Genomic DNA, 57,671 nt, shown 5'->3' on the forward strand with positions numbered 1-57,671 from the left:
TGCTTTCTCTCCGCTTTGAAATGCAAGCTCTTTATTAGCTATGATCAACTCTGCTGCCCTATCTGCTTTCTCTCCACTTTGAAAGGCAAGCTCTTTATTAGCTATGATTAACTCCGCCGCCCTCTCTGCTTTTTCCCCGCTTTGAAAGGCAAGCTCTTTATTAGCTATGATTAACTCTGCAGCCCGGTCTGCTTTCTCTCCACTTTGGAAAGCAAGCTCCTTGTTAGCTATGATTAACTCTGCTGCCCTATCTGCTTTTTCTCTACTTTGAAAGACAAGTTCTTTATTCGCAATTATCAACTCTGCTGCCCTCTCTGCTTTCTCTCCTCTTTGGAAAGCAAGCTCCTTATTAGCTATTATTAACTCTGCTGCCCTGTCCGCCTTCTCCCTACTTTGAAAGGCAAGTTCTTTATTCGCAATAACTAACTCTGCAGCCCATTTTGCTTTCTCTTCACTTTCTTTAAATCTTATTTCCAGTTGATCTGTTACCGGTCTATAAAAATTATCATTCATATTACATCCCCTTCAGTACACTTTTATCGTTACCAATTCTCCACAACTGAATCTACTTTTCTTTCAATCTTATCACTTTTAAAATCTGTGTGTTCTTCGTACTTCTAATAATTGATTTAATAAAGATATCATTTTTTTATCCATATTATCAACTCCTATCTATATTATATCATTATAAATATTATTTAATTAAATTACCCTAATATCCATCATAAAAAGTGATTATATAAGCTTTCTCTCTAACATCGTGAGTTTTATTGGTACGCTCCAGATTTTTTTAATACCAGCTAATCTACTACATTCAAATTTCATAACTCCTTCTAAGTACATATAATCCTGACTTCCTTATGTACCCGATGTAAATAAAATAACTATTTACATCGGTTTTTCTTATAAAACTACTAATATTATTTAAATAATTTTTATAAATATAATAATACTTTCCTTTATAAAATAATACATATCTAATTTAAGTAAAAACCGCACTTGTAATTGATACAGTTCTCCGTAACTACTCCAAGTGAGGTTTTTCCATTCTATTCTTGTGTATATATTCTTCATAATTATGGCATAATTCTAAAACATAATCTTTTTATACATCATTTAAAAATTAAGATTAAATTCCTTGGTCTTGGTATAGAAGTTAAAAGCAAAGAAAAAAGTGCCCCATCCTGCAAATAGTAGCACTTTTTCTTAATTAATCTTCAATTAATTTCATCTAATAACCCTAAAACAAAATAAATGTTCTAAGGATTGCTATTCATATATTGGCTATAAGAGCACCTTTACTTATTTTCCATTCAAAACGATACATAATAATATATCCCCCTTCAATACCAACTACAACTAATCCAAATAAAATATTTGCTATATTGATGCTTGAAATTTCAATAGTTAAGTTGTCTTTTAACAAACACCTCATTTCTTATTTTTTTGATTCTTCTGGTAAATAATTATACTCTTTAGTTATAATATTGCCCTCCTTAATACAAAAAGATTACTATATTGTGATAAATTGATAGTAGCTATATTTGATTACATCATTTATTTTTTATATATCATATCTATATGTGGAATATTATCCTCTAGATATTCTTCTGAAACTGCTTTAAAGCCAAGACTACTATAAAAATTTAGTAAATATACTTGTGCTTGAATTTTAATAGTTTCTTCTTTTAAATTGTTTTCTATAAACTCAATAGCTTTTAACATCATCTCTCTTGAAATTCCTTTACCACGATAATCTTTTTTTACGGCTACTCTTCCTATTGATATTTCATCGTAAGAAACTCCCTTCTCCAAAATTCTTAGGTATGCAACTACTTCTCCATTTTCTTCAGAAAATAGATGATATGATTTTAAATCTTTATCATCACAGTCAAGGTATGCACACTCCTGTTCTACAATAAATACTTTATTTCTTAATGCTAAAATTTTGTATATTTCTTCAACCTTAAATTGATTAAATTTTTTAATGTTCCAATTCATTAAATTACCTCCATCTACATCAAATATTAGATTTTAATATAATACTTAAATTCCCCTAATAAACACAAAAGCACTGAGTCTTATTCCTCCTTAAAAAGGCCCTAATGGAATAACACTCAGTGCTTTTTAACATTCTTACCCGGGGATAAGAATAAGCATCATATTATTTAATTATTACACATAGTATCATAGAATTAGCTTTTAAGCAATAGTGGATTTAAACTAGTTGATAAATTCCTATTTGTCTTTTACTTAATATTATTACTTATAAAAATACCCCTAGGCAAGTCATATCAATACCTAAGGCTATAAACCTCATTTATTTATGATAAGGTTCTCCGTATCAGTATTAAGTGAGGTTTTTATATTATGTTTATCTATTAGTTACAATGTAATTTATCTTTGTTGCTTATTTTATTAATGTTATCATTTTCTTTTTATTTTCAAGTATTTTAATTTAAAAAACTTGTAAGTTCTAAAATTTTATCTTCTACGCTTTTTTGGTAATCACTAATTCCACTTTGGCTCAATGGTTTTTTGTCTTTGATTAACTCCGTTTCTCGTTTTTTTCGTAAGTCTTTCTTATCCTCTTTTTCAAGTAACCTAAATTTCAATGTTACACTTGAGTCTCCGATTGTTTCTTCTGTAAAGCCAAAATATTCTGGCTTCTTATTTAACTCATATAAATGTGATGCACATCGTACTAAAACAAAAACTGATTCACCTATATAAAGAACCTTAGATTGGTTATTTTTGTATATACTAATCTCATAGATACCAGCACCTATCGCTTGAATTAAATCGCTTTGAAAAAAGTCGATTCTAATATTCATATTTGTTTTTTTCAACTATATAACCTCCTTCTTTAATAAATTCTAATTTATCTCTAGGATAAAATTAATACCTTTATTATAATATTCAATATATAATTTATCTATAATTACCCCTCAACTCATTATAGTAAATTAAACATACCTTATCCAATTTTAGTAACTACTACTTTTTTATCTTAGAATTAATTATGTTTAAATCTTTTTGTATTTTTTTATTTAATTTATTTCTTTTTTGTAGCTGTAATAGCTCATCAAGAATAAAGTATACAGACTTTTCCACAACAGAGAAATATTCTGAGCACTCTTCTTCTGTCAAACTATGCACACCAGCACTTAAAATACTATAAATATATGTATTTTCAGTTAAATGTTCTGGTAATTCAGCTTTTAATATATCTATCTTTTCTATGAATTTAACTTTTTTTTCTTCATACCTAGCTTGGTTATCAACATTTATATTACATTTTACTTCTTCATATTTATAATCAACTATTTTTTCTAAAACCCTTCTTAAATATAAAAATCCTCCAACAGCAAAATTGTTTTCATAAGATATTACTGCTTTATTCAAATCTGATTTAATATTTTTATAATTTTTATATTTGCTGTATTTATCTCTAATATTATGGTTATGAAACTCAATATTAGATGGGTCTTGTCCTATTTTCTGTAATATTAATTTTTTTTCCTCATTTTCCCCATATTGAAGCTCTAACTTATATATAAATATTTGCTTATGATTACCCTTATGTGAGCAATTTACTGATTTAGTAAAATACTCGTGTTTTTTTAGTAAGATATCTATTCTATCATTTAATTTAAACATTGCCCTATAATCATCATAATCATCAAAATCATCGCCATATTGTCCATGTAAAGTTCTTTCTAATAATCTTTCATCTACGTTTATCTTTACTGACTTTAACGAATTTTCCTTTTTACACTTATTACAATACCCATATATATCATCTTCATATAATAAAAAATCTATAATTTCATCAAAATCTTTTGGATATTTTTCTTCATAAATTTCTTCCTCATACTCCATAAAATTTTCAAATCTAGTTTCACTTCTACCAATCTTCTGTATTTTTGTAATACCTATATTTAACTTTTCATATAAGGGCATTTTAAATAATAATCCATTTATATCATATTTAGAAATATTCTCCATAATTCCTCCTTAGGTGTTATTATATATTTTTACTTTTAGTATACATTATTATATCAAATCCAACAATCTTTTGCATTTTTTATATAGCAATATCTAAATTCAATGTATTTATCCCAATATTTCTTAATGCAAAAGAAGAAGGAGTACCCATTAAAGATACTCCTTCTTCCTTGCTTAGATAGTCAACTAAGCTATCATTTATATTAAGTTTTATTGAATCAATTTCCCTTAGTTCATTAATTGTTATTTCTGAAATTATCATATGTAACAATTTCTTCTGTTGTTCCCTTGATACATTTCCTGTTAAGACTTTACTAAAATTCTCTAATATGCTTTTAATAAAGTCATAGGGTATTGCTTCACTGACATCATCTGATAAAGTAACTAATAATGGTGCTTTCTCTTCTTGAAGCTTCTTTGATCTTTCATCTAACTCTTGCTTTCTAGATTGAAACTCTTCCTTAGTTAATATTTCATCTTCGTATGCTTCAAAAATCTTGCTTCTTTTTTTATCTAGCTTTTCTAGCTCCTTGTCAATCTGTTGCAACTCTTTCTTAGATGGATTTACTTTATTAACTCTTTCTTTATTAACATTACTTACTATACTTTTGACCATTTTTTCATTAGATAACAGTTCTGAAAGCTTATTAAACACATATTCATTAGCTTTATCTACTCTTATTGTATTACTGTTACATACTGCTATACCTTTATTTTTCCAATTACCACATGCATAGTAAACTATTCTCTTCTTAGTTCCGTCCACTAATGTATTAGTAGTTCTTGATATTACCATTCCAGCTCCACACTTAGGACATCTTAATATTCCTGTTAGTGGATATTCACCATCATATATTCTTGATGGCTTACCCTTCTTTGATTCAAGTAAATCTTGAACTTTATCCCATATATCAATATCAATTATACCTTTATGTAGTCCATCTACTATTATTGGATTAGGGTTTATGTTTCTTCTTCTTTTCTCAGACCAATTCTGTCTAACATTATATCTAACTTTTCCTATATAAACAGGATTAGTAAGTATATCTCTTATTGAACCCACTGAGAAGTTATTCCCTAGTTTAGTTTTATACTCTAACTTATTTATCTGATTAGTAATAGCCTTATATCCCTTACCTTTATAGTATTCATTAAAGATAAATCTTACTGTTTCTGATTCTTTTTCATTAATAGTCAGTTTAGTTTTTCTTCTTTTAGCTCCTTCTAATCCCTCTACTACCATTAAATCATAGCCTAAAACTCTTCCTCCACACCAATTTCCAGATTTTGCCTTAGCACACATACCCATTTTTATATTCTGCGAAATCGTACTTCTCTCAAATTCTCCTATTAATGCCATCATTTGGAATTGCATTTTTCCTGCTGGTGTATCAGTTTCAAATGGCTCTGAATATGACTTGAAAGTTATATTATTCTGCTCTAATATATCAACTATCTTTAAAACATCTGATAGTTTTCTACTTACACGGTTAATTTTCCATGAAATTACATTTGTAAACTTTTTATCTTCTGCATCCTTTAACAACTCTTTTAATGCAGGTCTACTCTTAATATTTTTACCACTTATACCTCTATCCGAATAACACTTATAAACTTCATATCCCATCTTTTTGCAGTATTCATTTAGTAACCTTTGTTGTTCATCTATACTGTAACCCTCTTCAGCCTGCTCAATTGTAGATACCCTGGTATAAATTGCCATTTTTTTTATTTCATCCATTGTTGTTACCTCCATATGTTAAAATAATATATTCTTTTTTAAGAATTCCAAGAAATTAATCTTAGAATTCTCTTTTATAGCTTCTAAAAAAATCATATTTGCATTATAAATTATCATTAACTTATTAATCCTACTACTCTATTTCAGAATAAAAATCACATATTAACCTATAATCATTTATATTAAATTTATCTAATATAGTACTTATATCCCTCACTGTATTATTTATTTCTTTATACATTTCTTTTATCGTAACTACATGGTTTGAAACCGACTGCGAAAAGAATAGTGAAACTTCGGTTTTTGATATCTTAGTAGTATGAACTCCATCAAAAAACTCTTTATCTATTGCATTTAAATCTATCTCATCTCCTATTGCATCCATTGGTATTATTATTGTATGATACCTATATATAATACCCTCTTCTTCTTTCCACACTTCTAACCTTTTTACATCATAATTCAAGTTTATTAGTACATTTTCCTTAAGTATTCTAGCATTGTTTATCATATTAACAGCTCCCTTTATTCATCTTATTTATAATATATATCTGAACCTATGTTTATTACACTGGTATGGCTATTAGCCATACCAGTTTAAATATTATCTTTAATTACTTTTTATAATTACTATGTACTTTATCTTCTTTAATGTACTCTAATATTACCTTTGACAGTATATTAAGAATTTCATCAACCTTTTTTGACTTGTCCATTTTAAATCACCGCCTTAATTAGCTATTTAATATTTTCCATTAAAAAGCCCTACTATACTTAGCTACTACCTTATTAAGTCCTGTTAATGATTCACAAAAACTTATTATTGAAATCTGCCTCAAATAACAACCTACTGCTATACTTGGAAATATAAATTCTTCAATGTCATTAACCGACCATATCATAAGCACTTCTATCTTTTCACTTCTTATATCATTAATTAATTCTTTAAGCTTACTACTACTATCATATTCATCTATGTATAACTCAATCTCTCCTCTATGTTCCCCAAGTTCACATCTTAACCATTGCAATCTTCCATAACCTGTTGAAAAATTTTCTGATTTTTTTTCCTTCCTCATATATAATCCTATTCTCTTATTACTTAATTTATTTAAATCATTCATCTTAACATTACTCCTTTTTCAGTATGTATTTTAGCTCTAAACCTTTCTGAAATCTCACTCTGCTTACTTATTAAACTCGTTAATTACGCTATTCTATTATTTTAATAGCGTAATTAATATCTTAAACATTTAAAATTTCTTATTCTATTATGTTTACTATCTTATAGGCTATTCAACAAACAAGTTCTCCATATAGCTCTCATTTAAAAAATAATATGAAAAATTATCATCAATATTTTTACTGACTGTTATGTATGTTTTTCCATTCTTATTACTTGTAAAAATCCTGATGCCTCTAATTTCTAAATTCCCTTTAATTTGTTTTAGAGTATTAATAAACATCCTCTCATCATTGTGCCAATCCTTCCATTTTGGAATTAATCCAATTCTTTTTTGACATACAAGTAATTGACTTACCAACTGCTCATAGTCACCTGTCCACCTATGACATGTATCAGTAAACATAATCATATAAATTAACATTATATTACTTTCTTTTCTTTTAATTTTATTTACCTTATCCTTATATAAATAAAACTCCTTATTAATCATTTGAACGCCATCCTTTATAACTTATTTCTTCAATAAAATCTATTACCGTTACCTCTTTAGTTTCATTATTAAAATCATTAATATTAAATTCATATTTCGCATTTACCTCTACATCCTTTTCATTAATATTACCATTATCTAACGTAAATCTTTCATCAAGTTTCATTCCTTCAATCCCAATTTTACATATGTATTTTTTAAACTCCTTAAATATTTTTTTAAGATCTACGGCTGTCCAAATTATTTCTTTTGCATTATTCCTCCAAACTACTCTAAAATAATAAGCCTCTATATAAATCATTTTAGGTTTTACCTTTAAAGTCTCTACATAAGATTTGAGTTCTTCTAAATTTTCATCGATTTTTTCTTTTTTAGGTAAATCATACACCTCTAAATCTATAACGTACCTAAGAGGTAGCAATTCCTCGCTAGTTACCTCTTTAAATGGTACAAGTGCTGTAATATCTCCTATTTTGTAAGTCTTATTATTTTTCTCTAGCTTAATACATTCACCATTTTTAGTTTTTTCAAAATAATTCCTTTTCGTCTCATTTCTCACAAAAATATTCCTCCTTTAATCTAAATATTCTTTTTTTATATGTAACATTCTTGGTCTTGAATTACTTCCATCATCATTTCTTATAGTCTTTTTAGGTAAATTATTTTTATCTTCTACCTTAATTACCCTTCTATCTGCAAGTGCTTTAAGCAATCCTTTTATTGGTAGTTGTAGATATACACCAGCTCTTTGTAACTTACTTCTTACGATCCCATAAATATTATTTGAATTAAAATAGTAGTATTCTGAATCATAAAACCCATCAATAGACTTATATTGATTTCCTACCACTTCACCAGTTTCTAGATTTTTCATTGTTACAGACTTGCTTGTTATTAATTCCTTTATAGTTTCTAGGAATAACTCAACTGGATCATCTGCCTTAGAATTTTCATGTTTGTTTTTTATGTGCTCTAAGAATTCTAACTTTGCATGTTCTATAGATTCATCAGCTTTTTCTGCTGTAATTATTCCAACCTCAACGTAGAATTGGTACATCATATCTAATCCAACTAACAACCATGCAAAAGATTCATAAGTTCTTCCATGTGTCATAATCGCCTTCTCTCTTATTTCATTTAAATAATAGTAATAATTGGCTTTTATTGCTTCTAGGAACTCCTCGTAATTATTATTAACTTCTTTCTTTATCCATAAGATATACGTTCTCATACTAATTGATAACAATTCAGTATTTCGTTGTGCTTCAGTTAATGCTTCTAAATTTACACTATCTTGCTTTAATTCTATTGGTAATAACCTTGCTACTGTTGAATTTCCTGGTACAATTGATTCTCCAGTTATAAGTGTCATCCCCCTAGGTATAAACTGCGTTTGACTTTCCATCGTAACTGTTAACCTACCTCTTGATGTTCTATCTCCATAAGCTCTTACAATTCTTTCAGCAACAGTATTAATATTTTGAGTTTCCTTATGACTTTGTTGAGGACAAAAATCATCAAGTATCATTAATGAATCCTTTAACTTATATGATTTCAATTCTATTGATGAATATGTATCATTAAAACTTGCTGTAACTCTATTTTCAAAACTGCCGAAATGAGATAAAAACAACTTACCTATTGTAGTTTTACGAGTTCCTGTAAACCCGTACAGCCACACAACAAATTCTGGCAACTTCAATATTTTCCCAATAAACTCTAGAAGTGGACATAAATAAACTAATCCTAATAATATGTAAGCTATTCCTTCATCTACTACATTTAATAAATCCAAGCTTTTTTGTGTTGCTAATGAAACATCTGATTCCTTTCTTGATATCTTATAATTTCTAAAATGCTCATCCATCTCAACATCAATAGTTTCTTCTCCGATTGCTCCATCATAATCTAAATATTCATATTCACCATTCCCACTCTTTACCCACCCTGTATTGCTATATTGTTCAATAGTTTCTACATATCTAAATAATTTCTTTATAATTAGTAAAAAATCTTTTTCTTTACCTGGATATATTATTGCATCCATACCGAGGTAGGAAGGTACCCATTTTAAATTAGATACCTCTGAAGCTGATAACTTAATATCATCAACCTCCCTATCACCATCAATAACAACTGATACTACAATATATATTTCATACATCCCATTTCTAATAAATCTAACTTGCCTCTTTGGAATAATTATAATATTCGTAACTGGCGAGTTTTTATTATTTACGATTTGTCCATCTTCAGTACACTTATACCCATCTCTACCCAAAATATTTCTAACATCATTTTTATTCATTTACAGTCACCTCATAAGTTGATGGAGTAGTTATTATTTCTGAATACCCATACTTATAATTAAGCGTTTTATTAGTAAGAAAAGTATTTAACTTCCTTATAACTTTAATAGCTTCTTCATATCCTCCATTTACTATCATATTTACAGCAACTTCTACTACTTGTCCTACTTCTTTACAAGAATTAATATTCACCTTACTCATATTTCTATTATTGAAATTTAGCAAGTTATCTACAATCCCTCTATTCTCAGCTACCACTCTTACCTTTACTAATATTTCTTTTCTTTTGATCATATATATCCTCTCCTTTTTTATCTTGTGCCCCTCAAGCCCGTTAATTATTTCTTATATTTATATTTCTTATATTTCTTATATTTCTTATATTTATTTTTCTTATATTTATTTTGATGGGCTTGACGGGATTATGAATAATTTATTACTATCATGATGCTTATAATAATATTTATTATAGCTTCTATCAAATCATCCAGACCTCGTCTGAACAAATTGACATATATTCCGTCTCAACTTCAACCTTACTTAATTTGTATTTTTAACTATATATATCCTTGCTAGAGTTACTTGCCTAAAAATTTCTTTATCTATTCACTATAGGACTTCCTTGGTTCCATTTATATGTTTTTATGTATTTATATTCAAATTAATTGTATATTTATTTTATTTATTACATTTACTTGTTTATTTGTAATTTTGGTGCAACTTTTATATACTTATGATTTGTACTATTTACTCCCGATTGTATTTTCTTATTTAATTTCAACCTATATTCTTCCCTACATCTATTTATATCAATTAATCTATATCCTACAGTTTATTTTTCCCCTCTACTTTTGAATTGTATTTAGTTCTTATCCTATTGGATTTCAATCGTTTAGCCTGTTTATTGAGCTTTTTTCTTCACTTGTGCATTTTTGTGCCCTTACTTTCTAGCTTTGCTTATTTCTACCCTAGTTATTCTTTTTTTACAATTGTATTTAATTATCTAGTATCTATCTCGTAGAAAAAAAAATAAAGTCTTAATCTATATTTAAATAGATTAAGACTTCGTATTATTTATATATAATTGCTTGTACTATACTAATTCAGTACCATTAGAATTAGGTAACTTACCTGTAAATATTTGTATTGCATCAATTATAGCCCATATCCAGCATCCCAGAAGTACTGGTTCAAAGAATAACATTGCTATTGCAAATAAGCCTAATTGCATAAACCCTATTTCTTTATATCCTAGATAGAATCTATGTATCCCCATTGCCCCTAAGAATATGGATAATAGTCCTGCTACTATTTTATTATTGTTATTAGTAGAACTACTATTATTTGTAGCGTTCTTTATTTGATTTGTGAAGTTGTTCATTGATCCTTTTAATCTTATCCCACAATTTAAGCAGACCTCTGCGCCTTTATTCTTTACCTCTACCCCACAGTCAGGACAGAATTTTTCACCTTGTCCTTTATTTGTCGCACATTTAATGCATATTACTGCCTTTTCATTAGTTATTTGTTCCCCACATTCTCTACAATACATTTTTTTATTCCTCCGTTTTCACATTATTTTTAACTTCAATTTTATTTATTACTTGTTGTAACCAGTTGCAAGTATATCCAAGCTCCCTAGATAGTTGCTTTAGATTATTTCCATTATAGTGTTTTATTAGATATTCTATTATGTAGTTCTTAGAATGTAATCTCATCGGAAACGTTACCTGTTGTCCTCTGTAATTCTCATAGATTTTAAATGTAATATCTTCTCCTAAAACTTCAATCATATCTTTATAAATGCCACTATAATTTTCACTTTTTTTCTTCATACATTCTATTTATATAACCTCCTTTTTCAGCTCTAATTAAATAATAACCTGTCTTAGATTCTTTGTAATGCTGATTATAGTTGTGATTTTATCTTGTAAAATCACATAATAAATTAATATTTATTATTTACTTGTTAGCCTCTATTCCTGTCGCTACAACAGTACATACTGCACCTAAAATCTTTAATATTGTTGAAAACCCCATCTATTTCACCTCCTTTAAATATGTATAAATATATGAATAACAGTCTTTGACTGGTATTAACTTAATTACATACTTAGCAATTTCAAAGTCAATGTATAGAAGTTTTTCATTATCATAGCCTGTACCCTCGCATAGCTCTACAACTTTTTCATAGGTATTTATTAAATCGAATTGTATATGATTTAAATCCTCTTGTAGCTTCTTTAAATCTATTTGCTTCTTATTACTTAATTCAACTACTAATTCTCTTGGATTCCATTGATTAGCTAATCTTCCATCATAGAAATCAAATCTCATTACTCCTAAAAGATCCTTACTGTCATATTCAAAATACTTTTTTTTGCTTAGATTTTTCATCTTATTTACCTCCATTTTAGTATTCTTCTATTAATCCCCACATTATTAGTTGTAAATGTAGTGATATTTGATTATTTATTCCTCTAGTAACATACCTATTATTTTTCTTAAACATTTGCTTTTACCTCCTTATTGTTACAATTCTTTATAGTTAATTTCCCTTTTTTAATTACTCCAACACATATTAAATATTTCATTATCCTTTAATCCTCCTTAAAATAGTAAAAGTCCTAATCACTATTCTTTATAGTAATTAGGACTTTATTTCTTACTTAGTTCTTGTTTTAGCATTGTAATAAATTCATCTGAAAACACCTTTTCTTTTAATGAAGCTTTTATAAGCTCTATTAACTCTAACTCTGTTACATCAAGACTTCTTGGTATATATCTATTCTCTCTTGTTATAGTATCTTTATATAAACAGAATCTAATCTCAAATCTCTTCTTTGCTTTTATATATATTCTTTCAATGCAATATGTGTACTCCGCATCATTTACTTTTCCTTGACCTAATATGTCACAGTATTTGGTTGACTTGATTATCTTCTTAGTCACCTTATTTCCTCCTTCTATTCTAGTAGGAGCTTAGAAAGTTCTTCTGTTGCTATTACTACTATTGAGTAATCACTAGATAGTAAGTATAAACTTGATGTATAGTCTTCTATTATATCTGTGTATTCTGGTTCTAATCCTTTTAGCAACACTTTCTTTATATCATCTACATCTAATTTATCTTCTAGTATTAATACATAACCTCCAAGGTCAAAATCTACATTTCTATAAGGACCATAATTTTTATCTAGTAGTGTTATTATTTCATCTACTTCTTGTATGATTTTCTTTGAATATTTTGGATTTACTGCTTTTAAATGCTCTTTTTTATATATCTTTATCATTACTATTCCACCCTCAATTATATTTAAAAGCCTCTATATATTTTTTTAATTCTTTAGATACATTTTGTTTATCTATATATATATCAACAAAATTCATATATCCAAGTACTATAAAAATATTATAATAAATAACTCCATCAAAGTCCTTTTCTTCTATCCATGATGGACATTCCTTTATACAATTTTTATTATAGTTAATTATCAATTTATCTTTTTCAAATTTAATTTCTTCATATTTTAAAATTATAATTTCTCCTATATAGTTATTTAATTTAAATTTATCCAAGCTTTGTTCTTGGTTACCTAAATTCTTATATAAGTGAATTATTTTATTTTTTATTTCAATTGATAAACTATTACCTCCTTTTAAATTACTTAATTTATTAACTTCATTAACATTGTTAATAATAATCATTATTAAACCTCCTTTATTATCATTATAATAATATATATTTATTTTTTGCACTATATTCATACTTGACTTTTCAATTTAATTGTTGTAGTATTTTGTTATGACTTTAGTGCAAATAAAATTATGAGGTGTTATTAATGAAAAATAAAGATTTAAATGAACGAGTTACGGAAGAACTTTTAGATAATCTTTTCTCAGCCACTGGTTATTCTACTCCAAAAGTTCACATTGAAAAACAGAAAAGCTTAAATCCTGAAATTAAAAAACTTTTGAAAAATGCTAGTAAAAGTGGTCCAGGTAAAGGTGCACCTGAACATATAATTACTATTGACGGATATCCTAATTTTATTATAATAACTGAATGTAAAGCCGATATAAAATATCATGAAAGTAATTCACTTGATATTCCTAAAGACTATGCTGTTGATGGTGTAATACACTATATGAAATACTTATCTAAAGATTTCAATGTCGTTGGAATTGCAGCTAGTGGAATGAATGAATCTGAATTAAAAATTTCTAACTTCTTTCTTGGTAAGGGATTAACTTCAAATACAATTACTCGTTTACCTGATGAAAAAGTATTATCTCTCCAAGACTATATTAAAATTTGGAAATACGATTCGAATATTAAGAAACAAAAAACCTTTGATTTAATGAAATTTTCAAAAACCCTACACAATTATATGAGAGACTATGCAAAACTCTCTGAAAATGAAAAACCTCTACTAGTAAGTGCTATTCTTCTAGCACTTGAAGATGCTACGTTCCAGATTAGCTATGAATCTAATACAAATGATGTTAAATTAGCTAAAAAGATGATTGATGCAGTAAAAGATATTTTAGATGACAATAAAATAATAGGTCTAAAACAAGATAAAATATTAACTTCTTATTCATTTATAAAAACTCACCCTGAATTAACTAAGGATACCAGAGATATAAACAAAAGGGTTTTACTAAGATTAGTAAAACAAATTGATGAACATATAATGCCATTCATTAAAGAATATAATGATTTAGATATAGTTGGTAATTTTTACGGTGAATTTCTTAGATATACAGGTGGTGATAAAAAAGCTTTAGGCATTGTTCTTACACCTAATCATATTACAGAACTATTTGCAGACTTAGCTGATTTAACTACTGATAGCAAGATTTTAGACATTTGTGATGGTACTGCTGGTTTTTTAATTAGTAGTGCTCACAAAATGATTGAACTCGCTGGAAACGATAGTACTAAAATAAAAAAAATAACAGACCAGAATCTAATTGGTGTAGAACAACAACCAAATATGTTCACTTTGAGTGCTGCTAATATGTTGTTAAGAAAGTATTCAATGGAACACTGTTACCAAGATAATTGTTTTGAATTAAAAGGACTTTTAACTAGTCTTAATGCTGATATTGGTATGATAAATCCACCTTATGCTCAAAAGGGAGATGGGTTATCTGAATTAGAATATATTGAATTTCTTTTGGATTGTATAAATAAAGATGGAAAAGTATTTGCTATTGTTCCAATGTCCTGTGCAATTCTTAATAGTCCATCTAAAGGAAGACTATTAAAAAAACATACTTTAGAAGCAGTAATGAGTATGCCTAATGGTTTATTTTATCCAGTAGGTACATATACTTGTATAATGGTATTTACAGCAAAGAAACCACATCCAAATAATAAGGAAACCTGGTTTGCCTACTGGAAAGATGATGGATTTGAAAAGACAAAGATGAATGGTCGAATTGATATCAATGATAAGTGGAATAGCATCAAAAATGAGTGGATTAATATGTATACAAATAAAGATATTCTATTAGGAGTCAGTGTTAAACATAAAATCACAGCTACTGACGAATGGTGTGCTGAAGCTTATTTACAAACAAACTATTCCACTATATCGAAAGAAGATTTCGAATCTGAAATGGAAAAGTACATGAACTTTAAAATGTCTAATAAGGAGAGATTACAATAATGGCTAAATTATCTGATTTATTCGACATTCAATATGGTAACAACTTCATTTTAACTTCATTAACTCAATTGGATAATGGTATATCTTTTGTTTCTAGAACATCAAAGAATAGCGGTGTATCTGCTATTGTCAAACCAGTTCCTAACATTAAACCATTTCCTTCTGGACTTATTACTGTAGCATTAAGTAGTATGAGTGTTTTAGAAACTAATATTCAATCATATGAATTTTATACTGGTTACCATATTGCTGTCCTTACCCCAAAAAAAGAAATGTCTATTAATGAAAAAGTCTACTATTGTTTATGTATTAAATGTAATAAATATAGATATTATTTTGGTAGGCAAGCAAACAGAACACTAGGTGAATTAATTGTACCAAATACTCCACCTAAATGGATTAGTGAATTTAGTACTTCTTCTTACAACGACATTGCATTACCTTATAATGATAATTTATCTGTAATTTTAAATACGGATAAATGGAATAATTTTAAAATTAATGAACTTTTTAAGATAACTACTGGTAAGGGACCTCTAATTCGCAAAGCAAAATCTGATATTGGGACAACACCCCTTGTTTCTTCAACTCAATTTAAAAATGGTATTGTAGCCTATACTAATTGTGATTATACTCATGATGGCAATGTACTTACACTTGCTAAAAATGGTAGTGTCGGTGAAATATTTTATCAACCTATTGATTTTGTAGCTACATCAGATGTATTAGTGTTAGAACCTAAGTTCACTTTAGATATATATATAGCTATGTTTTTAATTCCAATAATTAAACAAGAAAAGCACAGATATAATTATGGAAGAAAATGGAATAAGGAGCCACTTGAACAATCTCTCATAAAATTACCAATTACTATTGACAATAAGCCCGATTGGAACTATATGAGAGATTATATTAAAACCTTAAAATTCTCTAAATATATACAATCAAAGTAATCTATAACTTTAAAGTCCTCTTATTTTTATAATGAGGACTTTATCTTTTATACTATTATAGTAATTTATTAAATATTCTTTTATTCAATATCCAATTTTAGTAAAAACCTCCGTTACTTATGGTACGGTTCATTTTTCATTATTCTAAATGCTCTATATACTTGTTCTAATAACATTACTCTAAATAACTGATGCGGAAATGTCATTTTTGAAAAGCATAGTTTATAGTTTGCTCTTTTTATTACATATTGTGATAGCCCTAGGCTTCCCCCTATTATAAAGGTTATATTCGAGTTACCCATTACTCCGCAATTTTGTATGAACCCCGAAAATTCTTCTGAAGTTATATGTTTCCCGTTTAAATCCATAGCTACCACATAGGCGTTTTCTCTCACTTTTGATAGTATAAGCTGGCCTTCTTTTTCTTTTATCTGAATTTCTTCCTTTTCAGAAGCATTATCTGGTGTTTTTTCATCTGATAATTCTATTATATCTAATTTACAATATCTGCTTAATCTTTTTGAGTATTCATCTATTGCTTCTTTTAAGTACCGCTCCTTAAGCTTTCCAACTGTAATTACCGTTATATTCATATCCTTTTCCTCCGTTGTTGTTACTAATGGACATTCAAAAGAATAACAATCCAAGCTACATGTCTATTGGATTGTTATTTTTTTGAATATCCCTAATATTATATTATCATATTTTCTTCGCCCGATATATAATTATCAACATCTATTACAGGCGTTATATCAACTTCTTTTTTATTCTTAGGTAAATATATACTTAATATATCCGATTTAAATACTGCTGAAATTCTATTTATGTCAACATCATTAATTATAAACTTCTTTTCAATATCGGAATTGGGTTGTATTATTGCTACCATTTTATTTTTCCCATTTGTAAAAAATTGATTATTCTTTACTTTTACAGTTAATGTTTCTTCCTCATAATCCAAATCTATATCCTTTTTATTTACTCCAGGTAGCTTTCCTTCAATTAAATATCTATCCTCATAAGCCTTTAACTCTATATTCATACCATCTATTTTCTCAATTTCTTCAATCATACCACCTACTAAATCACTATTTAAAACAGTATCTACTATATTTTCTATAATATCCTGATTATTAATTACAGCCGAAAATGTTTGATTGAATAATTCATTAAACTCATTAGCAAAGCCATTATTACTATCATTAGATCCATGACTAGTTTTATTATTTTTTTCATGCCTACTCTTCATATTACCTTTACTTACAGCTCTATTTTTTTTATTATTACTACTTATATTATTTTCTTGATTACCCATTATCCCGTTTATCATATTCATTATATTATTATTAGTTCCCTGATTATTAGTCATAGTTCCAATATTATTATTTCTCTGTTTGTTAGCCCCACCACCCATATTATTATTTCCTTGACTGCCCATCATGCCGCTTAACATATTCATCATGTTATTATTATTTCCCTGGTTGTTAGCCATTCCACTCATATTATTATTTCCTTGACTACCCATCATTCCGCTTATCATATTCATTATATTATTATTATTCCCTTGTTTATTAGCCATTCCACCCATATTATTATTTCCTTGACTCCCCATCATTCCGCTTAACATACTCATTATATTATTGTTATTGTTATTGCCCTGGTTGTTAGCCATTCCACTCATATTATTATTTCCTTGACTCCCCATCATTCCACTTATCATATTCATTATATTATTACTACTTCCTTGGCTATTAGCCATTCCACTCATATTATTATTTCCTTGACTCCCCATCATTCCACTTATCATATTCATTATATTATTACTACTTCCTTGGCTATTACCCATTCCACCCATATTATTATTACCTTGATTCCCCATCATTCCACTTATCATATTCATTATATTATTACTACTTCCTTGGCTATTAGCCATTCCACTCATATTATTATTTCCTTGACTCCCCATCATTCCACTTATCATATTCATTATATTATTACTACTTCCTTGGCTATTAGCCATTCCACCCATATTATTATTCCCTTGATTCCCCATCATCCCACTTATCATATTCATTATATTATTACCATTTCCTTGGCTATTTCCACCCATATTATTATTACCCTGATTACCTAACATTCCTCCTAACATACTTACTATATTATTATTTCCTTGACCGTTAAGCATACCGCCTAACATATTATTAATTATAAAGGGAAACATCCCAGCCATATCTTTCTCCTAATTTAAATTTCTATACACTATATACCTATTCTATTAAATGGTTTTTGACACAAAAGGTCTTCTTTACTAAACATAAGTCATTTTCAAAAATAACAAGTCATTGCGCGATGCATATTAGCTTGTTATTTTTTTAAGATTCCTTCTCTTTATTATAATTAATTATATAAAAATAGAGCTCTGCATATGCAGAGCTCTATAAACTATTCGATAGTTTATTATTATTTACCACAACACTTCTTATACTTCTTACCGCTTCCGCAAGTACAAGGGTCATTTCTACCTATTTTATTTTCATTTCTTACAATTACAGATCCATTATATTGTTTTTTAATTTCTTTTCTCTTTTCGTCTGAGAATATAGCTTCCCATTGTGGAAGTGTATATAAATACTCAGCCTTAGCATCTAACATATTATAATATAATTTTTCTAGATTAATGTCTAAAACTAATTCTTCTGTGTTCTTTATAGTTTCTAAATCATATGATTTGTTTAAGCTATCATTGATTCCATCTGTGAATCCCATAACAAACTCTTCAGTTGTATTGTATTTTTTTGCAGCTTCTGAAATTACTAATTTCATTGAACCACTATGATTAGCTAATATATCTTTATATATAGCTGTTTCTACTTGCATGTATTCTTCCCAAAAAGCTTCTTCCCCTTTAACTTTAACATATTCAGTTACCATTTCTGTCCATTGCTTATATAAACTCATACTATTTTCTCCTCTTCTTGCTTTTTTATTTAAATTATTTACTATTTACTTTTAGTTCATAATCCGAAGTGTTATTACAATAGTTACATTTTTCATTAATACACGTTTCCATTATCGGAAATGTCTCTTGCAGATTAACGATATCATCCATAGCCTCTTCTACATGCTCTAAACAAGAATAAATAATTTTATTATTACTCATATAAACCACCTTCATTAACTAAAATTCTATTATGTTACTTGGGTTATGTCTACTTGCCATAGCTAAGTAGATATCTTTATTTTGTTCTATACTATTTTCTTGTAGAACACTTAGTACTGTTTGATATGCTAAATCAGGATTATTATTAGTTCCACTTAAATGGCCTAATAACACTCTTTTTCCAATACCATATTTAAGTATATCAACAATTACTTTTCCACAATCTTCATTAGATAAATGTCCTACTTCGCTTAAAATTCTTCTTTTTAAGTTATAAGGATATGGTCCATACTTTAACATGTTAACATCATGATTGCTCTCAAGTAACAATACTTGTGAGTCTTTTATATTATCTCTTATTTCTTCAGTATATACTCCAAAATCTGTAGTCACGCTAGCTTGTTTACCATTTGAATGAACTGTATATCCAACTGCTGCAACTGCATCATGAGGTATATTAAAAGATTTTATTTCTAAATCTTTTATTTGAAGAGTAGATCTTCTATCCATTATTTTTATGTTATGTTCTTTTATTTTACCTATATTAGATTCCATAGCTGCCCAGGTATTAGCGTTTGCATATATAGGAATATCATACTTCCTTGATAATACGCCTACGCCTTTTATATGATCTGAATGCTCATGAGTTATAAAGATTCCATCTATACTATCTGAATTTTGCTCTATACTTCTTAGCGCTTCATCTATTTTTTTTCCTGGTAACCCTGCATCTATTAATATTTTAGCCTTTTCAGAAGCAATAAAAATACTATTTCCACTACTTCCACTATATAACGAGCAAAATTTCATTTATTTTACCCCCGTATAGGGCTCTTTAAAAAATAACTAGTCAGATTTTGGTCTATCTTGCACTATGCCGCATTACAATAAGAACACATAGACTTACTATCTGTTATTTATTGTTCTTAACCTAGCACAAAATATCCTATAAATCTTTGATTTGTTATTTTCTTCTAGCTCCCTTATCTAACTTCTCTTCTTATATCTGCACCTAATTCTCTAAACTTATCTTCTATATGTGGGTATCCTCTGTCAATATGCTCTATTTCAACTATTTCAGTCTTTCCTTTAGCCATTAACCCAGCTATAACCATAGCTGCTCCAGCTCTTAAATCAGTAGCTGTAACTAAAGCTCCAACTAATGATTCACAGCCTTCTATTATGGCCGTTCTACCTTCAACTTTAATATTTGCACCCATTTTATTAAGTTCATCTGCGTGCTTATGTCTGTTTTCCCATATACTTTCTGAAATTAAGCTCTTTCCTGGGACAATACTTAAAAGTGCTGCCATAGGTTGTTGTACATCTGTTGGAAAACCTGGATATGGTGCTGTTTTAACGTTAACACCCTTAAGTTCCCCTTCAACTGTTACTCTTACACTATCATCGCCTTCTTCTACCGTAGCTCCCATTTCAATAAGTTTCGCACTTATTGATTCTAAATGCTTTGGTATTACATTTGAAATAGTTACATCGCCTCTTGTTGCCACTGCTGCTATCATAAATGTTCCAGCTTCAATTTGATCTGGTATAACACTATAGTTACATCCTGTTAATTTTTCTACGCCTCTAACTCTTATTATATCTGTTCCAGCACCTTTTACATCAGCACCCATAGTATTTAAGAAGTTAGCCACATCTACAACATGAGGTTCTTTCGCTACATTTTCAAGTACAGTAGTTCCTTCTGCTAAAGTAGCTGCTATCATTACGTTTATTGTAGCTCCTACTGAAACAACATCAAAGAATATATTAGCCGCTTTAAGTTCTTTCGCATTAATTATAACTGCTCCATGTTCTATTACAACTTCTGCACCTAATGCTTCAAATCCTTTTATATGTTGATCTATTGGTCTCACTCCTATAGGGCATCCCCCTGGAAGTTCAACTCTTGCTTTTTTAAATCTAGTTAATAATGCTCCAATAAAATAGTAAGACGCTCTCATCCTTCTTACATCTTCGGTACATGCGTCTAAATTATTTACATTTGTAGCATCAATTTCTAGAGTATTATTGTCTATTTTTTTAACAATACACCCTAAACTTAAAAGTATTCTTTCTAAACAATGTACATCTTCTATGTCTGGTATATTGTCTATTATACATTTGCCCTCGCTTGCTATTATAGCCGCTGGTAAAATAGCCACTGCTGCATTTTTAGCACCAGTTATATTTACCGATCCTTTTAGAACTTTTCCTCCATTTATAACTAATCTTTCCATCCGCTTCACCCTTATCATACTTTATATATATTAATCTTTCCTATTCTTCTAACTGTTATCCATTTTTTCTTATAAAAAGTATCTTTATTTTATTAACTTACATAATTAATAAATCTACTTTATCTATTATAACATAAATCAAACTTATTTATATACACTTTTTCTTCCAAAATTCTCATTTAGTTAATAATAAAAGCTATGATGAAAAATCATCATAGCTTTTATTGTTTTTTTTTGTAATTTTTTTGATTATATTAGTCTAACACGAAAGATTTACAATCTGTACATTCTACCACTGTAGGATTTTTTTCATGTGTTCCTACTTGTATTTGTTCTAATGAACAATAGTCTTCAGCTTTATAGTGATATTTGCATTGGTTTATATCACATTTAATACAATTATTTTTTTCCATTTGTAATCACACCTTTCTTTACTAAGATATATTTATTATGTTCTATTTGCTTAAAATTATTCTAACGCTTTTTATATCACTATGTTATAATTTATATATAGTTTATAGATTAAACTATAAACAAATTTAACTTGAGAGGTTAAATCTATGAGATATTACTTAGTGGCATTGTTTGATGATGAATCTTACAAAAATTTAAATCCTATTCAAAGAAATCTTTCTAAAAAATATAGAGCTAATAGAAATTCACCTATACCTTATATACCTATAGAAGCATTAGAAAACCCTAATCTTGATAAATTAGATTTAGTTGTAGAGAAAATTCTTAAACCTTATAAAATCTTTACAGTTGAAGTATCTAATATAGCTTGTATTTCAGAAGTTAATAAAACTCTGAATATAAAAATAGAAGATATAGGATATATAAAAAGACTTAATAGGTTAATGAATGATACTTTAAAGTTACATGGCTTTAATATAAGAAATTATAATAATAACGACTTAAATATGCACATAGCTTTAGCAAACCTTAACTATGTTGCTAAAGATTTTAAAAAGTCAGATGATGATAATTTCTCATCTACATTTAATACTTTATATGTAAATAGAATAGAACTTTGGAAGATTTCTAATAATAAAAAAGAAACTTTAATTAAAAGTTATAAATTAAAAGAAAAGTTTTAATTTATAACTATAAAAAATATGTAATATTTTTTTAAAAAGTGCTAAATACTAATTGTATAGGCACTTTTATTTTCCATTTTTTTTAAATATTAAAAATTTATTTTTTTGTATTCGTTTACTGCTCTTTTCTTTCTTCAAAAATTTTTGTAAACTATAATAGATTAATCCTTAAGAATAGGGGGATACTTATGAATATTATATCTCTTTTTGAAGCACAAAGAGAAAACAACAAAAAAATTACTATTGATAAGAATTTAAACCAATATAAACTTTCAGCTAGAAAGCATCTTGAACTATATATTAAACTTAGTTCTCTTGCAGATCAAACTAAATGTCATACATATTGGTTACACTGCAACTCTGAAATTGACAAAGAGATTATTTTAAACAACTACTTAGACTTTTTAGGTCAAATATTAATATTAGGTTTAGATTGTAATTATACAGATATTACTGAAATTAAAGCTTTACCTAATGATTATTGTTTAAGCGACCAATTTTTAAATCTATATATAGACATAAATGATTTGATAACTTCATCTTCTAAAGATCATTACTTAACAATTTTAGAAGATTTTATCAGTCTTGGAATTACCTTAGGTTATTCTGAAAATAAAATTACAGAATCATTTATCTTAAGATAATTTTAAACCTTCTATTTATTTAGAAGGTTTTTTTTTTAGGAATAGTAAACTGAATGACCAGTCAAAAATTCTTAAGCATATTCAATACTTAAAGTGGAATACTAACTTTGAGGTGAATTAAAATGATGGCAATTATATCTGCAATAATTTCTGGTATTTCTATGAGTTTACAAGGTGTTTTTAATACCCGGCTTGGGGAAAAAATAGGTACTTGGGAGACTAATGTGTTTGTTCAAGCTAGTGGATTAGCACTTACTTTAATTATTTTAATGTTCTTTGGACGGGGTAACTTTAAAAATATTAAAGAAGCTAACAAACTTTATCTTTTAGGCGGTGTACTCGGAGTAATAATTATATTTACTGTAATGAAGAGCATTGGTTCTCTTGGTGCAACTTGTGGTATATCTATTATCTTAGTAGCTCAATTACTTGCCGCTGCTACTATTGATGCGTTGGGTCTTTTTGGAAGCAAAAGAATTCCTTTTAACCCTAAGGAATTTATTGGTGTTGCAATTATGATAATAGGAATTCTCATCTTTAAATGGAAATGTTAATTATCAAAAAATTGTTTTTATTTTATCATTAACAAAATTGAACATTTTAATATACTATATAATGTGACTAATTTTAGGAGTTTTATATGTTCTCATTTAAAAGTAAGCTAGAACTTAATCTTAAAAACTGTATGGCATCTAAATCCACTAAAAACTATCGAGTGATTATTAAGTGTAAAAACTTTCAAGAAAATATAGTTAAAAAGATACCTACTTATAAAGGTGAAGTTTTACATTGTATAAAAGGCTACAATTTAATCTCTGCCCGTTTAAATTCTAAAGGAATAGAACGTCTTTTAGAATACCCAGAAGTAGAATATATTTGTTTTGATGAATATTTCTTCTTGTGTGGAATGAGCATTCCAACTGCAAACAAGGTGAGATTATCTGATAAATCTAACATAACAGGCAAAGGAATTGGTATAGGTGTTATCGATAGTGGAGTTTATCCTCATACTGATCTCTTGACTCCTTATAATAAAATTGGATCCTTTATAGATTTAATAGATGGGCTTAATTATCCTTATGATGACAATGGTCACGGAACTTGTACTTGTGGCATAATAGCCGGTAGCGGTGAACGTTCTAATAAAATGTATTGCGGCGTTGCTCCACAAAGTACACTTCATTGTTACAAAGCCTTTGATAAGCTTGGAAAAGGTTTTGTATCTGATATATTATATGCTTTAGAATTAATTCTATTAGATAGTGAAAAATATAATATAAAAGTTCTTTGTTTGCCATTTGAATTACTTCACTATAATCCTTTTATAATATCTTGTTTTAATAGTATATTGGAACAATTCACCATTAAAGGAATAGTTCCTGTTCTTCCTAGCGGTAGCAATAAAAATGTGGAAGGTTCCCTAACAGGTATTGCATTGTGTACAAACTGCATAACTGTATCTGGTTTAGATACTAGTTCATCACTAAAACCATATGCCTATTCATCTTCTGGACTATCTAAAAAAGGCTCTAAGCCTGATTTATGTGCAGCTTGTGTAGATATCGTTTCTCTTAACAGTAATATAAGTTATATTTCTGAAAAAAATGGAATAAAACTATATCCTCACAAGTTAGAAACATCCTATAAAACTTTTAGTGGGACTTCTATAGCTGCTGCTTATATATCTGGCTTATGCGCTCTATTATTTGAAAATAACCCCACTTTAACTTTTAAAGATATTGTTTCTCTTCTCAAGGTTTCTTGTGAAGAATTAGATATTCCCCGAAGTTTTCAAGGGGATGGAAAGGTAGATATAAATAAGATACTCTCAAAAAAATAAAAAAAAGGTGCATTATTTTATATAATGTCACCTTTTTTTATATAATTTAATTATCTTCTAAAAATTAATAGGTTACTATTATAATTTTTTTCAGCTTCTTTATCCCATTAAATATTCTGATGGGTTAACTGCTTTTCCACCAACTCTAAGTTCAAAATGCAAATGAGGCCCCGTGCTAAATCCAGTATTTCCTACCAGCCCTATTACATTACCTTTTTCTACTTTATCCCCAACCGAAACATGAATATTACTTAAATGAGCATAATATGTAACCATTTCATCAGCGTGTTTTATCATTATTAAATTACCATATCCACCATCGTTATACTGTGCATATGTAACTTCTCCATCAATAGCTGCCATAACATCATCACCTACATTACCTGCTATATCTATTCCCTTATGGAATGACTCCCATCTAGCACCATAATCCGATGTAGTGAATCCCCCCCTTGTTGGTCTACTTAAAAATGCTATACCATCATCATAAGGATTTTTACTTCCTCTATGCACAACTGTATTTTGTGCAGAAGCTAAAACTTCCTCTTTTAACACATTGCTATAACTAACTTCACCATTACTATATACTACTTCTTTAGAAACTATCTTTTTACCACTTTTCCCAGTTTTTTCTTCTATTTGCCCTAAGTACATAGTATCATCATTAACTGTTATAGTATCTGCTAGAATTTCTTCTTCTACAATTTCTTTTACTTTAATATCTATATTTAATAACCCATCTTCATTTATAGAAGTCTTATATATTTCATTTGAAATTTCATCTTGTGTTTTTACATCTGCAATATTTATTGTTGTTTCTTCTACATCTATTTTACATTCAATATCTACTGATATTAAATCCTCTTTTACTATATCTAATGATTCTATATATTTATCCGTTACTAGCTTTAATACGTCATTGACATTTTTATCTGAATTTATATATCCAAAATTCTTTCCTGATATCTTTAATTCAAACGCACGCGCTTTACCGTTAATAGATCCTAATATACCTTTTTCTATTTCTTGCTTATTACTTAGTAATATAGTATCATCCTTTATTTTTTTGAATTCAACCTTATTTTTTTCTATGTCCACATTTTTATATTCTGTGCCTATTGTTGTAATTAATTCATTATAAACCTTCACCGTTTCTCCTCGGCTTTCTACATAGCCTATTATTTTTCCGTCTATATATGCCTCTAAATTATTAAACTTACCATCTACCACTATAATTATTAATAGGGGTAATAATATTGATAATGCCAACTGTATCGAGGCACTAACTATATCCTTTTTAGAAACCATGTTTTCTCCTTTCATTTTTAAACAATTATTTTACAGCACATCTACTACTTTTCCCTATTCTTCCTATAATATTCTTTTTATAATTCAATTGTTATGTTGAGGGTTATACTTTGCTTTGCTATAATTAACTTAACTTAAATAATTGTTAGTAATGTTATAATAAATACATTAGTCCCTATTTTAATATTACTTAAGAAAGGTAGCGAAAAATTATGAGCACATTTATGCTTAAGACAAAGCCTTTAAATTTTACTCCAGTAAGTAATATATTTATTGAGAGATATATGCCAAAGGCTCGTGGTGAATTTATTAAAGTCTATTTATTAATGCTTAAATATAATATCTCTGGAGAAATAGGTGTCAGTGCTTCTATAATGGCATCTTCTTTAAATTTATTAGAATCTGATATTATAAATGCCCTTAATCACTGGAATGATGAAGGAGTTTTAAAACTTGTTCCCATCGATAAAATGGGTAACTTTAATATTGAATTCTGTGATTTAAGTAATGATCCTGTTAACAGCTCTAAAGAGATAAATCTATTAGATGCCTTAAACGAGGATAGTACTAAAGGAATGTTAAGAGATATAGAAGGTATTTTAGCTAAACCTCTATCCCCTAAGGAAATGACAACTTATCTTAGTTGGCAAAAAGATTTCAACTTTTCTTCAGAACTTATACTTATTTTAATAGAGTATTGTGTATCTAAAGGAAAAAGTGATTATAGATATATAGAAAAAGTTGCTATGGCATGGCACACTATGAAAATAACAAATATAGAGCAAGCTCAAAACTATATTAGGCAAACTGAAGATAAATGGGTAAAAATCAAACAAATACTTAATTATTTGGGAATTAAAAATATGGAGCTTATGAAACCTCAAGAGGAAATGTTAGAAAAATGGCTTGTAACTTATAATTTCTCAATAGAAATTATTGAGAAAGCTTGTAATATTTGTTTCCAAAGGTTAAATAGAGCTGATTTTAAATATATTGATGGTATTTTATCAAGTTGGAATAAAGATAAATTAAATACTATTGAATCTATTGAAAATAAAGAGGTTGCCTTTAAAAATGCATCAGCTAAGAAAAACTTTAGTAATTCTAATAACGCTGCAAACACAGGAAATACTAAACCACCTCTAAGATTCAATAACTTTGAGGCAAGAGACTATGATTATGATTCTATTGAGAAAAAACTGTTAGGATGGGATAGCGATGATTAAAGGATACCAGAAAGAATTATCAAATATATATGAAAAGCTTAGAACTACAGAGCAACAAAACTTAAAGAAAAGAAGAGATGAAATCTCAAAGAAACATCCTGAAATAATTGAATTAGATACTAAGATACAAAAATTTTGTTTAAATCTTTCCCTAAGTATTTTAAAAGGCACTTTAACAGAAACTGATCTTAATAACCTTAGAGATACTATCACTAATCTTAGAGCTAGAAAATATGAATTGCTAGTATCTAAGGGCTATTCTCAAGAATATCTGAATCTATATTATCACTGCCATAAATGTAAAGATAATGGCTTTATAGGTACAGGTAATTCTAAGTGTTCTTGTTATAAAAATAAATTAATAAAACTATATTACAAAGATTCTGATTTAGAAGACGCTGTTAAGGATAATAATTTTAATAACTTTGATATAAATCTTTATTCAAGTCATAAAATAGCAGATGATAAATATTCACCTAGAAGAAATATGGAAAATATTTTAGAAACAGTAAAGGGTAATTATATTCCAAATTTTAATAATCACGATAATAATTTATTATTCTATGGAAACTCTGGTACTGGAAAAACATTTTTATCTTGGTGTATTTCTAAAGATTTACTAGATGCAGGTTTTTTAGTTGTTTATAAAACTTCTGATGAGCTTATAAAAGGATTAAGAGACATACGTTTTAATAATAATTCTGCCCTTGAGGAATTAATTATTAACTGTGATTTACTAATTATTGATGATTTAGGTGCAGAACAAATAACTGAATTCTCTGCAACAGAACTATTTACACTAATAAATAAGAAGATTCTTAAAAAGAAAAAAATGCTTATATCAACCAATTTAAGTCTTCCTATGATAAGTAAACTTTATAGTGAAAGAATCTATTCTAGGTTAGTTGGAAACTTTAAGTTATGTAAATTTTATGCTGATGATATAAGAATACAAATTAATCTTAAAAGAAAATAATATATTATCTTCTAAAGGACATTCAAATAAATAAAGAATTGATTTGAATTAAGGCATTTTTCAAAAACAACAAGCCACTATGCTAGCCTGTTTTTGGAAGATGCCTTAATCAATTCCTTATTTTCTTATAACTATATAACGAAAAACACCTTAGATAAATCTAAGGTGTTTTATATATATGGATCTAGTAATAAGACTTAAATCTACAATTTACTAATTATAAATTAGCTACTATATCATTAATCTATCCTATGTACCATATATGAAATTGGCGACTCAGAAGGGACTCGAACCCTCGACCCCCGGCGTGACAGGCCGGTACTCTAACCAACTGAGCTACTAAGCCACATTATGGTGGGAACAACAGGGCTCGAACCTGTGACCCTCTGCTTGTAAGGCAGATGCTCTCCCAGCTGAGCTATGCTCCCGCAATATTGAAAAATGGTGACTCCTAGGGGAATCGAACCCCTGATACCACCGTGAAAGGGTGGTGTCTTAACCGCTTGACCAAGGAGCCATATGGAGCTTTGAACAGGAATCGAACCTGCCACCTGCTGATTACAAGTCAGCTGCTCTCCCAGCTGAGCTATGCTCCCGCAATATTTAAAATGGTGACTCCTAGGGGAATCGAACCCCTGATACCACCGTGAAAGGGTGGTGTCTTAACCGCTTGACCAAGGAGCCATATGGAGCTTTGAACAGGAATCGAACCTGCCACCTGCTGATTACAAGTCAGCTGCTCTACCAGATGAGCTATCAAAGCATAATGGTAATTATTGTTTAAAATTTAAATTGGCGACTCAGAAGGGACTCGAACCCTCGACCCCCGGCGTGACAGGCCGGTACTCTAACCAACTGAGCTACTAAGCCGCATTGTGGTGGGAACAACAGGGCTCGAACCTGTGACCCTCTGCTTGTAAGGCAGATGCTCTCCCAGCTGAGCTATGCTCCCGCAATATTTAAAATGGTGACTCCTAGGGGAATCGAACCCCTGATACCACCGTGAAAGGGTGGTGTCTTAACCGCTTGACCAAGGAGCCATATTAGGTTTATTAAACGACATTAAAATTTAAAATGGTGACTCCTAGGGGAATCGAACCCCTGATACCACCGTGAAAGGGTGGTGTCTTAACCGCTTGACCAAGGAGCCATGTTTTGTTTTTTTCTCTTTGCTTGTTAGCACTGAGCACATAAACTATAATACCTAAAATAATAAATAGTGTCAACACTTTTTTAATTATTTATTATTTATTCGTGTATTTTTTCTCTTTTTTTTATATTTCAGCTTAATAACTTATCACCCCTAACCCCTGGCTTTATGCACTCTAACGCCTCCCCATACCTAGATAATGCACCCTCTTTATCTTTTATATTTTTTTGTATTTTTTTTATTTCAAATCTACATAAATCCGAAAATTCTTCTATTTTTATTTCTTCTAAATTTATATTATATCCAATTTTTTTAAAATTTTGCCCATTTGCAGTAATCTTAATTGGGATATTATTATTTATCACACATATAATTTCTTTATCCCAAATGCCTCTTTTATTTACGGAATATTTATCTCTTAATAAATTTAATGATTTAAACTCACCTTTTAATTGTCCTTCTATAGTCTCTAATAACATTTTATAAAGCGATATTGATATGCCCCTATTTAATCTTATTTTTAAAAAGTCTCTATTTTTAACTAGAAATTCATCTAATTCAGATTCTGTAATAAATTCAACATCTTCATTTAAAAATAGCTCCATACCTTCTCTATTAGGATAAATTACTACAGTTTGATCATAATTCATCCTTTTAACTTTAAATTCTTTATTATAATCACTATTATTTTCATTAATTACTTTAACTTTCAAAATTATCACCTCAAAAATAGTATTCCTTAGTTTTATAACTTATATTACTATGTTAGAATTTATTTAGGGTATCTAAAAAAATATCAATCCGGGATAAATCCTATATTTTTTTAATATACTAAATACAAATCTTATATAATTTAAGGAGAAAATTAATTATGATACATCATGATTTAATAATAGTTGGCGGCGGAGCCTCAGGTTTAATTGCTGCAATAGCCGCTAAAGACTTTGGTTTAGATGTAGCTATTTTAGAAGCTACTGATAGAATAGGGAAAAAAATACTAGCTACAGGTAATGGTAGATGTAATATTTCAAACAAAACAATATCTTTTCCTTTCCTTTCTTACCATAGTGAAAATACAGGTTTCTATGCAAAAACCTTATCATCATTTGGTGTTAAAAATACAGAGGAATTCTTTTTATCTTTAGGATTACCTTTAGTAGAATTACAGAATGGAAAAATGTATCCAAAATCATTGCAAGCTTCTTCGGTTGTTGATATTTTAAAATTATCTTTAGATGATAGAAATATTCCGTTATACACAAGTTGTAAATTGAAATCTATCCACAGAAATGAAAACTTTAATTTATCCACAGATAATCAAGAGTATAAGTTATTCACATGTAATAAATTATTATTAGCTTGTGGCGGAAATTCTGCAGTAAAAACAGGTTCTGATGGTTCAGGTTATTATTTATCAAAAACACTAGGACATAAAATGGTTGAACCTTTGCCAAGTATTGTTCAATTAAAATTAGAAAGCCCTTACTTAAAATCATTAACAGGAATAAAGTTTGATGGGTTTGCAAGACTTTTAGTTAATGGTATTGAATCTAGAAAAGAATTTGGAGAAATTCTTTTTACTGACTATGGTATATCAGGCCCACCAATACTTCAAATTTCAGGTTATGCCTCTAAAGCATTATCAAATAAAAAGAAGGTTGAAATTATAGTTGATATGATGCCGACGCTTTCTTCTGACGAAGTTGCTAATTTTATAGAAGGGCATTTAGCTATTTTCTGTCACAGATCTATTTCTGATGCATTAATTGGTATTATTAATAAAAAATTAATTCCTACCCTTCTTAAAGAGTCAGGTATTTCAAATATACATACACCTTGCTATGATTTAGACTGGGAAGAAAAACGTAAACTAATTAAACTTTTAAAACATTGGAAGTTTACTTGCACAGGTACTAATGGATTTGCTCAAGCTCAAGTTACTATCGGAGGAATTGATACTAATGATATTAACCCTGAAACTCTTGAGTCCAAATTAATCCCTAATCTATATTTTGCTGGAGAAATTATTGATGTAGATGGTGACTGTGGTGGTTTTAACTTACAATGGGCTTGGAGTTCTGGCTACTGCGCGGCTAAAGCTATCTCAAATAATAATAAATAGAAAATTATACAAAAAAAATACAGAGTATGATTGGTTAATTAAAACCTAAATACTCTGTATTTTAATTTCATTAAATATTTATATACATGAATAAATTCTTCTAATCTTCTGATGGTTCAAGGTATTACTTTTATACAAACCCTAATTTAGTCATGTTCAAAAAAAATACCTTAAGCTAAGGATTACTTGATTTTTCTCCATTCTCCTACTAACGATGTAATTTTCTTACCTGAAGAGTTCTCTATTTTATGGATGCTAGTTATAGTGCCATCAACTTCTTCTCTTGTTGATGTTGACACACATACTTCTTCTCCATATAAACACTCTTTTTCAAATGTTACCTTAATCCTCTTTAACTCATAATCTTTAACTAATTCTAATGGTAACGTCTCAATAGCCCATTCTATATATTTAGTATTATTTACATGTCTATTTGAATCTATATCACTGTATCTTATTTTAAATTCTTTTGAATACATAGCCTCTTCTAATTTTTCTAACTTATCAATTTTAAAATCTTTTCCAAGGTCCCCTTCTATTCCATAAACAACATATTGGTCTTCTGGAACTCTCATAGCTTTTCTCTTATCCGTATTTATTAAGAAAAATATAGCTTGTGCTTCAACTATTTTGTTCTCATCCTCATCATAAATAGTATACTCTCTAGTTGCATAGAATTTTTTAAAACCGCTAGGTTCGGTTACCATTTTTAATTTTTCACCATATTTAGGATATCTATGAACCTTTATATCGTATTTATAAAATACCCATGTCATATTTTTTGAAATTAAATATTCCATTCCTACACCTAACTTTTCCGATTGTTCTGTTCCTATGTCCCCCATAAAGTTAACTATGGTTGTAATAGTTGATTGTAATCTATAATCAACCTCATAATAATGTATCTCATAATCTTTTGAAAACTTCTTCCCCATTTTTTCCCCCTATTTTTTTCTTTTATATAATAATACCATACTCTTTTATATTTTATATATTAGAAATTTGCTTTTCAAACCTAAAAAACACTCTATAGTCTTTTATAAACTATAGAGTGTTTTGGTTTACCTATTTATTTAATGCTTCTAATAAAGCTTCTAAGCTTAACCCATGTACTTGTGCTGCATCCTCTACGCTTTCTGATTGTGCTGATGGACACCCTATGCATCCCATACCAAAGCTCATTAGTATCTCAGTTGCATTTGGATTTTTACTTATTATTTCACCTATAGTCATTTCTTTAGTAATCATATTTTTCACCCTACCTTTAATTATTTTTTAATGTACTTATTATATGCACATAATTATATTCCTATAAATTTGAAAAGTCAACTTACTTTATACTAATACTATTCACCACTTTCATATCTTAATATATGCCTTATAATATACTGTTTTTTCTATCCTTATTAGTATTATTCCTTTTCAAATAAAAAATAACCCCTTTAATACAAAATATTAAAAGGGTTATTTAAAAATTCTCGTTTATTCTATAAAATTCACTTCACTAAAACCATCTTGTGGCTCCATATCTTCCATTACTATTATATTGCAAGCTGCCATTAGGAAGCTTTGAACATATACTTGACCTACAATTGCTAGTATAGCTACTATAACTCCTAAAAGAGGAATCATTGCTAATAACACTATTACTAAGATTGCTAAATTAGTAATACCACTTAATGCAGCACACTTTCCTATCATTCTCCAGAATCTTCCTTTTTTAAATAATCTAAAAGTTTGTTTAATGGCATCCATAGCTCTTAAATCTTTAGTTATTAACATAGAATTAAATAACATAAACACTGCAGTTACTATTACGGATAACGCAATTAATATAGGAACTATAATTATCAACCCAATTCCAAATGTTACAGCTGTTAATATCCCGCTTAATATCATTATCACTATATATGCTACAAAATATATTAATAAAATAAGTAGGTTCATTCCTATTAGGCTCCATTTTTTCGCCCAAACATACTTCATTGAGTCTTTCCAACCAGTATCTTCACCCTTGTATCTATCACCTAATACTTTAATTATGATACCATATCCAAAATATGATACAAGCGATACTAACATTATTAATATTGTAAATATTAATAATGGTATAATCATTTTGAAAAATACTAATATTAACTCATCTGGGCTTGACCTATATATTCCCGTTCCAATTATTCCAATTAATGCAAATATTAATGCAACTAATAATCCAATTATCACTAAAAATACAGGTACTAAAAAAATACCAGTTATTTTTAAAATTTCTAAAGCATTGTCCACTACTAATTTAAAAGATTTTGATATTATTTCTCCTAATTTCAATTTTGATTGCGATTTGTTAAATTCCATTTATTAATCCTCCTCTATTTTTATCAATATATTTAAATATATTACATTTTTTATATTTTTATAACAATAAAATACCCAAGACTAAAAAATCTTGGGCTTTTATTAGGCATTTTGAAAAAATAGCAAATCATCTTCTAGTCTATTTTCTTTCAGTGCCCTTATTAAAGTTCTTTTCTTACTCTAATTGTTTGATCTCTTTTTGGACCTACTGAAACTATTGAAATCTTTGTTTCTGTAAGTTCTTCTATTCTCTTTAAATACTTCTTAGCATTTTCAGGTATTTCATCATAGCTTCTTGCATCTGCAATACTATCATCCCAACCATCAAACTCTTCATAAATTGGTTCACATTTAGCTAAATCTTCTAAACTTGCTGGGAAGTAATCTATAACTCTACCTTCAAAGTTATATCCTACACAAACCTTAATCTTTTCTAAGTTTGCTAATGTATCTATTTTAGTTACAACTAATGAAGTTAATCCACATACTCTAATAGTAGTCTTTAATATAACTACATCTAACCAACCACATCTTCTTGATCTACCTGTAGTAGTTCCATATTCATGTCCTTTTTCTCTTATCCACTCACCAGTTGCATCTTCTAATTCAGTTGGGAATGGTCCCTTACCAACTCTTGTAGTATAAGCTTTCGCAATACCTACAACGTTTGTTATCATAGTTGGTCCAACACCTATACCAGTTGAGACTCCACCTGCTGTAGTGTTTGATGATGTTACATATGGATATGTTCCATGATCTATATCAAGAAGCATTCCTTGAGCACCTTCAAATAGTACTGTTTGATTTTTCTTTATTTCATCATATACTCTAACTGAAGTATCTTGAACGAAAGGTCTTAATCTTTCCCCAAGCTTAACATAAGCATTAAATATTTCATCAAAATTTAATTCTTCTCCACCTAATACGTTAGTTATATAAGCATTTTTTGATTCTATGTTGAATCTTAGTTTTTCTTCAAAAACTTCAGTATGCAATAAATCACAAACTCTAATTCCACATCTTTCATATTTATCTGTGTAGCAAGGACCTATTCCCTTACCAGTTGTTCCTATATCATTTTTCCCTCTAGCTTTTTCTTTTAGTATATCTAATGTCTTATGATAAGGCATTATAAGCTGAGCTCTATCACTTACAATAAGTTTTTCTGGTGTAACATTAACACCCTCTCTTTGCAGATAATCTATTTCGCTAAATAAAGCATTTGGATCTACTGCAACTCCATTACCTATAACATTTAATTTATCATCGTGTAATATACCTGAAGGAATTAGATGAAGTTTATATTGTTTTTCTCCAACTTCAACAGTATGACCTGCATTGTTTCCCCCTTGAAATCTAACTACTACGTTAGCTTCTTCTGCTAAATAATCTGTTAACTTTCCTTTACCTTCGTCTCCCCACTGTGCTCCTAGAACAATAAATGCTGACATTTATGTTTCCTCCTTATTAAAAGACTATTTTAGTCTTAAACTAATAAATTTGAGATATAAAATAATTTAAATCCCACATACTATAGTATCAAAGTAAGGTAAAACTTTCAACTTTTTTGCGAATATTTTTTTGCTTTTTTTTACTATAATTCGTATAATCATTAAATTTTTAATTTTCAATTACATATTTTCAGATTTATCTGCGCACTTTTCCATAGCACTTATAACAGAATTTCTAAAACCTTGATTTTCTAATTCAATTACAGCTTCTATAGTAGTTCCTCCAGGTGAACAAACCATATCTTTTAATTCTCCTGGATGCTTACCAGTCTCTAAAACAAGCTTTGCTGAGCCTAATACGCTTTGCGATGCCATAGTGTATGCTTTTGCTCTTGGTATTCCAAGTTTAACTGCAGCGTCTGCCATAGCTTCTATAAACATAAACACATAAGCTGGTGAGGATCCACATAATGCTGTAAATGCATGAAAATCTTTTTCCTCCAAAATTTCATACTTACCAAAATTATTATATAAACCACAAACATAATCTAATTCTTCTTGCTTTATTAATTTATTAAAGCAAATTGCCGACATACCTTCCCCAACCATTGCCGGTGTATTAGGCATTGTTTTTATTATTTTAACTTCTTTCCCAAACCACATTTCTACATCCGAAAGTTTAACCCCTGCAGCAATCGTAACTATAATCACATTTTCTTTTACATAATTTGTAATTTCTTTTATAACTGATTTGTACATATTAGGTTTTACTGCTAAAAATAAAACATCTGCAAACTCAGCTACCTCACAATTGTTCAAGGTATATTTTATTCCAGTTTCATCTGTTATCTTAACTCCTGATTTCCTTGTTCTAGTAGAAATAAATATATCATTTTTAGTTATTTTTTCATTAGTTAAAAGACCTAAAACCATAGCTTTTCCCATATTCCCGCAACCAATAAATCCAATTTTTTTACTCATTTTTTTCCCCCTATTTTATTATAGACTTCTATTTTTATCTTTATTATTAATAATATACATTACCCACCATAACCATCATAGGATAGCTTGTTTCATCTTACACAAACTATTGTTATGTAAGGAGGTTTTTTTATGGTAATTAGAAATTCAAAAAATAAATTTTCTTTATTAAAAAAATCATCTAATGATAATAAACTAAATCAAAACACCTTAGATATTAAAGATAATATTTTAGTTAATATATTAGATAATCCATATAAATATACTATTTCTATTTACCTTCAAGGATTGCATAAAGATAGTATTGTTTTAAGCTATCTAAACAATTTTCTTGTAATTGATTTTACCTTTAAGGGTAATAAATATTCTTCTTTAAAATATAAAAGAACTTTTTATTTAAAGGATATAGATATAACCCAAACTCAAAATATATGCTTTCCACATTTAATATACATAACCTTACCTAAAAAATTTCAATAAATTATATTTAAAAGAAAAGCTATGCATTTAAGCATAACTTTTTTTTATTCACCATGAACTACGTCTAAATCGGCAAACTTACTGTGTGCGCCTATCCAAGCCATTTTAATTGTTCCAACTGGACCATTTCTTTGCTTAGCTATTATACACTCAGCTGTCCCTCTATCTTCTGATTCTTTATTATAATATTCATCCCTATATAAGAACATAACAACATCAGCATCCTGCTCTATAGATCCAGATTCTCTTAAATCTGAAAGCATAGGTCTATGATCTGCTCTTTGTTCTGGAGCACGTGATAGTTGTGATAATGCAATAACAGGGCATTCCATTTCTTTTGCCAATGCTTTTATGGATCTAGATATTTCTGATACTTCTTGTTGTCTACTTTCAGTATTACTTCCAGACATTAGTTGCAAATAATCTATAAGTATCATATCTATTCCATGTTCCATTTTAATCTTTCTACATTTCGATCTCATTTCCATTACAGATAACCCTGCAGTATCATCTATATATATTTTAGCTTTTGATAATGGTCCAGTAGCCTTTGCTATTCTTTCCCAATCATCATCTTCTAAATTACCAGTTCTAAGTTTCAACATATCCACCCTTGCTTCAGAACAAAGTAGCTTATAAGCTAATTGTTCTCTTGGCATTTCCAGAGAAAATATAACTACACTTTTACCATGTCTTAAAGCTGCTGTTTCAGCTATATTTAATGCAAAAGTTGTTTTACCCATAGATGGTCTTGCTGCAATTAGAATCATTTCACCCTTTTGAAAACCAGAAGTTTTTTCATCTAAATCTTTTATTCCTGAGCCTACCCCTGTAATTTCACCTTTATTATTAAAAAGTCTTTCTATTTCTAAAAAGCCTCTTTCTAACACACTTGAAAGAACCTCATAATCTCCTGAGTTTTTCTTTTCTGCTATGTCAAAAATTTTCTTTTGAGCGCTATCTAATACTTTATCTACATCATCTTGCCCATTATAACTTTCTTCTATTATTTTAGTTGAGGACTTAATTAATCTTCTAAGTAATGATTTTTCCTCTACTATTTTTATATAGGCACTTAAGTTTGCAGTAGTGGGTACTGATGCACTTAGTTCTGATATATATGTTACACCACCAGATTTTTCTAGCATATCTGTTGATTTTAAATACTCTAATATAGTTAATAAATCAACCGCCATATCTTTTTGGAACATTTCTCTTAAAGCTTTATATAAAGCTTTATGCCTATCTCTATAAAAATCTTCTTCTTTTAACTTCTCTAACACCTTAGAAATAGCACTCTTATCTATTATCATAGATCCGATAACAGACTGTTCCGCCTCTGTACTTTGCGGCAAACTTCTCATAGCTGCAGCTTCCATAATGCACCCCCTCTTAATTTATTTAAATTTATTATATGTAAATAATATCACATATATAGGCCTTTTTATAATTTTTCTCATAAAATTAAGCTTCCTTTTTCAAGGAAGCTTAATTCATTTTACTTCTCAAATACTATCTTTAACAATTCGTCTATATGATCTAATGCAATTACATCTATATCATCTAAGCCAAGTGGAATTTCTTTTTCATTAGCTTTTGGAATTGCCACAAGTTTTATGCCTTTTCTTCTTGCTCCATATATTTTTTCAAATATACCTCCTACGGGTTTGATATTACCTCTTAAAGATATTTCCCCGGTAATAGCTATATCTTGTCTTATAGGTTTCTCAAGAAGTGCACTTATTATACATACTGTTATAGCAGCTCCTGCTGAAGGACCATCAATCTTTCCTCCACCAACTACATTTACATGTATATCATAATCTTTAATTTCCTTTTCTGTTATTCTTCTTATAACAGATGCAGCGTTAAAGACTGAATCTTTAGCCATTGAACCTGCAGTATCGTTAAACTTAATAGTTCCAAAGCCTTTCTTTTTAGCTGGGAAAACTACGGCTTCTATTTCTAATGTCGATCCTATGAAACCACTTACTCCTAAGCCATGAACTTGACCTATTTTACTATTATCTATATCTTCTATAATTTCATAAGGTGAATATCTACCAATAGAAATAACCTCTTCTACATCCTTAAGCTTAATTATATTATCTTCTATTGAGTTATCAGTAGTATATAAAGAGTATCCATAAGCATCAGAAAGGATATTTACAGCCTTTCTACCTTCTATGGTATATCTGCTTATAAATTCCGCAACACCATCTTCTAGCTTTACGTTAAGCTTAGTAGATGCGGTTTCTATTATCCCCTCTATATCCTTTGCTGATAATGGCTCAAAGTACACTTCTGTACATCTTGATCTTAATGCAGAATTTATTTGACTTGGAGCCTTAGTAGTTGCTCCAATTAGAACAAAGTCTGCTGGTGCTCCATTATCAAATAAATATTTTATATACCCTGGTGTATTTTCATCATCTGGATCATAGTATGATGATGAAAATGCAACTCTCTTATCTTCTAAAACTTTTAACAGTTTATTTTGAAGAATATCATCAAGTTCACCAATTTCATCTATAAATAAAACTCCACCATGAGCCTCTGTTACAAGTCCTGTTTTAGGTTCAGGAACTCCTATTTCTGCAAGGTCTTTTTTACTACCTTGGTATATAGGATCATGTACTGATCCTAGTAGTGGATTTGTTATTTCTCTTGGATCCCATCTTAATGTAGTTCCATCAACTTCTATAAATTTAGAATCCTCATCAAAAGGAGTAATTGCTAGCTTCTTTGCAGCCTTTAATGCAAGCCTTGCTGCTGAAGTTTTCCCAACCCCCGGTGGCCCATATAAAAGAATATGTTGAGGATACGGAGATGCCATTTTAGATATAAGTGATTTTATAGCTCTACTTTGACCTATTACTTCATCTAAGTTTTCCGGTCTAAGTAAATTCATAACATTCTTATTTATATTCTTTGCATCTAAAGCTTGAAGCCTTTCCAATTTTACATTAGTTTTTTCACTTTCAGGACCTTTTTGCTTTTTAATTATAGAGACCTTTAAGTCATCCATAAATTTATCTTGTCTTTCTGCTAAAGCTTTCTCTACTTCTGTCTCTATTTTAGTTTGAACATATTTTCTTGCTAAATTCTCTGCTATAAAATATATAGTATCCTCTAACAAATCTTTAACATCTTCTTCTGAAGGAATTGTTTTTACACCCTTTCCATCAGAAGCTATTATATTCAACGCATAAACTCTTTCACATATATTAGCAGAATTTACGTACTTTTGAAGTTTAAATCTTACAGTTCTTGCTCTTATTGCACCTTCATCTAAAATATTTTTAAGTATTTGATGTATAACATTCACTTGTGCATCTAATGATAAATCACTGTTTAGTATATCTTCTAAATTCTTTATTTCATCATATGACTTCAAAACTAATCCCCCTTATTATTGCGTAGCAATAATTACTTTCATCTTTGTAGTTACTTCTGGGTATAATTTAATTTCTATCTCATAAGTACCTGCAATTTTTATTGTATCCATTATAACTTTCTTTTTATCAATTTCTAATTTAAATTTTGCATTTATTAATGTAACTACATCTTTATTAGTAATAGCTCCAAATAATTTGCCCTTATCTCCAACCTTAGCTTTTATTGTTATTTCTTTTCCTTTTAACTCACTAGCTAGTTTTTGAGCTGCTTCTAATTCAGCTAATTTTTTCTTTCTTTCATTTTCTTTTTTCGCATTTAATACATGTAAATTATTATCATTAGCTTGCATAGCTAACTTCTTTGGAAATAGGAAATTTCTTGCATATCCATCTGATGCCTCTATTACATCTCCCTTTTTTCCCATATTCTTAACATCTTGTAATAGTATTACCTTCATGTTACTCACCCATCCTTAATTTTTTTGTTATCGCGTCTTTTAACTGCTCTATGGCACTCTCTATTGTTGTGTTTGTCAGTTTGGTTCCCGCCATATTCATATGACCGCCACCACCCATAGCTTCTAATATTATTTGCACATTTATATCTCCAATAGATCTTCCACTTACTATAATTTCATCATTTATTTTTGCTAAAACAAATGAAACTTTTATTCCTGATATACTTAATAGCTCATCCGCTGATCTTGCTACCATAAAAGATTCTTTTAATCTTTCTGGTGCTACTGCAATTGCTATTCCATCTTCTACCTCTGCGGATCTAATAGTATCAGCAATCATTAAATAATCTTCCAAATCATCAGTAAACATCTTTTTAACCTCTATAGTATCCGCTCCTAAACCTCTTAAAAATGATGCTGCATCAAAGGTCCTTACTCCAGCTTTAAAGGAGAAACCTTTTGTATCCATAAATATACCTGCGAGTAGCCCTTCAGCTTCATTTTTAGATAGCTTTGGTTTTTCTACCATATATTGAATAAGCTCTGTTACCATTTCTGCGGTAGATGATGCATATACCTCTATATATGTTAATATAGCGCCTTCTATAATGTCAGGACTCCTTCTGTGATGATCTATAATAACTTTCCTGTGGGCCTTTTCTACAAAGGCTATTTCCTGAGCATAACTTTTATTGTGAACATCAACTACTATAACTAGTGACTTCTCTGTTAGTTGTTTATTTGCTTCTTCTGATGTTATTAGTAAGTTATTATATCTACTATCTTCTTTAATCTTATTCAAATAATATTCTATTGCATTTATATCATTATTTAAGACTATATTACAAGGCTTCCCTAGTTGTCTTACTACAGACGCTATTCCTATAGCTGAACCAAAGCAGTCCATATCTGGACTCTTATGACCCACAATAAAAACATTGCTACTTTCATAAATTAATCCTTTTAACGCATGAGCTATAACTCTAGCCCTTACTCTTGTTCTTTTTTCAATTTCTCTTGTGTTTCCACCGAAAAATATTATTTTATCATTATTCTTTACTGCGGCTTGATCTCCACCTCTACCTAGTGCTAATTCTTTTGCCGCACTAGCAAAGTTATAATTTTCTTGAGGAGATATTCCACCTCTTCCAATTCCAATACTAAGAGTTACTTCTAATTTATTCCCTCTATCAATCTTAGATATACTCTCTAAAATACTAAATTTACACTTAATTTCTTGATTTATATATTTATCTTGAACCGAAAAAACATATTTATTAGTATCATACTTAGTTATCATAGCCTTAAGTTTGTGTGCATATGCATTTATATCTCTTTCAACTTCTGCCACGAGCATAGGTTTATCTGCATCCAATGTAGTCTCTAGTACTTCTACTAAGTTATCGACCTCAATTAATATAATACTTTCTTTTGTAGAATCAACGCTATTAAACTCACTCATATTGTTAAAATATACGGCATATATATTATCTTGATACTGCTTATTATTTATACTAACCTCTTGTGAATATACTTTATATAAGGAATTTTCAATTTTAATCTTTTGATAGAAGTCTTTATCACAATCTATTAATCTAGATAATTCTAAACCTGTAGCAACACTAATTATATTTGCTTCGCTTGCATCTTTTTTTAGAATATCTTCAAACTTAGTATTTTTCCATACAATATCTCCAGCTCTATTTATTAAAACCAAAGGAAATATAAGATTTAACATATTCTCACTTATAGCTTCATCTATATTAAATTTCAACTCTTCTATAGAGCTCTTATGCTTACGTTTATTATTAACTCCACTTAAAATAAATAATATATATATAACTATTAGTATAGAACCTAAAAATACATTATCTATATAATAAAAACTTATACAAGCACCAATAAACATTATTGGTGTTATCACAGGCTTAATATTTTCTAGTTCTTTTTTCATAAAAGCCTCCTACAATCATTGAATTAATGATTTTGCTTTAAATGGCTTTGAAGTTTACTTAAACTTCTACCTTCTTTTTCATATTCATGTCCTTCAGATATTCCAACTTTTAATTTACTCTTCATATCTTCATCAATATCTTTACATGAATATCCTAACTTTTGTCCTAATACATATAATATTAACATAGCTCCAGATATGCAATTTAATATAGAATCCTGTGCTACATTACTACCTTTTGTTAACAAGGTAAAAAACTCACCTATAATACATAAAAGATTGGCTTTTAATTTTTCTATAATTTTTATGTTAGCCATTATATTTAAATCTTCTCTCTTCACCCATTTCACCTCTATTTCAGACACCTTCAAAAAATAATTAATCCATATGTTAGTCTATTTTTGTCCATACTTTGTCGATATAATACACTTATAGAAATACTATCAGTGTATTTCATCTCCTCGCATAATCAAAAAATATACATCTCACGTTGAACTGTTATTTTTTTAGATATCTTAATACCCTTATATATCTATTATAAATTATAAATTATTATTATTGCAACAAATTAATGACCTCAAATATATATATTTATATAATAAAAAACCCCTGACTAATCAGGGGTTCTAATTACTACTCAGTTGTGAATGGTAATAATGCTATATTTCTTGATCTCTTTATAGCTGCTGTAACTTGTCTTTGATGTTTAGCGCAAGTTCCAGAAATTCTTCTTGGAAGTATCTTTCCTCTTTCTGTAACAAACTTTCTTAGCTTATTTATATCTTTATAATCGATATCTACAGCTTTGTCTACGCAGAATGAGCATACTTTTCTCTTAGATCTTCTCATTTTTCCACCAGATCTCTTTACGTCTCTCATGATATTCCCTCCTTAATTAAAAATTTAGACTTATCTTCTTAGAAAGGCATATCCCCGTCATCGACAGGAGTCATATCTTCTTCAAAGTTAGCTCCACCAAATGAATTGTTTGACGGTGCTGAATACTCAGGTTTTGAAGCTCCAAATCCACCATTTGATGAATTTTGATCTCTTCCACTATTAGCATTGCCTCCGATAAAATCAAATGATTCTACAACTACATCAGTTGTATATCTCTTTGTTCCATCTTTAGCTTCATAACTACCAGTTCTGATACTGCCAGTAACTGCTATAGGGCTTCCTTTTGTAAGATATTGTGCTATTATCTCTCCTGTTTTACCAAATGCTATGCAATTAATAAAATCAGTTTCTTCCTTTTTAAACTGTCTTGTTACAGCTAAAGAAAATTTTCCAACGGCAGTTCCGCTGTTAGCTGCAAAGTTTAATTCTGGATCTCTAGTGAGTCTTCCAATAAGCATTACCTTATTCATACAATATCACCTCTTACGCTTCTTTTTTAATTATGATATGTCTTATAACACCATCAGTAATTCTGAATACTCTGTCTAATTCTTTAGGTAATTCAGGATTTGCATTGAAGTGCACTAATGTGTAGTAACCATCGTTAACCTTTGATATTTCATAAGCAAGTTTTCTCTTACCCCAGAAATCTACGTTTTCGATTGTTCCTCCACCATTTTCTATAACACCTTTAAACTTTTCGATGTTTGCTTTAACAGCATCTTCATCTAATGATGGGTGTAATATAAATATAACTTCGTACTTTCTCATCATTTTCACCTCCTCCCCTTGGACTATCGGCCATGCTTTACACAGCAGGGATTACAATTCAATATTTTATCATTTTTTTTAAGATGTTTCAAGTTTTTTTATTTTTATTTTTACATTTTTATTATTTTTTTTGCATCTTTTTGGAATTTACTTCTTGGAAGCATTATTATTCTTGCACATCCAGTACACTTAATCTTTATATCCGCCCCAAGTCTAATTACCTCAAACTCTTTGCTACCACAAGGATGTTGCTTTTTCATTTCAACAATATCGCCTAGATCAAAGCTATCTACCATTATTACCCCTCCATTCCATTAATATTTTAACTAAATTTTTTTTTATTATTTCTCTATTTGTCTAAATCTATTTCCTTTTTAATATTTATTATTTGTGTCTTAGGATAAGGAATTTCTATTCCACACTCATCTAATGCAAATTTAATATCTTTTCTTAGTTTTCTTTCCATCTCCCATTGACTTAAAGGCTTTGCCCTACCAATAATTCTAATAGTTACTCCCGCTGCATTTAATGCTGTTACTCCTAACACATCAATTTTTCCTCTTAAATCCTCTTTATATTTTTCCTCAAATTTAAGACAAACCTTCTTTATCAAGTCTAATGCATTATCTACATTTTCTTCATATGCTATTTCTACATCTACACTAAACCTTATATCCCCTCTAGAATGATTTGTAACCTCTAATATCGATCCATTAGTTACAGTGTATACATCGCCTGTAAACCCTCTTAATATAGTGGTCCTAATGCCTATTCCTTCTACTATACCTTCATATCGCCCTAAAGTTACATGATCTCCAACACCATATTGGTCCTCAAATAATATAAAGAAACCATTAATTAAATCTTTAACTAAACTCTGAGCCCCAATACCAATTGCAAATCCCCCAACTGCTAATATTTCTCCGGAAACCTTGAAATTACTAAAAATGATGGTTGAAAATCCAGAAAAATAAATTCCATATTTTAGAGCGCTTTTTAAAACAGATGCAATAGTTATTGCCTTTTGTTCATTCATAGAAAAACTTAGTTTACTTTTAACTTGTTTCTCTACAAATTTATTTATTATTGCATCTCCAATTTTAATTCCTATCCACATTGCCAAAAGAATAAAAATCACTTTAATACTTTTACCTATAATAATTTCTATCTTGTCCCAGTCTAATGCTATACTTGACCCTCCAGCTTCTGCTTTTTCAAATGTGAAAATGCCTATTTTATTAACCATCATTAAATTACTATACATACTTTCTCCTCTTAATAACTTTATTTAGATGATAGCTTTATTTAGATAACTTTATAACCTCATTTAGATAATCTTATTGTATCTATCTTCTTTTCTCTCATATATACTTTTAAATTCAATAATTTTATCATTAATTATATTATCTATTTTATTTCTATCTTCAATTCTTACACATATGCCACAACTTTGTGTAATTATAGTTGGTGTTGGCATTATTCTTAATACTATATTTTTTTCTTCCAGCTTTTTTTCTGCACTCATGGCATCGTAAGTATTTTTAAAAACAATTATAAAATAACTCATTCTTTCCTCCTTATATAATTTATATATAACATATAAATTTATCTATGCTAATTATATTATAACTTTTTCTATATTAAAATACCTATACATAGTAAAAATAACTATTTTCATTAAAATGATGCATTTATTATTGCATTATTTTATAATTAATCTATTATGTTTTTAAAGGTATTATTCTAACCACTTATAATAAATATATTAATACTTATTTATTATAAAATTTAACGTCTTAAAGGAGATTTTATGGATATATATTTAGATAACGCAAGTACAACTTTCCCTAAACCTAAATTAGTTGCCGACTCCATGTACAATTTTCTAACTAATATAGGTGGTAACTCTGGTAGGTCCAATCATTCTAATTCGTTAAAAGCTAATCGTATATTATATGACACCCGTGAATCATTAGCTAATTTTTTTAATTTTGACTGTCCAGCTAATGTTATTTTTACAAATAATATTACAACATCACTAAATACATTACTTAACGGAATTCTTAAACCAGGTGATCATGTTATCACATCTTCTATGGAACATAACTCCGTTATTAGACCTTTATATCAACTTAAAGAACAGTTAAATATTGAGATTGATATTGTAGCTGCAAATATTGAAGGCTTTATTAATTCTAATGATATTTTAAAGTCAATTAAACCTAATACAAAGTTGGTTGTATTAAGTCAAGCTTCAAATGTTACAGGTAGTATTCAACCTATAAAAGAAATAGGCAATATTTGTAAGCTTAAAGGCATATTTTTTATACTTGATAGTGCTCAAGGTGCAGGCGTATTGAAAACCGATTTTAAAGAAATGAATTTAAGTGCATTAGCTTTTGCAGGCCACAAAAGTCTATTTGGACCTCAAGGAATTGGGGGTTTTATTATAGATGATAATTTGAATCAAGTATGTAAACCTCTTATAGTTGGGGGCACTGGAAGTTTATCTCATTCTATATCTCAACCAGATTTTTTGCCTGATAAATTTGAATCAGGAACCCTTAATATTCCTGGTATAGTCGGCTTATATGAAGGTATTAATTTTATTAATACCGAAGGTTTAGATTCTATTTATGAACATAATAAGTATCTTCATTCATACTTTATTAAAGAACTTTTAAATATCGATGATATAACTTTTTATGGAGATAAAACAGCATTAAATTCTACTACCTGTATTTCATTTAATATTAACAATATGGATACATCCGAATTATCTTTTGAGCTTGATAATACTTATGGAATAAAAAACAGATCTGGATTACACTGTGCTCCTCTTGCGCATGAAACAGTAGGTAGTTATCCCAGCGGCAGTATCAGGCTTAGTGTTAGCTATTTCAATAAAAAATCAGAACTAGATTATACTTTAAAGGCTATATCTGATATTGCTAAAAACAGGTTTAAAATTTAAACTATATTTATACAATTAATTTTATATCGCTTTAATTTATTTTTTGAATATCCCTTATATACATGAATAGTAGCTTTCTTTATTGTCAATAATTTCAATAAAGGAGGTTTTTGTATGAATACATGTTTTTCAGTAGATTCAACATCACCCAACTCTTATTCAGAAGTTAGGGATTTTCTTTATATAAAGTTAAACGATATTCTAAAGGAAAATAGGCCTATAGTGTTTATTTGCATTGGAACAGATAGATCTACAGGTGATTCACTTGGGCCCCTAGTAGGATATAAGTTGAAATTTCTATCACTAAATAACATCCATGTTTATGGTTGTTTAGAGAGCCCAGTTCATTCTAAAAATCTTATAGATGTATTAAATAAAGTTAATTTGCAATTTAATAATCCTTATATTATAGCCATAGATGCATCTTTAGGAAGTCTACATAATATTGGTAAAGTTTTCATTGAAGAAGGTCCATTATATCCAGGATTAGCACTAAATAAAGATTTACCACCAGTTGGTGATCTTAGTATAACTGGGATTGTGAATATTTCTGGAAATTTTGAATTTATGGTCCTCCAAAATACTAGACTTTATACAGTGATGGCCTTAGCTGATTGTATCTCAAACGGTATTTATCATTTTATACTAAAATCATTAGGATCTAATAATAAACATTTTAATAATTCCTTAGAAAATATACATTTTTTATAAAATTTGAATGCTGTGCTATCTCATTTAAATGTATTATTTTTTCAAATTTGTAATAAAAAAAGTGCCACATAATTTAATGTGACACTTTTTATTTTATTATTTATTTATTGCTTCATTTAAAACATGAATTTCTTCTTCTGATAAGTCATATCTCGATATGCCTTTGTCTACAGGTTTAGCATAAGTAGTGCTATCATTTCTTGCATATATTCCAGTTATTAATACGCCATCATTATAATCATCTAATATTGCAATTGAAAAACTTAAATCACTTCCGATATCCTCAAAAGCCTTATATCTCATTATAGCGACTTTATTAACACAACTTCTAAGTTCTTCTTTTAGATTTTTGCATTCTTCTAATGATTTCTCAGAATTTGTTACTGCTCCTTCTATTTCATCCACTTTAGATGTTATATATGCTTCTAAATTTTTATTATTTACCCCTCTCATCATTTTTCTATATTTTTTTTCTAGCTTATTTACTGAATTTATCAGTATAATAACAATTACAAATAGTAAAATAGTAATTATTGTTAATCCTATAACTATAAACGTTGAATATTCATTTATCATTTTCATTATATTCTCCAATTCAAATTTCATCCTTTCAAAAAAATGTTTCACGTGAAACATTTTAAATTTATGTCTTTATTTTTTTGTCTAAAAAATTATAATTTTCATTTCACAAATTGTTTCACGTGAAACATTATAAATTTATAATTTCTAGTATTCTTTGTAAATCCTCTTCTGAATAATATTCAATTTGAATCTTACCCTTATTGTTTTTGCTATTAATGTTAACTTTAGTCCCAAAATAATTTTCTAATCTATTGGTTATATCTTTATAATATGGATTGTTAAGTTCTCTTGGTTGTACAATATCTACCTTTTCTTTGTTTAAATATTTAACAATTGTTTCTAGTTCCCTAACTGATAATTTTTCATCTATTACTTTTTGAGCAATTTCATATTGTAAGTTATTATCACTTATTGCTAATAAGACTCTTCCATGACCTTCGCTAATAACACTATCTATAATATATTGTTGAACACTCTCATTCAAATTCATCAATCTCATAGTGTTAGTAATTGAAACCCTCGATTTACCTATTCGTTTACTTAATTCTTCTTGAGTTAAACTAAATTCACTTAATAATCTTTTATAAGCGATAGCTTCTTCAATAGGATTTAAATTTTCTCTCTGAATATTTTCAATTAAAGATATTTCCAATACTTGTTTATCCGTTAAGTCCATAACTACTGCGGGAACTTCTTTAAGTGCAAGCAACTTAGCCGCTCTCCATCTTCTTTCTCCTGCAACTATTATATAATTTTCTTTATCTTTTCTTAGTATTATAGGTTGCACTATTCCATGATGTTTAATAGATTCTGCTAATTCAGCTATTTTTTCATCATCAAAAGCTTTTCTCGGTTGATTCTCATTACTTTTAATTAAATTAATTGAAATAAACATTTCACTATTATTTTTCTTTTCCTTTGGTTCTAATTCATCTGGAATTAGAGCACCTAATCCTTTTCCAAGCACAAATTTTTTACTCATAATTCTATCTCACCTTCTGCCTATTTAAAAATTCTTTTGTTAATGCATTGTATGCAGCTGCGCCTTTACACTTCTCATCATATAACATTATTGGCAAACCAAAACTCGGAGCTTCTGCCAGCCTAATATTTCTTGACACTGTGGTTGTATAAACTTTATCTTTAAAAAACTTTTTAACTTCTTCATATACTTCATTACTTAAATTGGTTCTATAATCATACATAGTCATAATTACGCCTTCAATTTCTAAATCTTTATTTAAAGATTTTTTAACTAACTGAAGTGTATTCATAAGTTGGCCTACACCTTCTAATGCATAGAATTCACATTGTATTGGTATCAATACAGATTCTACTGATGTTAATGCATTTATAGTAAGTACTCCTAATGATGGAGGACAATCAATAAATACAAAATCAAAGTCATCTTCAACTTCCTTTAGTTTGTTTAATAATATAGTTTCTCTATTCTCTTTAGCTATTATCTCAACTTCTGCTCCCGCTAATTCCATAGTTGATGGTGCAATAAATAAATTTTGTACTAATTCACTCTTTAACATAACATCTTTAATCGATACATCAGAAGTCATTACATCATACATTGATAATTCTAGATTTCTTTTATCTAGCCCTAACCCACTCGTTGTATTTCCTTGAGGATCTATATCTATTGTTAATACTCTATATCCTTCCATTGCTAAATACGCACAAAGATTAATATTAGTTGTTGTTTTACCTACTCCGCCCTTTTGATTGAAAACGCAAATTCTCTTCATAATATAGCTCTAATAATAGAGCTTCACCCCCTTCTCTATTAACATTATATATATTTTTATTACATATTAAAAGGTAAACAAAGCAGAAATGTATATAATTTAATATTTTTTTAAGTTATTTTTAAAAAATAATATTTAAAAATAAAAAAATAGCGATAATTATAAATTATCGCTATTTTATATAAATTTAATATACTTAAATATTAAATAATAAATTTAATTACTTTCTATTATTTTTAGGTATTAAAACTGTAATTTCTATACAATCCTCGGAATCTTTGAACTTATATTCTGCCGGTATATTGCATTTGTCAAATACTTGCTTAATTGTATTTATATACAGTTTGGCTGGGAAAATAGTTTTTACTTTTTTCTTATTTCTCTCATTAAGTTGTTCTCCTGCTAGCTTAAGTAATTCCTTATTAATTAATTCCTCTGTATTTTTAACATTTAGACCATCTTTTACTACTATTTGAACAACTTTATTTTGCAATTCTTCATTCGGTAGTAAAAGTAATGCTCTCGCGTGTCTTTCTGTTAATTTATTTTCAACACAAATATTTCTTATATTTATGCTTAATTTAAGAAGTCTTAACTTATTTGCTATAGTTGATTGTTTTTTACCCATTCTTTTTGCTAATTCATCTTGAGTAAATTTATGGTCGTGAATAAGATTATAATATGCTTCAGATTCTTCCATGAAATTTAAATCTTCTCTTTGAAGGTTCTCCAATAAGGCAATTTCAGCTGATTGAGTATCTGTAATGTCTATTACATTACACGGAATATATTCTAATTCAGCAATTCTAGCAGCTCTCCATCGTCTCTCTCCAGCAACTAATTCAAATTTTTCTCCCCTTTTTCTAACTGTTATTGGCTGAATAATTCCATATTGTTTTATCGACTCAGATAATTCTATTAAAGCTTCTTCATTAAAGAATTTTCTTGGTTGATAAGTATTAGGAAAAATACTACCAACATTTATACTTATAATTTCTTTATTCATATGCACCCAACCATCCCTCATCTTTTCTTAATTTAAACATCATTTTATCTATATTTTAACAATTCTATTTTATTCTTTTAATTCCTCTTTTTTTACATTTTTATCGTAAGACAAATTATTCATTAAAGTAATTAATCATTACATATTAATATATTTTTCCCAATATTTTGTTTATTTTTGCTCATTTCGTAGAATAAATAAGCGTAAAATATATCTTTTATTTAAGAGGATCTTTATTTATGCTACCAGCTTTTCTCGGATATAGCTTTGAACATAGCTTTATCTTCTTAATTTCTACTATATTATGCCTTAAATCAGTGTCTTCGATATTAACTTCTATAACTCTTTGAAGTTCCCCTCCTAATATTTTTATAGCAGCCTTTCCATTCTTAAGTTCTTCTACTATAGAAGGTCCTTTAAGCGCTACAAAATATCCTTTAACTTTTACATATGGCATGCAAAATTCAGTAAGCACAGCCATATTAGCTACAGCTCTTGATGTCGCTACATCAAATTTTTCTCTTAATTCAACTTTTCTAGCTCCATCTTCTGCTCTTGCATGTATTGTTGTTACATTAGTTAACCCAAGCTCATTAACAACTGTATTTAAGAAATTAACCCTTTTATTTAAAGAGTCTAATAATGTTACCTTGATCTTAGGATTCATTATTGCAATAGGAATACCTGGAAACCCCGCCCCAGTTCCAACATCTATTACTGTCTTAGCCTCTCTAATTGGTTTAGATTTAAATGCTTTAATACAATCTATAAAATGTTTTTTTATTACGTCTTCATCTTCTATAATTGTAGTTAAATTAACTTTTTCATTCCACTCTTGAAGCAGTCTCATATATTTAATAAACTGGTTATATTGATATTCTGATAACTCTAAATCAGCTTCTGTAGATGCACTTTTCATTAATTCATAAAATTCCATATTGCACTCCTTAATTATTACTATTCATTTTACGCTTATTCTCTAAATATATTAATAACACTGATATATCAGCTGGAGATACCCCTGATATTCTTGATGCCTGCCCTATACTTATTGGCTTTATACTAGAAAGCTTTTGTATTGCTTCTATTCTTAATCCCCTAATCTCACTATAATCAATACTTTCATCTAATAATTTCTTTTCAAATTTTCTAAACTTATTTACTTGTTCTAACTGATTCGTTATATAACCTTCATATTTAGCTATTATATTAATTTGTTCCCCTATATCATCTGATTGCACAGGTCTATTTGGATCTAAGGCTGATAAACTAAAATAATCTACTTCCGGCCTTTTAATTAATTCATAGAACTTTATAGGTTTCTTTAATTCACTAGAACCAATTGAAATTAAATACTCATTAACCTCTTTTTTACCAGTGACTTGTAAACTCTTTACTCTATCTAATTCAGTTTCAACATTATTTTTTCTTTCTAGATATTTATCATATCTATCTTCTGTAACAAGACCTACTTTATAACCGATATCTGTTAATCTAAAATCAGCATTATCTTGTCTTAATAACAGTCTATACTCTGCTCTAGACGTCATCATTCTATAAGGTTCATTAGTGCCTTTTGTCACTAAATCATCTATTAAAACGCCTATATACCCATCAGAACGTGTTAGTATAAGTTCTTCTTTCCCTTGAACGTTTAAAGCTGCATTAATTCCTGCTACTATACCTTGTGATGCTGCTTCTTCATATCCTGAACTTCCATTTAATTGACCTGCGCCATAAAGACCTTTAATACTCTTAAATTCTAGTGTAGGTTTTAATTGAGTTGGATCAATGGAATCATATTCAATTGCATAAGCAGTTCTCATTATTTCCACATTTTCTAATCCCTCTAATGTTCTTAACATCTTAACTTGAACGTCTTCTGGTAAAGATGAAGACATTCCACCAATATACATTTCTAAAGTGTCTTCACCCTCTGGTTCTACAAATATTTGATGTCTTGGTTTATCCTTAAATCTCATAACCTTATCTTCTATTGACGGACAATATCTAGGTCCTACCCCTTCAATTAACCCATTATACATAGGTGATCTTGAGATATTTTCTTCAATTATTCTATGAGTTTCTGAATTTGTATAAGTTAACCAACAAGAAACTTGCTCTCTATTTATATTTTTACTCATAAATGAAAAAGGCACTATCTTCTCATCTCCCGGTTGCTCAATCATCTTTGAAAAATCAACCGATCTCATATTTATTCTTGCTGGGGTTCCAGTCTTAAACCTTCTTAAAGAAATCCCTAAATCTATTAACGACTGTGATAATTCATTAGCAGCTGATAATCCATTAGGTCCACTGTTATACGTTACGTCACCTATTATTATTCTTGATCTTAAATAAGTTCCTGTAGTTAATACAACTGACTTACAATTAAAAATGCCTCCATTTTTAGTAACTATCCCAACTACATTACCTTCTTCAACCTGTAATTCTGTAACTTCTAATTGTCTTACTTGAAGGTTCTCTTGACTTTCTAAAACATTCTTCATTCTATCTTGATACTTTTTCTTATCAGCTTGTGCTCTCAATGAATGTACCGCTGGTCCCTTAGATAAATTTAGCATTCTAGATTGGATAAATGTATTATCAATATTAATTGCCATTTCTCCACCTAATGCATCTACTTCTCTAACTAAATGACCTTTGGCAGTACCTCCAATATTAGGATTACAAGGCATCATTGCAATAGAATCAAGATTAATTGTGCATATCATTGTTTTTAATCCCATTCTAGAAGCTGCAAGTGCAGCTTCACACCCAGCATGACCTGCCCCAACTACTATTACATCATATTCTCCTGCATTATATTTCATAATTATTCTCCCTACTTTCCACAACAAAATTCTCTAAATATTTTGTTGATTAAATCTTCTTCTAATTCTGATCCAGTTATCTCACCTAAAGCCTTTAATCCCGATGTAACAAATATAGAAATTAAATCTAAATATTCTTCATTTCTAACTCTCTCTAAAGCGCTTTTTACATTCTCTTCTGCTCTAATTAAGGCTTGCTTATGTCTTGTATTTGAAATTACTAAACTCTCACCATCTATTTTACCACTAAAAAACATATCCTTAATATTATTTTTAAGCTGAGCTATTCCAAGTTCCTCTCTAGCTGAAATATCTATTATATTTTCAAATGACGCTATTTCATTTTTATCTATTTTATTTTCTAAATCCATTTTATTTAATATAACTATAGACTTCTTTCTTTTGACTATATCTATTATTTCTTTATCTTCATCATCTAAACTTCGAGATGAATCTAAAACTAATAATACCAAGTCCGCTTCCTCGATCTTTTCTCTAGATCTTTCAACTCCTATTTTTTCAATAATATCACTAGTTTCTCTTATACCAGCTGTATCAATTATCTTAATAGGAATCCCATCAAGATTTATGTATTCTTCAATAACATCTCTTGTTGTTCCTGCAATATCAGTAACAATAGCTCTTTTTTCCTTTAGTAAAGCATTTAAAAGAGATGATTTACCAACATTAGGTTTACCAACTATAGCCAAACTTAACCCTTCTCTTATAATCTTACCTTCTTCTGCAGTTTTAAGTAATTCATTTATATTATTTATAGCATTTTCTAATCCCTCAGCGACTCTTATAGGTATAGTTGGGTCTAATTCCTCATCATCTTCAGTAAAATCAACCGCATATTCTATTAACGCTAATACATTTAATAGATATTCATTCAATTTATTTATTTCCTGGGAAAGTGACCCTTTACTTTGTAATAAAGCTGATTTCATAGCTAAATCAGTTTTAGCTCTTATAATATCAATTACAGCTTCTGCTTGAGATAAATCTATCCTTCCATTTAAAAAGGCTCTTTTAGTAAATTCTCCTGGTTCCGCAAGTCTTGCTCCAGCTTTTATAGCTGCTTCTAACACTTTATTAGTAGACATAACTCCACCGTGACAATTGATTTCAATTGTATCCTCTGCAGTAAAGCTCTTAGGACCTTTCATATAACTTACTATTACTTCATCTATTAAATCTTCTGTTTCGTGATCTATAATATTTCCATATCGCATTGTATAAGTCTTTATTTCCTTTATGTCAATTCCACTTTTTGCTCTGAATATTTTTGATATTATTTCTAAAGCCTTATCTCCAGAAATCCTTATTATAGCAATTCCACCCTCACCTAAGGCAGTAGCAATAGCACAAATAGTATCAAATTCTTTCATAATAAAATTCTCCTTTCTAATTTGATCCTTTCTTTAGATATCATAACTCCAATATACTATTATTCATTTTACAAAACTATTTAAAAATAGTCAAAAAATCATTAAATAAAAAAAAAGCCAATTATGGCTTTTTTATTCTTTTCTGATATCAACTACTATTCTTCTGTAAGGTTCATCCCCATCACTATAAGTATATATAAATTCATTATCTTGTAGTTCAGAGTGAATAACTCTTCTCTCATATGGGTTCATGGGCTCAAGTTTAAATGATCTTCCAGTCTTTCTAACCTTATATGCAGTTTTTTGAGCAACTCTTTTAAGAGTTTCTTCTCTTTTAGACCTATAATTTTCAGTGTCTAAAATTATTTTCTTATAAGGTATATCATGACTTTTATTAACAACTAAAGATACCAAATATTGTAATGAATCTAATGTTTCTCCCCTATAACCTATAATTAACCCCATTTTAGGACCAGTTATATTAATGTGAAGCATATCATTTTCTTCTTTAAAACTTATTTCTGATTCAATACCCATAGAATCAAGTACATTTCTTAAAAATATTTTTCCATCTTCTATATAGTTCCGTTTAACCTTAACCAATATTTTAGCAGGTTTATTACCAATAAGATTAAAAAAACCTCTGCTAGCTTCTTGGATAACTTCAAACTCAACTTTATCTTCTGTTAAATTTAATTGCTTTAAAGCATTTTTTAATGCCTCATTTACAGTTTTACCTGTCATTTCAACTATTTTCATACCATATTCACCCACCTATAAATACTCTTTAAAGTATTATTATTATCTTTTTCTAGTTTTTGGTGTTGCTTTTTTAACCTTTTCAGAAACTATTAAAGCTTCTTCTTTGGTTTTTAATGCTAATTTTTTCTGATATGGTAAATAATTTACAAAATATGTTTGAACTAACTGAATCACTCCACCAATTATCCAGTACATAACTAGAATTGATTGGAAATTCCATGCCATGACCCCCATCATACCTGACATCATTATGTTCATAGTACCCATGTTCATAGGACTACTATCATTTTTAGGCATTGACTTAGTCATTAAAATTGTTGGTAAATACGTACCTAAAGCCGCTAAAACTGGTAGTATATGATACTTATCTGCTTTAAATATATCACTTATCCATAAAAACGATACATTTCCTGTGTTTGGAATTTCTCTAAATACATAGTATAAAGCAAATAATATAGGTAGTGGTAATAACGAAGGTATGCATCCACCTAACATACTAACTTTATTATCCTTCATTAATTTTGAAGATTCTACTTGTAACTTCTCAGGGTTACCCTTATATTTTTCTTGTATTTTTTTTAATTCTGGTTGAATTTCCTGCATTTTCGCATTAGATTTACTACCTTTAATAGTTAATGGAAGTATAAGAAGTCTTATTGCTAATGTAAATATGAATATTGCTAATACATAAGATACTCCTCCGGTTACTCCCATCTGTTCAATAAACAAATGAAGCGATTGAAATATTGCTGTCATCGGTTTTACTATAAAGTCCAAC

At 28.8% G+C, this 57,671-nt stretch carries 64 protein-coding genes and 10 tRNA genes (1 of these 74 cut by a window edge); 12 read left to right on the plus strand and 62 right to left on the minus strand.

Features of this window, described 5'->3' with window-relative positions; translation table 11 throughout:
• From BLS77_RS15920 to BLS77_RS16005, 18 genes are all read right to left on the minus strand, one after another.
• A partial coding sequence (locus BLS77_RS15920) for a hypothetical protein (RefSeq protein ID WP_207648700.1) occupies window positions 1–513 on the minus strand: 513 nt, incomplete at its 3' end.
• Between the two features lie 760 nt (window positions 514–1,273).
• Complete coding sequence (locus BLS77_RS20030; RefSeq protein WP_175490884.1) at window positions 1,274–1,435, minus strand: hypothetical protein; 162 nt, start codon at window positions 1,433–1,435, stop codon at window positions 1,274–1,276.
• 122 nt (window positions 1,436–1,557) lie between these two features.
• The gene (locus tag BLS77_RS15930) at window positions 1,558–2,001 is read right to left on the minus strand and encodes a GNAT family N-acetyltransferase (protein WP_089972065.1); all 444 of its coding nucleotides are present in this window, start codon (window positions 1,999–2,001) and stop codon (window positions 1,558–1,560) included.
• Window positions 2,002–2,453: 452 nt separating this feature from the next.
• A complete protein-coding gene (locus BLS77_RS15935) occupies window positions 2,454–2,849 on the minus strand; it encodes a GIY-YIG nuclease family protein (protein WP_242874003.1) in 396 nt (131 codons plus the stop codon).
• Between the two features lie 148 nt (window positions 2,850–2,997).
• Window positions 2,998–4,008 carry a hypothetical protein gene (locus BLS77_RS15940; RefSeq protein WP_089972068.1) on the minus strand — a complete coding sequence of 337 codons (1,011 nt, stop codon included), beginning with the start codon at window positions 4,006–4,008 and terminating at the stop codon, window positions 2,998–3,000.
• Window positions 4,009–4,087: 79 nt separating this feature from the next.
• The gene (locus BLS77_RS15945; RefSeq protein ID WP_242874004.1) at window positions 4,088–5,749 is read right to left on the minus strand and encodes a recombinase family protein; all 1,662 of its coding nucleotides are present in this window, start codon (window positions 5,747–5,749) and stop codon (window positions 4,088–4,090) included.
• A gap of 133 nt (window positions 5,750–5,882) precedes the next feature.
• Window positions 5,883–6,260 (minus strand): hypothetical protein, encoded by a 378-nt coding sequence (locus BLS77_RS15950; RefSeq protein WP_089972072.1) that lies wholly within the window; start codon window positions 6,258–6,260, stop codon window positions 5,883–5,885.
• A gap of 244 nt (window positions 6,261–6,504) precedes the next feature.
• Entirely contained in the window at window positions 6,505–6,873 is a 369-nt protein-coding gene (locus BLS77_RS15955) for a hypothetical protein (RefSeq protein WP_089972075.1), read from the minus strand.
• A 168-nt stretch (window positions 6,874–7,041) separates the two neighbouring features.
• A complete protein-coding gene (locus BLS77_RS15960) occupies window positions 7,042–7,425 on the minus strand; it encodes a hypothetical protein (RefSeq protein ID WP_089972076.1) in 384 nt (127 codons plus the stop codon).
• Complete coding sequence (locus BLS77_RS15965) at window positions 7,418–7,984, minus strand: hypothetical protein (RefSeq protein WP_089972078.1); 567 nt, start codon at window positions 7,982–7,984, stop codon at window positions 7,418–7,420. The genes BLS77_RS15960 and BLS77_RS15965 overlap by 8 nt, the downstream gene beginning before the upstream one ends.
• A 15-nt stretch (window positions 7,985–7,999) precedes the next feature.
• Window positions 8,000–9,733 (minus strand): hypothetical protein, encoded by a 1,734-nt coding sequence (locus tag BLS77_RS15970; protein WP_089972080.1) that lies wholly within the window; start codon window positions 9,731–9,733, stop codon window positions 8,000–8,002.
• A complete protein-coding gene (locus BLS77_RS15975) occupies window positions 9,726–10,028 on the minus strand; it encodes a hypothetical protein (RefSeq protein ID WP_089972083.1) in 303 nt (100 codons plus the stop codon). Before BLS77_RS15975 ends, BLS77_RS15970 begins: the two co-directional genes overlap by 8 nt.
• 799 nt (window positions 10,029–10,827) lie before the next feature.
• The gene (locus tag BLS77_RS15980; RefSeq protein ID WP_089972084.1) at window positions 10,828–11,286 is read right to left on the minus strand and encodes a TM2 domain-containing protein; all 459 of its coding nucleotides are present in this window, start codon (window positions 11,284–11,286) and stop codon (window positions 10,828–10,830) included.
• Between the two features lie 4 nt (window positions 11,287–11,290).
• Window positions 11,291–11,569, minus strand: a complete 279-nt coding sequence (locus BLS77_RS15985) for a Mor transcription activator family protein (RefSeq protein WP_089972087.1) — start codon at window positions 11,567–11,569, stop codon at window positions 11,291–11,293.
• 205 nt (window positions 11,570–11,774) lie between these two features.
• Window positions 11,775–12,131 carry a hypothetical protein gene (locus tag BLS77_RS15990; protein WP_089972088.1) on the minus strand — a complete coding sequence of 119 codons (357 nt, stop codon included), beginning with the start codon at window positions 12,129–12,131 and terminating at the stop codon, window positions 11,775–11,777.
• A 261-nt stretch (window positions 12,132–12,392) separates the two neighbouring features.
• Window positions 12,393–12,686, minus strand: coding sequence for a hypothetical protein (locus tag BLS77_RS15995; protein WP_089972091.1), 294 nt, complete (start codon window positions 12,684–12,686; stop codon window positions 12,393–12,395).
• Between the two features lie 14 nt (window positions 12,687–12,700).
• On the minus strand, window positions 12,701–13,027 hold the full coding sequence (locus BLS77_RS16000; RefSeq protein WP_089972094.1) for a hypothetical protein: 327 nt from the start codon (window positions 13,025–13,027) through the stop codon (window positions 12,701–12,703).
• A 13-nt stretch (window positions 13,028–13,040) separates the two neighbouring features.
• The gene (locus BLS77_RS16005; protein ID WP_089972097.1) at window positions 13,041–13,442 is read right to left on the minus strand and encodes a hypothetical protein; all 402 of its coding nucleotides are present in this window, start codon (window positions 13,440–13,442) and stop codon (window positions 13,041–13,043) included.
• A 134-nt stretch (window positions 13,443–13,576) separates the two neighbouring features.
• Between BLS77_RS16005 and BLS77_RS16010 the strand changes: the two genes are divergently transcribed.
• Both BLS77_RS16010 and BLS77_RS16015 read left to right on the plus strand, forming a co-directional pair.
• Window positions 13,577–15,412: an HsdM family class I SAM-dependent methyltransferase gene (locus BLS77_RS16010; RefSeq protein WP_089972098.1), complete on the plus strand. Its 1,836-nt coding sequence runs from the start codon at window positions 13,577–13,579 to the stop codon at window positions 15,410–15,412.
• Entirely contained in the window at window positions 15,412–16,365 is a 954-nt protein-coding gene (locus BLS77_RS16015) for a restriction endonuclease subunit S (protein WP_089972101.1), read from the plus strand. Before BLS77_RS16010 ends, BLS77_RS16015 begins: the two co-directional genes overlap by 1 nt.
• 113 nt (window positions 16,366–16,478) lie before the next feature.
• On the opposite strand, the gene rlmH is transcribed toward BLS77_RS16015, so the two are convergent.
• The 7 genes from rlmH to BLS77_RS16050 form a co-directional block, all read right to left on the minus strand.
• The gene (gene rlmH, locus BLS77_RS16020) at window positions 16,479–16,958 is read right to left on the minus strand and encodes a 23S rRNA (pseudouridine(1915)-N(3))-methyltransferase RlmH (RefSeq protein ID WP_089972104.1); all 480 of its coding nucleotides are present in this window, start codon (window positions 16,956–16,958) and stop codon (window positions 16,479–16,481) included.
• Window positions 16,959–17,056: 98 nt separating this feature from the next.
• Window positions 17,057–18,595 carry an Hsp20 family protein gene (locus tag BLS77_RS20600; RefSeq protein ID WP_089972106.1) on the minus strand — a complete coding sequence of 513 codons (1,539 nt, stop codon included), beginning with the start codon at window positions 18,593–18,595 and terminating at the stop codon, window positions 17,057–17,059.
• Window positions 18,596–18,825: 230 nt separating this feature from the next.
• Entirely contained in the window at window positions 18,826–19,323 is a 498-nt protein-coding gene (locus BLS77_RS16030) for an SEC-C metal-binding domain-containing protein (RefSeq protein ID WP_089972108.1), read from the minus strand.
• A gap of 34 nt (window positions 19,324–19,357) precedes the next feature.
• Window positions 19,358–19,525: a CxxH/CxxC protein gene (locus tag BLS77_RS16035; protein ID WP_089972110.1), complete on the minus strand. Its 168-nt coding sequence runs from the start codon at window positions 19,523–19,525 to the stop codon at window positions 19,358–19,360.
• Between the two features lie 18 nt (window positions 19,526–19,543).
• Window positions 19,544–20,335: an MBL fold metallo-hydrolase gene (locus BLS77_RS16040; RefSeq protein WP_089972113.1), complete on the minus strand. Its 792-nt coding sequence runs from the start codon at window positions 20,333–20,335 to the stop codon at window positions 19,544–19,546.
• A gap of 173 nt (window positions 20,336–20,508) precedes the next feature.
• Window positions 20,509–21,768, minus strand: coding sequence for a UDP-N-acetylglucosamine 1-carboxyvinyltransferase (locus BLS77_RS16045; protein ID WP_089972115.1), 1,260 nt, complete (start codon window positions 21,766–21,768; stop codon window positions 20,509–20,511).
• A gap of 254 nt (window positions 21,769–22,022) precedes the next feature.
• Window positions 22,023–22,181: a DUF1540 domain-containing protein gene (locus tag BLS77_RS16050; RefSeq protein WP_089972117.1), complete on the minus strand. Its 159-nt coding sequence runs from the start codon at window positions 22,179–22,181 to the stop codon at window positions 22,023–22,025.
• Between the two features lie 147 nt (window positions 22,182–22,328).
• Between BLS77_RS16050 and BLS77_RS16055 the strand changes: the two genes are divergently transcribed.
• The 4 genes from BLS77_RS16055 (at window position 22,329) to BLS77_RS16070 (ending at window position 25,349) form a co-directional block, all read left to right on the plus strand.
• Window positions 22,329–22,865: a hypothetical protein gene (locus BLS77_RS16055; RefSeq protein WP_089972119.1), complete on the plus strand. Its 537-nt coding sequence runs from the start codon at window positions 22,329–22,331 to the stop codon at window positions 22,863–22,865.
• A gap of 188 nt (window positions 22,866–23,053) precedes the next feature.
• Window positions 23,054–23,509, plus strand: coding sequence for a dUTP diphosphatase (locus BLS77_RS16060; RefSeq protein WP_089972121.1), 456 nt, complete (start codon window positions 23,054–23,056; stop codon window positions 23,507–23,509).
• A gap of 122 nt (window positions 23,510–23,631) precedes the next feature.
• Entirely contained in the window at window positions 23,632–24,063 is a 432-nt protein-coding gene (locus BLS77_RS16065) for a DMT family transporter (protein WP_089972124.1), read from the plus strand.
• Between the two features lie 86 nt (window positions 24,064–24,149).
• Window positions 24,150–25,349 carry a S8 family serine peptidase gene (locus BLS77_RS16070; RefSeq protein WP_089972127.1) on the plus strand — a complete coding sequence of 400 codons (1,200 nt, stop codon included), beginning with the start codon at window positions 24,150–24,152 and terminating at the stop codon, window positions 25,347–25,349.
• 99 nt (window positions 25,350–25,448) lie between these two features.
• On the opposite strand, the gene BLS77_RS16075 is transcribed toward BLS77_RS16070, so the two are convergent.
• Window positions 25,449–26,672, minus strand: a complete 1,224-nt coding sequence (locus BLS77_RS16075; protein ID WP_089972130.1) for a M23 family metallopeptidase — start codon at window positions 26,670–26,672, stop codon at window positions 25,449–25,451.
• 197 nt (window positions 26,673–26,869) lie between these two features.
• Here BLS77_RS16075 and BLS77_RS16080 point away from each other — a divergent pair, with 197 nt between their 5' ends.
• Both BLS77_RS16080 and BLS77_RS16085 read left to right on the plus strand, forming a co-directional pair.
• Complete coding sequence (locus BLS77_RS16080; protein WP_089972132.1) at window positions 26,870–27,883, plus strand: DnaD domain protein; 1,014 nt, start codon at window positions 26,870–26,872, stop codon at window positions 27,881–27,883.
• The gene (locus tag BLS77_RS16085) at window positions 27,876–28,859 is read left to right on the plus strand and encodes an ATP-binding protein (RefSeq protein ID WP_089972134.1); all 984 of its coding nucleotides are present in this window, start codon (window positions 27,876–27,878) and stop codon (window positions 28,857–28,859) included. The genes BLS77_RS16080 and BLS77_RS16085 overlap by 8 nt, the downstream gene beginning before the upstream one ends.
• Window positions 28,860–29,128: 269 nt before the next feature.
• Here BLS77_RS16085 and BLS77_RS16090 read toward each other — a convergent pair.
• From BLS77_RS16090 to BLS77_RS16140, 11 genes are all read right to left on the minus strand, one after another.
• Window positions 29,129–29,205, minus strand: a tRNA-Asp gene (locus tag BLS77_RS16090).
• A gap of 6 nt (window positions 29,206–29,211) precedes the next feature.
• Window positions 29,212–29,287, minus strand: a tRNA-Val gene (locus BLS77_RS16095).
• A gap of 14 nt (window positions 29,288–29,301) precedes the next feature.
• Window positions 29,302–29,376: transfer RNA gene (locus BLS77_RS16100), tRNA-Glu, on the minus strand.
• 3 nt (window positions 29,377–29,379) lie between these two features.
• A tRNA-Thr gene (locus tag BLS77_RS16105) sits at window positions 29,380–29,454 on the minus strand.
• 14 nt (window positions 29,455–29,468) lie between these two features.
• A tRNA-Glu gene (locus BLS77_RS16110) sits at window positions 29,469–29,543 on the minus strand.
• Between the two features lie 3 nt (window positions 29,544–29,546).
• Window positions 29,547–29,622, minus strand: a tRNA-Thr gene (locus BLS77_RS16115).
• A gap of 30 nt (window positions 29,623–29,652) precedes the next feature.
• A tRNA-Asp gene (locus BLS77_RS16120) sits at window positions 29,653–29,729 on the minus strand.
• A gap of 6 nt (window positions 29,730–29,735) precedes the next feature.
• Window positions 29,736–29,811, minus strand: a tRNA-Val gene (locus tag BLS77_RS16125).
• A gap of 13 nt (window positions 29,812–29,824) precedes the next feature.
• Window positions 29,825–29,899, minus strand: a tRNA-Glu gene (locus tag BLS77_RS16130).
• Window positions 29,900–29,934: 35 nt separating this feature from the next.
• Window positions 29,935–30,009: transfer RNA gene (locus BLS77_RS16135), tRNA-Glu, on the minus strand.
• Between the two features lie 131 nt (window positions 30,010–30,140).
• A complete protein-coding gene (locus BLS77_RS16140) occupies window positions 30,141–30,722 on the minus strand; it encodes a hypothetical protein (RefSeq protein WP_089972136.1) in 582 nt (193 codons plus the stop codon).
• 158 nt (window positions 30,723–30,880) lie between these two features.
• Here BLS77_RS16140 and BLS77_RS16145 point away from each other — a divergent pair, with 158 nt between their 5' ends.
• Window positions 30,881–32,131 carry a BaiN/RdsA family NAD(P)/FAD-dependent oxidoreductase gene (locus BLS77_RS16145; protein ID WP_089972138.1) on the plus strand — a complete coding sequence of 417 codons (1,251 nt, stop codon included), beginning with the start codon at window positions 30,881–30,883 and terminating at the stop codon, window positions 32,129–32,131.
• Window positions 32,132–32,313: 182 nt separating this feature from the next.
• On the opposite strand, the gene BLS77_RS16150 is transcribed toward BLS77_RS16145, so the two are convergent.
• From BLS77_RS16150 to proC, 5 genes are all read right to left on the minus strand, one after another.
• Window positions 32,314–33,066, minus strand: a complete 753-nt coding sequence (locus tag BLS77_RS16150; protein WP_089972140.1) for an acyl-[acyl-carrier-protein] thioesterase — start codon at window positions 33,064–33,066, stop codon at window positions 32,314–32,316.
• A 130-nt stretch (window positions 33,067–33,196) separates the two neighbouring features.
• Window positions 33,197–33,379 (minus strand): DUF1858 domain-containing protein, encoded by a 183-nt coding sequence (locus tag BLS77_RS16155; protein WP_089972143.1) that lies wholly within the window; start codon window positions 33,377–33,379, stop codon window positions 33,197–33,199.
• Between the two features lie 234 nt (window positions 33,380–33,613).
• Window positions 33,614–34,483 carry a hypothetical protein gene (locus BLS77_RS16160; RefSeq protein ID WP_089972145.1) on the minus strand — a complete coding sequence of 290 codons (870 nt, stop codon included), beginning with the start codon at window positions 34,481–34,483 and terminating at the stop codon, window positions 33,614–33,616.
• A 161-nt stretch (window positions 34,484–34,644) separates the two neighbouring features.
• Entirely contained in the window at window positions 34,645–35,934 is a 1,290-nt protein-coding gene (locus BLS77_RS16165; protein ID WP_089972148.1) for an adenylosuccinate synthase, read from the minus strand.
• A 180-nt stretch (window positions 35,935–36,114) separates the two neighbouring features.
• Window positions 36,115–36,915, minus strand: coding sequence for a pyrroline-5-carboxylate reductase (gene proC / locus BLS77_RS16170; protein WP_089972150.1), 801 nt, complete (start codon window positions 36,913–36,915; stop codon window positions 36,115–36,117).
• A gap of 132 nt (window positions 36,916–37,047) precedes the next feature.
• Here proC and BLS77_RS16175 point away from each other — a divergent pair, with 132 nt between their 5' ends.
• The gene (locus tag BLS77_RS16175) at window positions 37,048–37,395 is read left to right on the plus strand and encodes an Hsp20/alpha crystallin family protein (RefSeq protein WP_089972152.1); all 348 of its coding nucleotides are present in this window, start codon (window positions 37,048–37,050) and stop codon (window positions 37,393–37,395) included.
• Between the two features lie 44 nt (window positions 37,396–37,439).
• On the opposite strand, the gene BLS77_RS16180 is transcribed toward BLS77_RS16175, so the two are convergent.
• The 11 genes from BLS77_RS16180 to BLS77_RS16230 all read right to left on the minus strand — a co-directional run bounded on the left by BLS77_RS16180 (window position 37,440) and on the right by BLS77_RS16230 (window position 46,443).
• Window positions 37,440–38,774 carry a replicative DNA helicase gene (locus BLS77_RS16180; protein WP_089972154.1) on the minus strand — a complete coding sequence of 445 codons (1,335 nt, stop codon included), beginning with the start codon at window positions 38,772–38,774 and terminating at the stop codon, window positions 37,440–37,442.
• Window positions 38,775–38,893: 119 nt separating this feature from the next.
• Entirely contained in the window at window positions 38,894–40,792 is a 1,899-nt protein-coding gene (lonC, locus tag BLS77_RS16185) for a Lon family ATP-dependent protease (protein WP_089972156.1), read from the minus strand.
• Window positions 40,793–40,807: 15 nt separating this feature from the next.
• The gene (rplI, locus tag BLS77_RS16190; protein ID WP_089972158.1) at window positions 40,808–41,251 is read right to left on the minus strand and encodes a 50S ribosomal protein L9; all 444 of its coding nucleotides are present in this window, start codon (window positions 41,249–41,251) and stop codon (window positions 40,808–40,810) included.
• A gap of 1 nt (window position 41,252) precedes the next feature.
• The gene (locus BLS77_RS16195) at window positions 41,253–43,205 is read right to left on the minus strand and encodes a DHH family phosphoesterase (protein ID WP_089972160.1); all 1,953 of its coding nucleotides are present in this window, start codon (window positions 43,203–43,205) and stop codon (window positions 41,253–41,255) included.
• Between the two features lie 23 nt (window positions 43,206–43,228).
• Complete coding sequence (locus BLS77_RS16200; RefSeq protein WP_089972162.1) at window positions 43,229–43,546, minus strand: MazG-like family protein; 318 nt, start codon at window positions 43,544–43,546, stop codon at window positions 43,229–43,231.
• A gap of 292 nt (window positions 43,547–43,838) precedes the next feature.
• Window positions 43,839–44,084 (minus strand): 30S ribosomal protein S18, encoded by a 246-nt coding sequence (gene rpsR, locus BLS77_RS16205; protein WP_089972165.1) that lies wholly within the window; start codon window positions 44,082–44,084, stop codon window positions 43,839–43,841.
• Window positions 44,085–44,122: 38 nt separating this feature from the next.
• Entirely contained in the window at window positions 44,123–44,575 is a 453-nt protein-coding gene (locus tag BLS77_RS16210; protein WP_089972167.1) for a single-stranded DNA-binding protein, read from the minus strand.
• Window positions 44,576–44,588: 13 nt separating this feature from the next.
• Window positions 44,589–44,876, minus strand: coding sequence for a 30S ribosomal protein S6 (gene rpsF / locus BLS77_RS16215; RefSeq protein ID WP_089972169.1), 288 nt, complete (start codon window positions 44,874–44,876; stop codon window positions 44,589–44,591).
• Between the two features lie 110 nt (window positions 44,877–44,986).
• Window positions 44,987–45,172, minus strand: coding sequence for a DUF951 domain-containing protein (locus BLS77_RS16220; protein WP_089972171.1), 186 nt, complete (start codon window positions 45,170–45,172; stop codon window positions 44,987–44,989).
• Between the two features lie 53 nt (window positions 45,173–45,225).
• Window positions 45,226–46,140, minus strand: a complete 915-nt coding sequence (locus tag BLS77_RS16225; protein ID WP_242874005.1) for a mechanosensitive ion channel family protein — start codon at window positions 46,138–46,140, stop codon at window positions 45,226–45,228.
• Between the two features lie 63 nt (window positions 46,141–46,203).
• On the minus strand, window positions 46,204–46,443 hold the full coding sequence (locus BLS77_RS16230; protein WP_089972174.1) for a putative Se/S carrier protein: 240 nt from the start codon (window positions 46,441–46,443) through the stop codon (window positions 46,204–46,206).
• A 243-nt stretch (window positions 46,444–46,686) separates the two neighbouring features.
• Here BLS77_RS16230 and BLS77_RS16235 point away from each other — a divergent pair, with 243 nt between their 5' ends.
• Window positions 46,687–47,850, plus strand: a complete 1,164-nt coding sequence (locus tag BLS77_RS16235; RefSeq protein WP_089972175.1) for an aminotransferase class V-fold PLP-dependent enzyme — start codon at window positions 46,687–46,689, stop codon at window positions 47,848–47,850.
• A gap of 114 nt (window positions 47,851–47,964) precedes the next feature.
• Complete coding sequence (yyaC, locus tag BLS77_RS16240) at window positions 47,965–48,561, plus strand: spore protease YyaC (protein WP_089972178.1); 597 nt, start codon at window positions 47,965–47,967, stop codon at window positions 48,559–48,561.
• Window positions 48,562–48,657: 96 nt separating this feature from the next.
• On the opposite strand, the gene BLS77_RS16245 is transcribed toward yyaC, so the two are convergent.
• The 9 genes from BLS77_RS16245 to yidC all read right to left on the minus strand — a co-directional run.
• Window positions 48,658–49,143: a DUF4446 family protein gene (locus tag BLS77_RS16245; protein WP_423231039.1), complete on the minus strand. Its 486-nt coding sequence runs from the start codon at window positions 49,141–49,143 to the stop codon at window positions 48,658–48,660.
• 127 nt (window positions 49,144–49,270) lie between these two features.
• Window positions 49,271–50,125 carry a ParB/RepB/Spo0J family partition protein gene (locus tag BLS77_RS16250; RefSeq protein ID WP_089972180.1) on the minus strand — a complete coding sequence of 285 codons (855 nt, stop codon included), beginning with the start codon at window positions 50,123–50,125 and terminating at the stop codon, window positions 49,271–49,273.
• Window positions 50,126–50,129: 4 nt separating this feature from the next.
• A complete protein-coding gene (locus tag BLS77_RS16255; RefSeq protein ID WP_089972181.1) occupies window positions 50,130–50,900 on the minus strand; it encodes a ParA family protein in 771 nt (256 codons plus the stop codon).
• Window positions 50,901–51,120: 220 nt separating this feature from the next.
• On the minus strand, window positions 51,121–51,906 hold the full coding sequence (locus BLS77_RS16260) for a ParB/RepB/Spo0J family partition protein (RefSeq protein WP_089972226.1): 786 nt from the start codon (window positions 51,904–51,906) through the stop codon (window positions 51,121–51,123).
• Window positions 51,907–52,123: 217 nt separating this feature from the next.
• Complete coding sequence (gene rsmG / locus BLS77_RS16265) at window positions 52,124–52,843, minus strand: 16S rRNA (guanine(527)-N(7))-methyltransferase RsmG (RefSeq protein ID WP_089972184.1); 720 nt, start codon at window positions 52,841–52,843, stop codon at window positions 52,124–52,126.
• A gap of 10 nt (window positions 52,844–52,853) precedes the next feature.
• Window positions 52,854–54,740, minus strand: coding sequence for a tRNA uridine-5-carboxymethylaminomethyl(34) synthesis enzyme MnmG (mnmG, locus tag BLS77_RS16270; RefSeq protein WP_089972185.1), 1,887 nt, complete (start codon window positions 54,738–54,740; stop codon window positions 52,854–52,856).
• 11 nt (window positions 54,741–54,751) lie between these two features.
• Complete coding sequence (gene mnmE / locus BLS77_RS16275) at window positions 54,752–56,131, minus strand: tRNA uridine-5-carboxymethylaminomethyl(34) synthesis GTPase MnmE (protein ID WP_089972188.1); 1,380 nt, start codon at window positions 56,129–56,131, stop codon at window positions 54,752–54,754.
• A gap of 132 nt (window positions 56,132–56,263) precedes the next feature.
• The gene (gene jag / locus BLS77_RS16280; RefSeq protein ID WP_089972229.1) at window positions 56,264–56,890 is read right to left on the minus strand and encodes an RNA-binding cell elongation regulator Jag/EloR; all 627 of its coding nucleotides are present in this window, start codon (window positions 56,888–56,890) and stop codon (window positions 56,264–56,266) included.
• 42 nt (window positions 56,891–56,932) lie between these two features.
• On the minus strand, window positions 56,933–57,671 hold the 3' portion of the coding sequence (gene yidC, locus BLS77_RS16285) for a membrane protein insertase YidC (protein ID WP_089972189.1). 2 nt of this gene lie beyond the right edge of the window; the window shows 739 of its 741 coding nt (coding positions 3–741); its start codon straddles the right edge of the window (only 1 of its three bases is visible, at window position 57,671); its stop codon occupies window positions 56,933–56,935.

It is taken from the genome of Clostridium gasigenes, assembly GCF_900104115.1.
GTDB lineage: Bacteria > Bacillota > Clostridia > Clostridiales > Clostridiaceae > Clostridium > Clostridium gasigenes.

Excerpts from the sequence above, each read along its gene's own strand:
- BLS77_RS16210 (WP_089972167.1), bottom strand. The coding sequence starts at position 44,575 with ATGAATAAGGTAATGCTTATTGGAAGACTCACTAGAGATCCAGAATTA.
- BLS77_RS15970 (WP_089972080.1), bottom strand. The coding sequence starts at position 9,733 with ATGAATAAAAATGATGTTAGAAATATTTTGGGTAGAGATGGGTATAAG.
- BLS77_RS15940 (WP_089972068.1), bottom strand. The coding sequence starts at position 4,008 with ATGGAGAATATTTCTAAATATGATATAAATGGATTATTATTTAAAATG.
- jag (WP_089972229.1), bottom strand. The coding sequence starts at position 56,890 with ATGAAAATAGTTGAAATGACAGGTAAAACTGTAAATGAGGCATTAAAA.
- BLS77_RS16070 (WP_089972127.1), top strand. The coding sequence starts at position 24,150 with ATGTTCTCATTTAAAAGTAAGCTAGAACTTAATCTTAAAAACTGTATG.
- BLS77_RS16035 (WP_089972110.1), bottom strand. The coding sequence starts at position 19,525 with ATGAGTAATAATAAAATTATTTATTCTTGTTTAGAGCATGTAGAAGAG.
- BLS77_RS20030 (WP_175490884.1), bottom strand. The coding sequence starts at position 1,435 with ATGAGGTGTTTGTTAAAAGACAACTTAACTATTGAAATTTCAAGCATC.
- BLS77_RS15945 (WP_242874004.1), bottom strand. The coding sequence starts at position 5,749 with ATGGATGAAATAAAAAAAATGGCAATTTATACCAGGGTATCTACAATT.
- BLS77_RS15955 (WP_089972075.1), bottom strand. The coding sequence starts at position 6,873 with ATGAATGATTTAAATAAATTAAGTAATAAGAGAATAGGATTATATATG.
- BLS77_RS16245 (WP_423231039.1), bottom strand. The coding sequence starts at position 49,143 with ATGAAAATGATAAATGAATATTCAACGTTTATAGTTATAGGATTAACA.
- proC (WP_089972150.1), bottom strand. The coding sequence starts at position 36,915 with ATGAGTAAAAAAATTGGATTTATTGGTTGCGGGAATATGGGAAAAGCT.
- BLS77_RS16060 (WP_089972121.1), top strand. The coding sequence starts at position 23,054 with ATGAATATTATATCTCTTTTTGAAGCACAAAGAGAAAACAACAAAAAA.
- BLS77_RS15980 (WP_089972084.1), bottom strand. The coding sequence starts at position 11,286 with ATGTATTGTAGAGAATGTGGGGAACAAATAACTAATGAAAAGGCAGTA.
- BLS77_RS15975 (WP_089972083.1), bottom strand. The coding sequence starts at position 10,028 with ATGATCAAAAGAAAAGAAATATTAGTAAAGGTAAGAGTGGTAGCTGAG.
- BLS77_RS15990 (WP_089972088.1), bottom strand. The coding sequence starts at position 12,131 with ATGAAAAATCTAAGCAAAAAAAAGTATTTTGAATATGACAGTAAGGAT.
- BLS77_RS16260 (WP_089972226.1), bottom strand. The coding sequence starts at position 51,906 with ATGAATAAAGAAATTATAAGTATAAATGTTGGTAGTATTTTTCCTAAT.
- BLS77_RS16030 (WP_089972108.1), bottom strand. The coding sequence starts at position 19,323 with ATGAGTTTATATAAGCAATGGACAGAAATGGTAACTGAATATGTTAAA.
- BLS77_RS16005 (WP_089972097.1), bottom strand. The coding sequence starts at position 13,442 with ATGATTATTATTAACAATGTTAATGAAGTTAATAAATTAAGTAATTTA.
- BLS77_RS16150 (WP_089972140.1), bottom strand. The coding sequence starts at position 33,066 with ATGGGGAAGAAGTTTTCAAAAGATTATGAGATACATTATTATGAGGTT.
- BLS77_RS16165 (WP_089972148.1), bottom strand. The coding sequence starts at position 35,934 with ATGTCAGCATTTATTGTTCTAGGAGCACAGTGGGGAGACGAAGGTAAA.
- rsmG (WP_089972184.1), bottom strand. The coding sequence starts at position 52,843 with ATGGAATTTTATGAATTAATGAAAAGTGCATCTACAGAAGCTGATTTA.
- BLS77_RS16250 (WP_089972180.1), bottom strand. The coding sequence starts at position 50,125 with ATGAGTAAAAAATTTGTGCTTGGAAAAGGATTAGGTGCTCTAATTCCA.
- BLS77_RS16085 (WP_089972134.1), top strand. The coding sequence starts at position 27,876 with ATGATTAAAGGATACCAGAAAGAATTATCAAATATATATGAAAAGCTT.
- rpsR (WP_089972165.1), bottom strand. The coding sequence starts at position 44,084 with ATGAGAGACGTAAAGAGATCTGGTGGAAAAATGAGAAGATCTAAGAGA.
- rlmH (WP_089972104.1), bottom strand. The coding sequence starts at position 16,958 with ATGAATATAACGGTAATTACAGTTGGAAAGCTTAAGGAGCGGTACTTA.
- BLS77_RS16225 (WP_242874005.1), bottom strand. The coding sequence starts at position 46,140 with ATGTATAGTAATTTAATGATGGTTAATAAAATAGGCATTTTCACATTT.
- BLS77_RS16145 (WP_089972138.1), top strand. The coding sequence starts at position 30,881 with ATGATACATCATGATTTAATAATAGTTGGCGGCGGAGCCTCAGGTTTA.
- BLS77_RS16255 (WP_089972181.1), bottom strand. The coding sequence starts at position 50,900 with ATGAAGAGAATTTGCGTTTTCAATCAAAAGGGCGGAGTAGGTAAAACA.
- BLS77_RS20600 (WP_089972106.1), bottom strand. The coding sequence starts at position 18,595 with ATGGCTGGGATGTTTCCCTTTATAATTAATAATATGTTAGGCGGTATG.
- BLS77_RS15985 (WP_089972087.1), bottom strand. The coding sequence starts at position 11,569 with ATGAAGAAAAAAAGTGAAAATTATAGTGGCATTTATAAAGATATGATT.
- BLS77_RS16015 (WP_089972101.1), top strand. The coding sequence starts at position 15,412 with ATGGCTAAATTATCTGATTTATTCGACATTCAATATGGTAACAACTTC.
- yyaC (WP_089972178.1), top strand. The coding sequence starts at position 47,965 with ATGAATACATGTTTTTCAGTAGATTCAACATCACCCAACTCTTATTCA.
- BLS77_RS16155 (WP_089972143.1), bottom strand. The coding sequence starts at position 33,379 with ATGATTACTAAAGAAATGACTATAGGTGAAATAATAAGTAAAAATCCA.
- BLS77_RS15930 (WP_089972065.1), bottom strand. The coding sequence starts at position 2,001 with ATGAATTGGAACATTAAAAAATTTAATCAATTTAAGGTTGAAGAAATA.
- BLS77_RS16160 (WP_089972145.1), bottom strand. The coding sequence starts at position 34,483 with ATGGAATTTAACAAATCGCAATCAAAATTGAAATTAGGAGAAATAATA.
- BLS77_RS16080 (WP_089972132.1), top strand. The coding sequence starts at position 26,870 with ATGAGCACATTTATGCTTAAGACAAAGCCTTTAAATTTTACTCCAGTA.
- BLS77_RS16050 (WP_089972117.1), bottom strand. The coding sequence starts at position 22,181 with ATGGAAAAAAATAATTGTATTAAATGTGATATAAACCAATGCAAATAT.
- BLS77_RS16010 (WP_089972098.1), top strand. The coding sequence starts at position 13,577 with ATGAAAAATAAAGATTTAAATGAACGAGTTACGGAAGAACTTTTAGAT.
- rpsF (WP_089972169.1), bottom strand. The coding sequence starts at position 44,876 with ATGAGAAAGTACGAAGTTATATTTATATTACACCCATCATTAGATGAA.
- BLS77_RS16175 (WP_089972152.1), top strand. The coding sequence starts at position 37,048 with ATGGTAATTAGAAATTCAAAAAATAAATTTTCTTTATTAAAAAAATCA.
- BLS77_RS16230 (WP_089972174.1), bottom strand. The coding sequence starts at position 46,443 with ATGAGTTATTTTATAATTGTTTTTAAAAATACTTACGATGCCATGAGT.
- BLS77_RS16235 (WP_089972175.1), top strand. The coding sequence starts at position 46,687 with ATGGATATATATTTAGATAACGCAAGTACAACTTTCCCTAAACCTAAA.
- BLS77_RS16220 (WP_089972171.1), bottom strand. The coding sequence starts at position 45,172 with ATGGTAGATAGCTTTGATCTAGGCGATATTGTTGAAATGAAAAAGCAA.
- BLS77_RS16040 (WP_089972113.1), bottom strand. The coding sequence starts at position 20,335 with ATGAAATTTTGCTCGTTATATAGTGGAAGTAGTGGAAATAGTATTTTT.
- BLS77_RS16065 (WP_089972124.1), top strand. The coding sequence starts at position 23,632 with ATGATGGCAATTATATCTGCAATAATTTCTGGTATTTCTATGAGTTTA.
- BLS77_RS16180 (WP_089972154.1), bottom strand. The coding sequence starts at position 38,774 with ATGGAAGCTGCAGCTATGAGAAGTTTGCCGCAAAGTACAGAGGCGGAA.
- BLS77_RS16000 (WP_089972094.1), bottom strand. The coding sequence starts at position 13,027 with ATGATAAAGATATATAAAAAAGAGCATTTAAAAGCAGTAAATCCAAAA.
- mnmE (WP_089972188.1), bottom strand. The coding sequence starts at position 56,131 with ATGAAAGAATTTGATACTATTTGTGCTATTGCTACTGCCTTAGGTGAG.
- rplI (WP_089972158.1), bottom strand. The coding sequence starts at position 41,251 with ATGAAGGTAATACTATTACAAGATGTTAAGAATATGGGAAAAAAGGGA.
- mnmG (WP_089972185.1), bottom strand. The coding sequence starts at position 54,740 with ATGAAATATAATGCAGGAGAATATGATGTAATAGTAGTTGGGGCAGGT.
- BLS77_RS15950 (WP_089972072.1), bottom strand. The coding sequence starts at position 6,260 with ATGATAAACAATGCTAGAATACTTAAGGAAAATGTACTAATAAACTTG.
- BLS77_RS16045 (WP_089972115.1), bottom strand. The coding sequence starts at position 21,768 with ATGGAAAGATTAGTTATAAATGGAGGAAAAGTTCTAAAAGGATCGGTA.
- BLS77_RS15960 (WP_089972076.1), bottom strand. The coding sequence starts at position 7,425 with ATGATTAATAAGGAGTTTTATTTATATAAGGATAAGGTAAATAAAATT.
- BLS77_RS16055 (WP_089972119.1), top strand. The coding sequence starts at position 22,329 with ATGAGATATTACTTAGTGGCATTGTTTGATGATGAATCTTACAAAAAT.
- BLS77_RS16075 (WP_089972130.1), bottom strand. The coding sequence starts at position 26,672 with ATGAAAGGAGAAAACATGGTTTCTAAAAAGGATATAGTTAGTGCCTCG.
- BLS77_RS16195 (WP_089972160.1), bottom strand. The coding sequence starts at position 43,205 with ATGAAAAAAGAACTAGAAAATATTAAGCCTGTGATAACACCAATAATG.